The organism is Streptomyces sp. NPDC022910, assembly GCF_055561075.1.
In genome coordinates, this window is sequence record NZ_JBVHHL010000053.1 from 1 (window position 1) to 54,399 (window position 54,399).

The 54,399-nt window shown below is 70.0% G+C and carries 43 protein-coding genes and 7 pseudogenes; 31 read left to right on the plus strand and 19 right to left on the minus strand.

Features of this window, described 5'->3' with window-relative positions; translation table 11 throughout:
* Positions 1-94: 94 nt before the first annotated feature.
* The 4 genes and pseudogenes from ACZ3TS_RS33405 to ACZ3TS_RS33420 all read left to right on the plus strand — a co-directional run.
* Positions 95-382, plus strand: a pseudogene (locus ACZ3TS_RS33405) (aromatic ring-hydroxylating dioxygenase subunit alpha); the annotation flags it as partial.
* Complete coding sequence (locus tag ACZ3TS_RS33410; RefSeq protein ID WP_467625372.1) at positions 379-549, plus strand: hypothetical protein; 171 nt, start codon at positions 379-381, stop codon at positions 547-549. The pseudogene ACZ3TS_RS33405 and the gene ACZ3TS_RS33410, both read left to right, overlap by 4 nt.
* On the plus strand, positions 546-1,481 hold the full coding sequence (locus ACZ3TS_RS33415; protein ID WP_467625375.1) for a PDR/VanB family oxidoreductase: 936 nt from the start codon (positions 546-548) through the stop codon (positions 1,479-1,481). The genes ACZ3TS_RS33410 and ACZ3TS_RS33415 overlap by 4 nt, the downstream gene beginning before the upstream one ends.
* Before the next feature lie 127 nt (positions 1,482-1,608).
* Positions 1,609-2,469, plus strand: coding sequence for an ABC transporter ATP-binding protein (locus ACZ3TS_RS33420; RefSeq protein WP_467625377.1), 861 nt, complete (start codon positions 1,609-1,611; stop codon positions 2,467-2,469).
* On the opposite strand, the gene ACZ3TS_RS33425 is transcribed toward ACZ3TS_RS33420, so the two are convergent.
* Both ACZ3TS_RS33425 and ACZ3TS_RS33430 read right to left on the minus strand, forming a co-directional pair.
* Positions 2,438-4,615, minus strand: a complete 2,178-nt coding sequence (locus tag ACZ3TS_RS33425; protein ID WP_467625380.1) for a discoidin domain-containing protein — start codon at positions 4,613-4,615, stop codon at positions 2,438-2,440. The genes ACZ3TS_RS33420 and ACZ3TS_RS33425 overlap by 32 nt on opposite strands.
* Positions 4,616-4,840: 225 nt before the next feature.
* Positions 4,841-5,839 carry a LacI family DNA-binding transcriptional regulator gene (locus tag ACZ3TS_RS33430; protein ID WP_467625382.1) on the minus strand — a complete coding sequence of 333 codons (999 nt, stop codon included), beginning with the start codon at positions 5,837-5,839 and terminating at the stop codon, positions 4,841-4,843.
* Between the two features lie 203 nt (positions 5,840-6,042).
* Here ACZ3TS_RS33430 and ACZ3TS_RS33435 point away from each other — a divergent pair, with 203 nt between their 5' ends.
* A complete protein-coding gene (locus ACZ3TS_RS33435; protein ID WP_467625385.1) occupies positions 6,043-6,339 on the plus strand; it encodes a hypothetical protein in 297 nt (98 codons plus the stop codon).
* A 68-nt stretch (positions 6,340-6,407) separates the two neighbouring features.
* On the opposite strand, the gene ACZ3TS_RS33440 is transcribed toward ACZ3TS_RS33435, so the two are convergent.
* From ACZ3TS_RS33440 to ACZ3TS_RS33455, 4 genes are all read right to left on the minus strand, one after another.
* Positions 6,408-7,223 carry an ABC transporter permease gene (locus ACZ3TS_RS33440; protein WP_467625387.1) on the minus strand — a complete coding sequence of 272 codons (816 nt, stop codon included), beginning with the start codon at positions 7,221-7,223 and terminating at the stop codon, positions 6,408-6,410.
* 15 nt (positions 7,224-7,238) lie between these two features.
* The gene (locus tag ACZ3TS_RS33445; protein WP_467625390.1) at positions 7,239-8,129 is read right to left on the minus strand and encodes an ABC transporter permease; all 891 of its coding nucleotides are present in this window, start codon (positions 8,127-8,129) and stop codon (positions 7,239-7,241) included.
* Positions 8,130-8,138: 9 nt separating this feature from the next.
* Positions 8,139-9,296 (minus strand): ABC transporter substrate-binding protein, encoded by a 1,158-nt coding sequence (locus ACZ3TS_RS33450; RefSeq protein ID WP_467625462.1) that lies wholly within the window; start codon positions 9,294-9,296, stop codon positions 8,139-8,141.
* A gap of 197 nt (positions 9,297-9,493) precedes the next feature.
* Positions 9,494-10,531: an ABC transporter ATP-binding protein gene (locus ACZ3TS_RS33455; RefSeq protein ID WP_467625392.1), complete on the minus strand. Its 1,038-nt coding sequence runs from the start codon at positions 10,529-10,531 to the stop codon at positions 9,494-9,496.
* A gap of 113 nt (positions 10,532-10,644) precedes the next feature.
* Here ACZ3TS_RS33455 and ACZ3TS_RS33460 point away from each other — a divergent pair, with 113 nt between their 5' ends.
* Together ACZ3TS_RS33460 and ACZ3TS_RS33465 are read left to right on the plus strand one after the other, a co-directional pair.
* A complete protein-coding gene (locus tag ACZ3TS_RS33460) occupies positions 10,645-11,382 on the plus strand; it encodes a FadR/GntR family transcriptional regulator (RefSeq protein WP_467625395.1) in 738 nt (245 codons plus the stop codon).
* Positions 11,383-11,421: 39 nt separating this feature from the next.
* Positions 11,422-12,177 (plus strand): cache domain-containing protein, encoded by a 756-nt coding sequence (locus ACZ3TS_RS33465; RefSeq protein ID WP_467625398.1) that lies wholly within the window; start codon positions 11,422-11,424, stop codon positions 12,175-12,177.
* A gap of 113 nt (positions 12,178-12,290) precedes the next feature.
* Here the strand turns inward: ACZ3TS_RS33465 and ACZ3TS_RS33470 are convergent, their stop codons facing one another.
* Positions 12,291-12,950 carry an MmyB family transcriptional regulator gene (locus ACZ3TS_RS33470; RefSeq protein WP_467625401.1) on the minus strand — a complete coding sequence of 220 codons (660 nt, stop codon included), beginning with the start codon at positions 12,948-12,950 and terminating at the stop codon, positions 12,291-12,293.
* A 221-nt stretch (positions 12,951-13,171) separates the two neighbouring features.
* Between ACZ3TS_RS33470 and ACZ3TS_RS33475 the strand changes: the two genes are divergently transcribed.
* Genes ACZ3TS_RS33475 through ACZ3TS_RS33490 form a run of 4 tightly spaced genes read left to right on the plus strand, consistent with a single transcriptional unit; the run spans position 13,172 to position 17,040 of the window.
* Positions 13,172-13,828, plus strand: a complete 657-nt coding sequence (locus tag ACZ3TS_RS33475; RefSeq protein WP_467625403.1) for a helix-turn-helix domain-containing protein — start codon at positions 13,172-13,174, stop codon at positions 13,826-13,828.
* A 32-nt stretch (positions 13,829-13,860) separates the two neighbouring features.
* Entirely contained in the window at positions 13,861-14,391 is a 531-nt protein-coding gene (locus ACZ3TS_RS33480; RefSeq protein WP_467625464.1) for a toxin-antitoxin system, toxin component, read from the plus strand.
* Positions 14,392-14,411: 20 nt separating this feature from the next.
* Positions 14,412-15,620 carry an MAB_1171c family putative transporter gene (locus tag ACZ3TS_RS33485; protein ID WP_467625404.1) on the plus strand — a complete coding sequence of 403 codons (1,209 nt, stop codon included), beginning with the start codon at positions 14,412-14,414 and terminating at the stop codon, positions 15,618-15,620.
* Positions 15,604-17,040 (plus strand): NAD(P)/FAD-dependent oxidoreductase, encoded by a 1,437-nt coding sequence (locus ACZ3TS_RS33490; protein ID WP_467625406.1) that lies wholly within the window; start codon positions 15,604-15,606, stop codon positions 17,038-17,040. The genes ACZ3TS_RS33485 and ACZ3TS_RS33490 overlap by 17 nt, the downstream gene beginning before the upstream one ends.
* A 105-nt stretch (positions 17,041-17,145) precedes the next feature.
* On the opposite strand, the gene ACZ3TS_RS33495 is transcribed toward ACZ3TS_RS33490, so the two are convergent.
* On the minus strand, positions 17,146-18,165 hold the full coding sequence (locus ACZ3TS_RS33495) for an alpha/beta fold hydrolase (protein ID WP_467625409.1): 1,020 nt from the start codon (positions 18,163-18,165) through the stop codon (positions 17,146-17,148).
* 271 nt (positions 18,166-18,436) lie between these two features.
* On the opposite strand from ACZ3TS_RS33495, the gene ACZ3TS_RS33500 reads away from it, so the two are divergent.
* On the plus strand, positions 18,437-18,661 hold the full coding sequence (locus ACZ3TS_RS33500) for a hypothetical protein (RefSeq protein ID WP_467625412.1): 225 nt from the start codon (positions 18,437-18,439) through the stop codon (positions 18,659-18,661).
* Position 18,662: 1 nt separating this feature from the next.
* Here the strand turns inward: ACZ3TS_RS33500 and ACZ3TS_RS33505 are convergent, their stop codons facing one another.
* Both ACZ3TS_RS33505 and ACZ3TS_RS33510 read right to left on the minus strand, forming a co-directional pair.
* The gene (locus tag ACZ3TS_RS33505) at positions 18,663-19,346 is read right to left on the minus strand and encodes a 4'-phosphopantetheinyl transferase family protein (RefSeq protein ID WP_467625415.1); all 684 of its coding nucleotides are present in this window, start codon (positions 19,344-19,346) and stop codon (positions 18,663-18,665) included.
* Complete coding sequence (locus tag ACZ3TS_RS33510) at positions 19,291-20,241, minus strand: metallophosphoesterase family protein (protein WP_467625466.1); 951 nt, start codon at positions 20,239-20,241, stop codon at positions 19,291-19,293. The genes ACZ3TS_RS33505 and ACZ3TS_RS33510 overlap by 56 nt, the downstream gene beginning before the upstream one ends.
* Positions 20,242-20,551: 310 nt before the next feature.
* Between ACZ3TS_RS33510 and ACZ3TS_RS33515 the strand changes: the two genes are divergently transcribed.
* Positions 20,552-21,679 (plus strand): ATP-grasp domain-containing protein, encoded by a 1,128-nt coding sequence (locus ACZ3TS_RS33515; RefSeq protein ID WP_467625417.1) that lies wholly within the window; start codon positions 20,552-20,554, stop codon positions 21,677-21,679.
* Positions 21,680-21,871: 192 nt separating this feature from the next.
* Positions 21,872-23,557 carry a carbohydrate binding domain-containing protein gene (locus ACZ3TS_RS33520; protein ID WP_467625420.1) on the plus strand — a complete coding sequence of 562 codons (1,686 nt, stop codon included), beginning with the start codon at positions 21,872-21,874 and terminating at the stop codon, positions 23,555-23,557.
* Positions 23,558-23,606: 49 nt separating this feature from the next.
* On the opposite strand, the gene ACZ3TS_RS33525 is transcribed toward ACZ3TS_RS33520, so the two are convergent.
* The 4 genes from ACZ3TS_RS33525 to ACZ3TS_RS33540 are packed head-to-tail and all read right to left on the minus strand — an operon-like array spanning position 23,607 to position 30,045.
* Positions 23,607-24,857 carry an alpha-L-fucosidase gene (locus tag ACZ3TS_RS33525; protein ID WP_467625422.1) on the minus strand — a complete coding sequence of 417 codons (1,251 nt, stop codon included), beginning with the start codon at positions 24,855-24,857 and terminating at the stop codon, positions 23,607-23,609.
* A 3-nt stretch (positions 24,858-24,860) separates the two neighbouring features.
* A complete protein-coding gene (locus ACZ3TS_RS33530; RefSeq protein WP_467625425.1) occupies positions 24,861-27,914 on the minus strand; it encodes an alpha-mannosidase in 3,054 nt (1,017 codons plus the stop codon).
* A 29-nt stretch (positions 27,915-27,943) separates the two neighbouring features.
* A complete protein-coding gene (locus ACZ3TS_RS33535; protein ID WP_467625427.1) occupies positions 27,944-29,284 on the minus strand; it encodes a 6-phospho-beta-glucosidase in 1,341 nt (446 codons plus the stop codon).
* Positions 29,281-30,045 carry a DeoR/GlpR family DNA-binding transcription regulator gene (locus ACZ3TS_RS33540; protein ID WP_467625430.1) on the minus strand — a complete coding sequence of 255 codons (765 nt, stop codon included), beginning with the start codon at positions 30,043-30,045 and terminating at the stop codon, positions 29,281-29,283. The genes ACZ3TS_RS33535 and ACZ3TS_RS33540 overlap by 4 nt, the downstream gene beginning before the upstream one ends.
* A 129-nt stretch (positions 30,046-30,174) precedes the next feature.
* Between ACZ3TS_RS33540 and ACZ3TS_RS33545 the strand changes: the two genes are divergently transcribed.
* From ACZ3TS_RS33545 to ACZ3TS_RS33580, 8 genes and pseudogenes are all read left to right on the plus strand, one after another.
* On the plus strand, positions 30,175-31,194 hold the full coding sequence (locus ACZ3TS_RS33545; protein ID WP_467625432.1) for a carbohydrate kinase family protein: 1,020 nt from the start codon (positions 30,175-30,177) through the stop codon (positions 31,192-31,194).
* Positions 31,195-31,252: 58 nt separating this feature from the next.
* Positions 31,253-32,539 carry an ABC transporter substrate-binding protein gene (locus ACZ3TS_RS33550; RefSeq protein ID WP_467625469.1) on the plus strand — a complete coding sequence of 429 codons (1,287 nt, stop codon included), beginning with the start codon at positions 31,253-31,255 and terminating at the stop codon, positions 32,537-32,539.
* The gene (locus ACZ3TS_RS33555; RefSeq protein WP_467625435.1) at positions 32,539-33,492 is read left to right on the plus strand and encodes a carbohydrate ABC transporter permease; all 954 of its coding nucleotides are present in this window, start codon (positions 32,539-32,541) and stop codon (positions 33,490-33,492) included. Before ACZ3TS_RS33550 ends, ACZ3TS_RS33555 begins: the two co-directional genes overlap by 1 nt.
* A gap of 14 nt (positions 33,493-33,506) precedes the next feature.
* On the plus strand, positions 33,507-34,370 hold the full coding sequence (locus tag ACZ3TS_RS33560) for a carbohydrate ABC transporter permease (protein WP_467625436.1): 864 nt from the start codon (positions 33,507-33,509) through the stop codon (positions 34,368-34,370).
* Complete coding sequence (locus ACZ3TS_RS33565; protein WP_467625438.1) at positions 34,370-37,288, plus strand: glycoside hydrolase family 2 TIM barrel-domain containing protein; 2,919 nt, start codon at positions 34,370-34,372, stop codon at positions 37,286-37,288. The genes ACZ3TS_RS33560 and ACZ3TS_RS33565 overlap by 1 nt, the downstream gene beginning before the upstream one ends.
* A 73-nt stretch (positions 37,289-37,361) precedes the next feature.
* Positions 37,362-39,203, plus strand: a complete 1,842-nt coding sequence (locus ACZ3TS_RS33570) for a LamG-like jellyroll fold domain-containing protein (protein WP_467625440.1) — start codon at positions 37,362-37,364, stop codon at positions 39,201-39,203.
* Positions 39,204-39,225: 22 nt separating this feature from the next.
* Positions 39,226-39,513 (plus strand): annotated as a pseudogene (locus tag ACZ3TS_RS33575) (histidinol-phosphatase); the annotation flags it as partial.
* Positions 39,514-39,810, plus strand: a pseudogene (locus ACZ3TS_RS33580) (hypothetical protein); the annotation flags it as partial.
* 4 nt (positions 39,811-39,814) lie between these two features.
* On the opposite strand, the pseudogene ACZ3TS_RS33585 reads toward ACZ3TS_RS33580, so the two are convergent.
* The 4 genes and pseudogenes from ACZ3TS_RS33585 to ACZ3TS_RS33600 all read right to left on the minus strand — a co-directional run bounded on the left by ACZ3TS_RS33585 (position 39,815) and on the right by ACZ3TS_RS33600 (position 42,777).
* Positions 39,815-40,270, minus strand: a pseudogene (locus ACZ3TS_RS33585) (MaoC family dehydratase).
* Positions 40,267-41,648, minus strand: a pseudogene (locus ACZ3TS_RS33590) (acyl-CoA synthetase); the annotation flags it as partial. The pseudogenes ACZ3TS_RS33590 and ACZ3TS_RS33585, both read right to left, overlap by 4 nt.
* Positions 41,594-41,860 (minus strand): annotated as a pseudogene (locus ACZ3TS_RS33595) (4-hydroxyphenyl-beta-ketoacyl-CoA hydrolase); the annotation flags it as partial. The pseudogenes ACZ3TS_RS33590 and ACZ3TS_RS33595, both read right to left, overlap by 55 nt.
* Positions 41,860-42,777 carry an SDR family NAD(P)-dependent oxidoreductase gene (locus tag ACZ3TS_RS33600; protein ID WP_467625443.1) on the minus strand — a complete coding sequence of 306 codons (918 nt, stop codon included), beginning with the start codon at positions 42,775-42,777 and terminating at the stop codon, positions 41,860-41,862. The gene ACZ3TS_RS33600 and the pseudogene ACZ3TS_RS33595, both read right to left, overlap by 1 nt.
* Before the next feature lie 255 nt (positions 42,778-43,032).
* On the opposite strand from ACZ3TS_RS33600, the gene ACZ3TS_RS33605 reads away from it, so the two are divergent.
* The 4 genes from ACZ3TS_RS33605 (at position 43,033) to ACZ3TS_RS33620 (ending at position 47,216) form a co-directional block, all read left to right on the plus strand.
* Entirely contained in the window at positions 43,033-43,458 is a 426-nt protein-coding gene (locus ACZ3TS_RS33605) for a MarR family winged helix-turn-helix transcriptional regulator (protein ID WP_467625444.1), read from the plus strand.
* A 9-nt stretch (positions 43,459-43,467) separates the two neighbouring features.
* Positions 43,468-44,244 (plus strand): IclR family transcriptional regulator, encoded by a 777-nt coding sequence (locus ACZ3TS_RS33610; RefSeq protein ID WP_467625446.1) that lies wholly within the window; start codon positions 43,468-43,470, stop codon positions 44,242-44,244.
* 127 nt (positions 44,245-44,371) lie between these two features.
* A complete protein-coding gene (locus ACZ3TS_RS33615) occupies positions 44,372-45,613 on the plus strand; it encodes a L,D-transpeptidase (protein WP_467625448.1) in 1,242 nt (413 codons plus the stop codon).
* Positions 45,614-45,812: 199 nt separating this feature from the next.
* Positions 45,813-47,216 (plus strand): glycoside hydrolase family 16 protein, encoded by a 1,404-nt coding sequence (locus tag ACZ3TS_RS33620; protein WP_467625449.1) that lies wholly within the window; start codon positions 45,813-45,815, stop codon positions 47,214-47,216.
* Positions 47,217-47,268: 52 nt separating this feature from the next.
* On the opposite strand, the gene ACZ3TS_RS33625 is transcribed toward ACZ3TS_RS33620, so the two are convergent.
* Positions 47,269-48,153, minus strand: a complete 885-nt coding sequence (locus ACZ3TS_RS33625; protein ID WP_467625451.1) for a helix-turn-helix domain-containing protein — start codon at positions 48,151-48,153, stop codon at positions 47,269-47,271.
* A 145-nt stretch (positions 48,154-48,298) separates the two neighbouring features.
* On the opposite strand from ACZ3TS_RS33625, the gene tkt reads away from it, so the two are divergent.
* The 5 genes and pseudogenes from tkt to ACZ3TS_RS33650 form a co-directional block, all read left to right on the plus strand.
* Positions 48,299-50,374: a transketolase gene (gene tkt, locus ACZ3TS_RS33630; RefSeq protein WP_467625453.1), complete on the plus strand. Its 2,076-nt coding sequence runs from the start codon at positions 48,299-48,301 to the stop codon at positions 50,372-50,374.
* Positions 50,375-50,393: 19 nt separating this feature from the next.
* On the plus strand, positions 50,394-51,539 hold the full coding sequence (gene tal, locus ACZ3TS_RS33635) for a transaldolase (RefSeq protein ID WP_467625455.1): 1,146 nt from the start codon (positions 50,394-50,396) through the stop codon (positions 51,537-51,539).
* Positions 51,536-53,173 carry a glucose-6-phosphate dehydrogenase gene (gene zwf, locus ACZ3TS_RS33640; RefSeq protein ID WP_467625458.1) on the plus strand — a complete coding sequence of 546 codons (1,638 nt, stop codon included), beginning with the start codon at positions 51,536-51,538 and terminating at the stop codon, positions 53,171-53,173. The genes tal and zwf overlap by 4 nt, the downstream gene beginning before the upstream one ends.
* On the plus strand, positions 53,170-54,105 hold the full coding sequence (gene opcA / locus ACZ3TS_RS33645) for a glucose-6-phosphate dehydrogenase assembly protein OpcA (RefSeq protein WP_467625460.1): 936 nt from the start codon (positions 53,170-53,172) through the stop codon (positions 54,103-54,105). The genes zwf and opcA overlap by 4 nt, the downstream gene beginning before the upstream one ends.
* Positions 54,098-54,399, plus strand: a pseudogene (locus tag ACZ3TS_RS33650) (glucose-6-phosphate isomerase); the annotation flags it as partial. The gene opcA and the pseudogene ACZ3TS_RS33650, both read left to right, overlap by 8 nt.

The following is a 54,399-nucleotide window of genomic DNA, read 5'->3' on the forward strand; positions in this document are numbered from 1 at the left end:
GGTACCTCACCCCACTCGAAACCCGAGCCAGGCTGCAGCAAGACTTCACCCCCGCAGCGTAAGCATCCGCTGTCCAAGATCAGGGGGGAACTTCACCTATGCGATCACCCCGTCCACGGACGGCAAGGTGTACGACTTCTGGGCGGTCTCCCGGGACTTCGCCAAGGACGACGACGAGGTCACCACGTTCCTGCGGGACTTCAACCACACGGTCGTCATGCAGGACGTCGACGCGCTCAACCTGCTACAGAGGACGCTCGGCACCGAGCGGGCCGGCTACCAGGAGCTGAGCATCAACATCGACACCGGCGGCCTCGCCGCCCGCCGTATCCTCGCCCGCCTGGTCGAGGAGGGCGACAAGCCGATGGAGAAGGTCCAGTGACCGGCCCGACCGGCGAGATCTACCGCATCGACTGGCTTCCGGGCACGGACGTCCTGCACGGCACCTGCCACTGCGGTGCCGAGCACTCCGCGCAGGACCCGGTTCAGATGTGGGAGTGGATGCTCGCCCACCCCGATGGGCACCAGCTGCAAGGAACCACTTCATGACCGCGTACGAAGCCGAACTCGTCGTCGACCGCCGGGAGTCGGTGGCCGACGGCGTGCTTGCCCTCATGCTGCGGCACCCGCTGGGCGACCAGCTCCCGGCCTGGGAGCCGGGCGCCCACATCGACGTCGTGCTCGGGGCCGGCCTGGAGCGGCAGTACTCGCTGTGCGGCGACCCCGCCGACCGGCAGGCGTGGCGGATCGCCGTTCTCCGCGAGCCCGACGGGCGCGGTGGATCGGCCCGTGTGCACGAACAGGTGCGCCAGGGCGACAAGGTCCGGGTGCGAGGGCCGCGCAACCATTTCGCTCTGCACTCCTCGCCCCGCTACCGCTTCGTCGCCGGCGGCATCGGCATCACCCCCATCCTGCCGATGCTCGCCGCGGCCGAGGCGGCGGGCGCCGACTGGACGCTGCTGTACGGCGGTCGGACCCGCAACTCCATGGCGTTCACCGAGGAGTTGACGCGGTACGGGGACCGGGTCACCGTCGCCCCGCAGGACGAGAGCGGGCTGCTGGACCTCGCCCCGGTGCTCGACGACGTCCCCGACGGCACGCTCGTCTACTGCTGCGGTCCCGGCCCGCTCCTGGACGCGGTGGAGGAGCGCTGCCCGTCCGGTGCGCTGCACGTGGAGCGCTTCCAGCCCAGGGAGCAGGAGAACGGCGAGAACACCGAGTTCGAGGTCGAGCTGGCGCTCAGCGGCCGTACCCTCACCGTCGCGCCGGACGTCTCCGTCCTGGACACCGTGCGCGCTGCCGGTGTCGAGGTGCTCTACTCCTGCACCGAGGGCACCTGCGGCACCTGCGAGACGGATGTGCTCGAGGGCACACCGGACCACCGGGACTCGGTGCTCACCGATGAGGAGCGGGCGGCCGGAGAGACGATGATGATCTGCGTGTCCCGATGCCGGGGCAAGCGGCTCGTGCTCGACCTGTGACGATAACTATCAACATCGTCAGCCAAACCACTGACCCCGTCGGACGGCCGGCTCTACCGTCCCGCTGAGCGCATCCGAGCACCACCGCGCTGCCTGTCGCAACACCGTCGTCTGCACAGGGAGAGCCATGCGTCGTCTGCTCGCCGGCCTCACGGCCGAAGCCTTCCTCGTCACCGTGACGGCCTGTGGCTCGTCCGGCGGGTCCGGCACAACCAACAAGAGCTCGTCGTCCGGCGGGACCACCACGGTCGAGGTCGGGGTCATCCCCGTCGTCGATGTCGTGCCCGTCTACCTGGGTCAGCGGAAGGGCATCTACGCCAAGCACGGACTCAAGCTGTCCCTGACGACCGCTCAGGGCGACGCGGCGATCGTGCCGGGCGTGGTCAGCGGCCAGTTCCAGTTCGGGTTCTCGAACGTGATTTCGCTGATGATCGCCCAGACCAACAACGTGATGCGGGTCGGCGAGAACGTCGGACTCCCGCTGACGCAGAAGGGTCTGAGCAGGGCGCGACGCCGCGAACTGGTCGCGGACGCGCTGGCGTCGGTCGGTCTCGCGGACGCGGCCGGCGCGTATCCGTGGCAGTTGTCCGGCGGTATGCAGCAGCGGGTGGCGATCGCCCGCGCGCTGGCGTACGAGCCCCCTGTGCTGCTGATGGACGAGCCGTTCGCGGCGGTCGACGCGCCGACACGCGCCGATCTGGAGGACCTCGTGCGAGGGCTGTGGAGGGAGCGGGGGATCACGGTCCTGTTCGTGACGCACGACATCTACGAGGCCGTCTACTTGGGCGAACGGGTCGTGGTCCTGTCCGCCTCCCCCACCGTCGTCCAGGAGCAGCTGACGGTCGACCTCCCGAAGGAGCGCGACCAGTTGCACACCCGGGTGGCCCCGCGCTTCGCCGAGTTGCGGACCCATGTGTACGAGCAGATCCAGGCGGCGAAGCGCGGGGCCACGGCGGTCATGAAGTCGGGTACGCCTCCACCTCGCTGAACTGGCCTGCAGGCCAGCCGGTGTTGGCGCTGACGGTCAGCCTCAGATAGCGCAGGCTGGTGCTGCCGGGCAGGGCGACGGTGACCGTGTTGCCGGTCGCCGGGTCGAAGCGGTAGCCCTGCGAGCCGACCACCGTCGAGTAGTTCCCGCCGTCGGTGCTGCCCAGCACCGTGATGGTCTGGGTGCGCGCGCCCCAGGCGGAGGACGGCGGCAGCTTCAGCACCAGGCGGCGGACGGCCTGCGTCGATCCCAGGTCCACCGTCCAGGACTGCGGGAAGGCGTTGTTGGTGGACTCCCAGTAGCTGTTCGCGTCCCCGTCGACCGCCTTGCCGGGGGTGTAGACGTCCTGCGAGCCGGTCGCGGTGGCGGGCTGCCCCTTGGCGAGGTTGCGATTCGGGTCCGGAGGCGGGTTGCCCTGCCCTGGCTGTGGCCAGGTCGAGCAGTCCGACCAGGTGCTGTTCCAGCCGGAGTTGCCGCCGCCGTCGGTGAGCGTGAAGGCGCCGGAGCCGGAAGGGTAGGGGCAGTTGTAGATGCCCGCTGAACCCACGCCGGTGGCGGTCACGTTGCGGAAGGTGGCGGCGCCCTGGGCCTCGGCCTGCACGACCACCGTGCCGGTGTTGCGCACGGTCGCGCTGTCCACGGTGACGTTCCTGACCGGATAGCCCTGCCCGCCGCCGGAGACGAACTCGAAAGCGCTGTAAGGACTGTCGGTGATCGTCGTGTTGGTGATGTTGACGGTGGCGTTGATGGCGCTGTCGTAGGAGTCGACGCGCAGCGCGCTCATGGGGTGGTTCCAGTTCGGGTTCATGGCACCCGTACGGACGAGCGTGTTGCCGTCGACCGTGATCGTGCCGGCCAGTGGGGAGAAGGGGTCGAGGAACTTCTGGTTGGAGATGGCGATACCGCTGCCGAGCGCGTTGGTGTCGGAGATCAGGTTGTTCCTGACCGCGAGGTCGGTGCCGCCGTAGATCGCGATGCCGTTGGCGAGGTTGGGCTGCGAGATGGTGTTGTTCTCGAAGCTGCTGTTGGTGTCCGGCGAGTACAGCGACCACATGGCGAGCGAGTCGTCGCCCTGGTTGCGGAGGAAGTTGTTGCGGACGCGGACGCCCTTGGCGTTGCCGTTGAGGTTGAGTCCGTCGGCGGTGGTGTCGAGGATGCGGTTGTTCTCGACGATCAGGTTGTCGTTGTTGCCGGTCAGCCAGAGGCCGACCTTGAGGTGCTGGATCCACATGCCGGAGACGCTCGAGTTCGGCCCGAGTGAGCCGTTGACGAAGTTGTCGGGGCTGGAGTCGACCCGCTCGGTGACCTCGCCGATGACCGCGAAGTCCTTGATGTGGACGTTGCCCGAGGAGCCGGACTGGTCGATGAAGCGGGAGGTGTGCAGGACGGAGTACCAGCTGCCGGCTCCCTGGAGGGTCACGTTCTGCACTCCGCTGAGCGACGACGTGAGCCGGTAGTCGCCCGGCGGGATCCAGACCACTCCCCCTTGGGCGGCGGCGATGGCGTCCCGGAACGCCTGGGTGGAGTCGCCCTGGCCGCTGGGGTCGGCGCCCTTGGAGGTGACGGAGACCGATCCGGCCGGCTGGGAGGCGGTCGCCGCGACCTGCTCGAAGTCGGCGACATCGACCGTGACCTGCGTACCCGTCGACTCGAAGGCGATCTTGTCGCCCGCCTGGACGTTCTGCCCGAGCAACAGCCGGGCGTTGTCGTAGAAGTGGTGGGTCTTCGAGCCGGGGATCCAACCGGTGTCGACGTACGAGTACTTGGAGGTGACCGCCAGGGTCTTCGACAGCCTGGTGCCGTTGACGTACACGTTCAGCGTGCCGGACTGGCCGTCGGGGACGCTGTAGGCGACGTTCACCGCGTTGGCCGCGCGCGGCACGGTGAACTCGACGCGCTGGCCCCCGTTCAGTCGTACGGCCTGCCGTCCGGAGGCCTCGGAGGCGAGGGCGCCCTGGGTGTAGTCCGGGCCGATCCTGGTACCGGTGGAGGTGGCGGACTCGGCCTCGACCGAGGTGAAGGGCAGGGTGGCGCCCGCGGCGTGGGCGGCGGGTGCGCCGAGGGTGACGAGCATGCCGGCGGCGAGGGCGACGACCGCCCCGATTGCTGGCATACGCCTGACAGATCTGGTGGTGTGACCGTGCATGTGCTGATCCCTTCGTGGTGGGGGTACGGGGATAGCGCGGTGCGGGGAGGCGGACTCAGGCGCGCAGCCAGGCCGCCGTGTCCTGCGGCAGGTGACCCCGGTCGTCCAGGGGGCCGCGGTGGACCCCTTTGGGCAGGAGCGGTGGGCGCCGCACACTCAAGCACCGACTACGGTGACACGCAAGATGTCGCGCAGGATCCGAAATTATTTGACAGCAGAGTGGACTCAGAGACGAGGCGCTTGCGCGGTCGACTCCCGGACCACCAGTTCGGGCTCGAACAGCAGCTCGTCGGCGGGTACGGAGCTGCCGACGAGCTGGGCGTTGAGCAACTCGACGGCGGCTTTCCCCATCGACTCGATGGGCTGCCGGACGGTAGTGAGGGGCGGTTCCGTGCAGTTCATCAGCGCCGAGTCGTCGTAGCCCACGACCGATATCTGCGACGGGACGTGAAGTCCCCTGCGGCGGGCGGCCCGAACCACCCCCAGCGCGAGCGGGTCGCTGGCGCAGATGAACCCGGTGACCCCTCGGTCGATGAGCTTGGACGCCGCCGCGTGACCGCCCTCGATCGAGAAGATGGCCCGGGCGACGAACTCGTCCGGCAGCTCCCCGGCGATCGCCCGCGCCGCCGCGAGTTTGCGAGCCGAAGGCATGTGGTCGCCGGGTCCGAGCACCAGCCCGATCCGTTCGTGGCCGAGGGAGGCGAGGTGCCGCCAGGCCTGCTCGACCGCCACGGCGTCGTCGCAGGAGACGCCCGGGAAGCCGAGGTGCTCGATGGCCGCGTTGACGAGCACCACCGGGATGTTGCGGTCCGCCAGCTGCCGGTAGTGGTCGTGCGGCGCGTCGGCCTGCGCGTACAGGCCGCCGGCGAAGACGACGCCGGAGACCTGCTGTTGCAACAGCAGCGCCACATAGTCCGCCTCGGAGACGCCGCCCTTGGTCTGGGTGCACAGCACCGGGGTCAGTCCGAGCTGCGCGAGCGCACCGCCGATCACCTCGGCGAAGGCCGGGAAGATCGGGTTCTGCAGCTCCGGGAGGACGAGCCCCACAAGGCGCGCCCGCTCGCCGCGCAGCTGTGTGGGCCGCTCGTAACCGAGGACGTCGAGGGCGGAGAGCACCGCCTGCCGGGTGGCTTCGGAGACTCCGGGCTTGCCGTTGAGCACCCGGCTGACCGTGGCCTCGCTGACCCCGACCTTCTTCGCCACTTCAGCAAGTCGTCGCGTCATGCGCGCAAGAGTAGCGCAAGAAATGCAAGATGCTTGCGTAATGGCCCGGCGGTCGATGCTCGGCGGCCCCTGGGCCCCGGAGTTCCCTGGTTGCCGGACTGTCGAGGCAGCTGCAGTGGCGGCCATCGCAGGCGGAACCCGCTCTCGGCTCCTACGGTGGTGGCAGAGACCTTCATCGGGCGGTCGCATCGAAGGAGGCCAGGATGGAGGAGCAGTACGTCTGGATCACCACGCGCCGCATCAAGCCGGGCGCTTTGGAGGAATTCGAGAGGGCCTGGCGTCCGGACACGCACCCCGACGGGATGAGCCGCGCCTTCGCCTACTGGTCCGAGGACGGGCAGGAGATCATGGGTGTGTCCTTCTGGGACTCGCAGAAGTCCTGTGACGCCTGGCGGTCCTCCGACGACGAGGCACGCCGACGCGATGCCATGGCACCCTATGTGCTGCAGGAGGAGGACACCTTCTACCGGGGCCGTGAGCTTGCCGTGCCTCGGGGCTAGAGCGGCAGAGTGGTCCCGCTTGCCGAGCGGCGGGCGCCTCCGGCAGCGGGCGCACCGCCGACGGACCGTCAGATCCTGCTCTCCGTCGCCGTGTCCGCCGACAGCCGCTGGGCGATGTAGATCGGGATCACCGACAGCAGGACGAGCACCGCCGCAACCACGTTGACGACCGGGGCCTGCTGAGGCCGCGTCATGTTGTTGAAGATCCAGATGGGCAGGGTCTCGATGCCGGGCCCGGCCGTGAACGTCGTCACCACGATCTCGTCGAAGGACAGCGCGAAGGCGAGCAGCGCGCCCGCGAACAGCGCCGAGCGCACCAGCGGGAACGTGACGTCGACGAAGGCCCGGAACGTGTCGGCACCCAGGTCCATCGCCGCCTCCTCGTAGGTGCCCGAGGTGCGGCGCAGTCGGGCCACCACGTTGTTGAACACGACGACGATGCAGAACGTGGCGTGTCCGACGATCACGGTGAACAGGCCGAGGCCGACCCCGAGCGGCTGAAGGACCGTGCCGAACGCCGAGTTGAGCGCGATGCCGGTGACGATGCCGGGCAGTGCGATCGGCAGGACGACCACGAAGGAGATGGCGTCACGTCCGAAGAAGCGGTGCCGGGCCACCGCGAACGCGATCAGCGTGCCGAGCACCAGCGCGATCGCCGTGGCGCCTAGGCCCGCCTTCACCGAGACCCACAGAGCACTGCGGGCCCCCGCGTTCTCCCAGGCCACCGACCACCAGTGGAAGGTCCAGCCGGGCGGTGGCCAGCTCGCGCTGCGGTCGGGGTTGAAGGAGTTGACCAGGACGAGCGCGAGCGGGACGTAGATCACCGCGAAGCCGAGCCCGGCGGCGATGCGCAGCGCGATGCGCGCGGAGCGGGACAGTTGCATGTCGAGGGACCTCTTCTAGAGGCTGCTGAGCGCGCCCGTTCGGCGCATCGCCAGCAGGTACAGCACGATGACCACCACCGGAACCGTGCCCAGCGCCGCAGCCATGGGCAGGTTGAGTTCGATGTTGGAGTAGACCAGGTTGCCGATCAGCTGGGTCTTGCCGCCGACGATCTGCACGGTGATGTAGTCGCCGAGGCTGAGCGAGAAGGTGAACACGGAGCCGGCGGCGACGGACGGCAGCACCATGGGCAGCACGACCGAGCGGAAGGTACGGCCGGGCCGCGCCCCGAGGTCCGCGGAGGCGTCCAGGAGGCCCGTGGGCAGCTGCTCCAGCGCCGTGTGGATCGGCAGGATCATGTACGGCAGCCACAGGTACGTGAGCGTGATGACCGTCGCCGGGAGGCCGAAGCCCGGGCCGCTCAGGCCGAACGGCTTCAGCATCCAGTCGGCGAGCCCGCCCTCGGACAGGATCAGCCGCCACGCGTACACCTTGACCAGGTAGCTCGCCCACAGCGGGGTGAGGATCGCGACCACCAGCAGCGGGCGCCACCGGGGCCGGGCGATCCGCGCGGTGTAGAAGGCGAGCGGGAAGGCGATCACCGCGCACAGGGCGGTGACCGCGAGGGCCACGCCGATGCTCCGCAGGATCACCTGGCGGAAGACAGGTGTGGTGAGCAGCGCGTGGAAGTTGTCCGTCGACCAGACCTTCACCACCTCGGAGGTGAAGGAGTCCGTCGTCCAGAACGCGGAGGCGAACAGGATGCCGAGCGAGCCGAGATACAGCACGGCGAGCCACAGCAGGGGGGCGGTCAGCAGCAGGGACAGCCGCAGCCGCCGGCGGCGGTGCAGCAGCCCGGCGAGCCGCCGGACGGGGGTCCGTCCGGCGGCAGGCAGGGTGGCGGTCATCGTCGTGCCTCAGCCCTTGATCTCGGTCCAGGCCTGGACCCACTTGGCGTACGGCACGCACTTGACGTCCGTACGGCCGTCGAGGCACTGCTCGATGGGCGTGTTCCAGAAGGCGATGTTCTTCCAGTAGGCCGTGTCGGCCGCGTGGTAGGTGGTGCAGAAGTTCTTGTCGCTGGTCTGGTCGCACGCCTCGGCGTTGGCCGGGGCCTCACCGAAGTACTCGGCGACCTGGGCGTTGGCCTTCGGCGAGATGATCCAGTCCATCCACTTGTAGGCGCAGTTGGGGTGCTTGGCCTTGGACGAGAGCATCCAGGTGTCGGACCAGCCGGTCGAACCCTCCTTGGGCACGAAGGCCTTCACCTTGGCGCCCTCGCTCTGCGCGAGGTTGGCGATGACCTGCCAGGTGGTGCCGACGACGGAGTCGCCGCTCTTGAAGGCGGAGATCTCCTTGAGGTAGTCGCTCCAGTACTCGCCGACGTCCGCGTTCTGCTTCTTCAGCAGGGCGACCGCCGCGTCGAACTGCTTCTGGTCGAGCGCGTACGGGTCCTTGATCTTCAGCTCGGGCTTGGTGGCCTTCAGGTAGAGCGCCGCGTCGGCGATGTAGATCGGCGAGTCGTACGCGGTGACGTGGCCCTTGTACTTCGAGGCGTCGTCGAAGACCGCGGACCAGGAGGTCGGCGCGGGCTTGACCTTCTCCGTGTTGTACATGAGCAGGTTGGCGCCGCGGCCGTGCGGGATGCCGTACGCCTTGCCCTTGACGGAGTTCCACGCCTGCAGCTTCAGATCGCTGAAGACGTCCTTGTAGTTCGGCACGAGATCGGTGTTGACGGGGGCCGCGTCACCGGAGGCTATGAGGCGCAGGGAGGCGTCGCCGGAGGCGGAGACGGCGTCGTACTCGCCGGTCTTCATCAGCTTGACCATCTCGTCGGAGCTCGCCGCGACCTTGGAGTGGACCTGACAGCCTGTTTGCTTCTCGAAGTCGCTGACCCAGTCGACCTTGGGGTCGTTGGAGCCGTCCTCGACATAACCGGCCCAGGCGATGAGGTTGACCTGTCCCTCGGTCTTGCCGAGCTTCGACTGCGCCTTCATGTCCGGCGGGTTGAGGCCCGCGGACGAGGACGAGCCGCCCGAGCCGGACGAGCCACAGGCGGTGGCCGCGAGCAGCACCGCGACGGCGGCGGCGAGAGCCGCAGAGGCGCGCCGGAGCCGAGAGTGGGGGAGCGCGGAGGCCCGAAGGGCTGAGCACGATCGTGCTCTCGTCACCGGCCGAGGCGCCCGGGAGGCGGACGAAACAGAAGGAGCCTTGAGCGTTGGGGTGAGACGCACGACATTCTCCATATGTGAGGGTGGGCCTGGCGTGGGGGTCAGCGGGCGTCGGGGACCTGGACGGCATGGCGGCGGTGCCACTCGAGGCGCACCCGGCTGCCACGGAAGGCGGCGACGTCCTCGGAGGAGGTCTCCAGGTTCTGCTGGAGCGCGGTGAGGCGGCCGCCCGCGTCGAGATCCACGAGGAAACGGGTGGCGTCTCCCAGATAGACCACTTCGGCGACGGTGCCGGTGGCGGTGGAGTGCTCCGGCTCGTCCGCGATGGCGGACTCCTTGAGGACCCGGATCTTCTCGGGCCTGATGCTGTACGTGCCCGCGGTGCCGACGACCTGCTCGGCCGCCCCGCCCTGAAGCAGGTTCGAGGTGCCCACGAAGGATGCGACGAACGCGGTCGCGGGGCGCTCGTAGATCTCGGCGGGGGTGCCGACCTGTTCGATGCGGCCCTGGTTGAAGACGGCGATGCGGTCGCTCATGGTCAGGGCCTCCTCCTGGTCGTGGGTGACGAACACGAACGTGATGCCGACCTCCCGCTGGAGCGCCTTGAGTTCGACCTGCATCTGCTCGCGCAGCTTGAGGTCGAGGGCGCCGAGCGGCTCGTCGAGCAGCAGCACGCGGGGGCGGCCGACGAGGGCGCGGGCGAGTGCGACCCGTTGCCGCTGACCGCCGGAGAGCTGGCTCGGCCGCCGCTTGCCGAAGCCGTCGAGGCGTACGTCGGCGAGGGCCTTGCGGGCCCGGTCGAGCCGTTCGACCTTGGGCACCCTGCGGACCTTGAGGCCGTAAGTGACGTTCTGTTCGACCGTCATGTGCGGGAAGAGCGCGTAGTCCTGGAAGACGGTGTGCACGTCGCGTTCGAAGGGCGCGAGTCCGGTGACCTCCTGGCCGGCCAGCTCGACGGTTCCGCAGGTGGGGCTCTCGAAGCCCGCGATCATGCGCAGGACGGTCGTCTTGCCGGAGCCGGACGGGCCGAGCATCGAGAAGAACTCCCCGTCGGCTATCTGCAGGTCGACCCCGGCCACGGCGGTGGTGCCACCGAACTCCTTCCGCAGCCCCTGCAGCCGGATGGCGCTTCCCTCCATGGACGGGAACCTTTCTGGTGCACTCTTACGTTGGATGAAAAGATATGAAGTCATAGTTCAAAGCTCAAGACCCCTTTTAGGTAAAGGTTGAGTCAACGCACAAGGTGGTGGCCGTGAAGCACAACAAAGGCGGCGGAGCCCGGAGAGCCGTGTTCACACCGGTGGACACCCGGGCACGCGTCGAGACGGTCGTCCGCCGGCTCGGAGACGCCATCGAGCTCGGACTGCTCGCCGACGGGGAGCAGCTTCCGGGCGAGAGCGAGCTGGCGGGTCAGCTCGGCGTGTCCACTGTGACCCTGCGGGAGGCGCTCATGGCGCTGCGCCAGCAGGGTCTCGTCACCACCCGGCGAGGGCGCGGCGGCGGCAGCTTCGTCTCGCTGCCCGCCGACCCGGCCGAGGAGCGGATCAAGGCGCGGCTGGCCGGCTGGAGCACGGAGGAGCTGCGCGACCTGGGCGACCACTGGGCGGCCGTCTCCGGTGCCGCCGCCCGGCTCGCCGCCCAGCGCACCGAACCGGACGACCTCCAGCAACTGCGCCGCACCCTGGACCAGTTCGCGGCGGCCGGGGACGCGGCGGCGCGCAGCCGGGTGTACGGCCGGTTCCATGTGGAGCTGGCGGCCGCCGCGCAGTCCGCCCGGCTCACCCGGGAGCAGGTGGCGCTGCAGACGGAGATCGGGGCGCTGCTGTGTCTGGTCCTCGGAGACGACGCCTATCGCGAAGAGGTGGCGGACCGTCATCGCTCCGTAATCTCCGCCGTGCAGGATGGGGCCCACGATTCGGCCAGGGAGCTGGCCGAGCGGTGCGTCCAGGAATCGACGGCACGCCTCATCGCGCTGCGCCTCGCCCTGTAACGCGCCGGCTTCCGGTTCCATGTGCGCGGGAGGGCGCCGATGAGCAGGAGCCCCGGTCTGGTCGCCCTGCCCGAGGCCGTCGTCACGGCGCGGGTCCGCTCCGCCCTTGAGGCGGTCTTCGACGCCGTCACGGAGACCCGCGCCGACACGACCGCGCTGCTCGCACGGGTGGCCGATCAGGGCCGGCAGCCCGCGACCGTGGACCTGGCCCGGCTGCGCCCGGGACTTCATGCGCGGCTCGCACGGCAGGAGTTGGTGTCCGGTGTGGGGTTCGTGGCCGCCCCCGGGTTGCTGAGCGACGTACCGGCGTGGCTGGAGTGGTGGCAGACCGGCTCGGACGGCGACGTACGACCGCTGCTGCTCGACCTCGATCCGGCGCACTCGGCGTACTCCGACTACACGCACTGGGACTGGTTCGCGCTGCCCCGCGACACCGGACGACGCGCGGTGGCGGGCCCCTACGTGGACTACCTCTGCTCCGACGAGTACAGCCTCACGCTGTCGGCGCCCGTGCAGATGGCGGGACGGTTCGCGGGCGTGGCCGCCGCCGACGTGTATCTGCGGCACTTCGAAGCCGCCGTGCTGCCGCTGCTGCGCGGTCTGCCCGAGCCGGCCCACCTGGTCAACGCGCGCGGGCGGGTGGCGGCGTCGGCCGACCCGGCGCATCTGGCCGGTTCGCTCACCAAGGGGCCGGACTTCGCGGCCGTGCTGGAGCGGGGCGGGCCGGTCGACCGGCGGGGCCTGCGGCTGATTCCGTGCGACGGTGTTCCGCTCGTACTCGTCGTCGGCGGCTGAGGTCCCAGGGCACATCCCGGCAGGCGTCGTCAGCTGAGATCCCGGGCGACAAGGGTGAGCCCCGGCGCCGTCGGCGACCTGAACGCCGACGGGACCGGGGCTCCGGAGAGGTCTCAGTCCCGGGACGCGGGCACCACGCTGAGGTGGCCCGCCGTACGCCGGGCACGGCGCGGGGCGGGCGACGGGCGGCGCGCCTCACGCAGCACCAGGGTGAGCCGCGAGTACCCCATGTCCTGAAGCGTCTTGGGGGTCTCCCCCACCACCCGGCAGTCGGTACCCCAGCGCGGGTCGGGGTGCAGCAGCGGACGCACGGCCCCGTCGTGCTCCACGGCGGCCGTCCCGACCGCGCGGATCCAGTGCGGCAGGCCCTGCCGGTAGGCGGCATCCATGATCGGGTCCTGGGCGATGTCCCGGCGGATGGACTGCAGTCCGTGGTCGTGGGCGTGCCGCTCCACCGCCGCGGCGAAGTGCGCCAGCATCGGCAGGCACCAGCTCGACTCGTGCTCGCCGAGGATCGTTCCCGCGTCCGGGTGGAACAGCACGAACCGCAGGAAGTTGTCGCCCGGCATGGCCGTCGGATGCGGTGCGACCGAGCGGAAGAGCGTCTCGAAGGCGGTGTTGGCGAGGACGACGTCCCAGCGGTGGTCGAAGACGACGGACGGGAAGGGGACGGCTTCCAGCAGCGTGGCGTAGTCCTGCAGATACGCCCGTACTTGCGGACTCTCGGGGACGGGCCGCGGCTGCGACCGCTGCCCTCCTGCCTGAAACGCCATCGGGAGGTCACCCCTCTTGCCCTTGCGGCCTTCACGCGGCGCCCCGATCCTGCTGCCCCGGATCGAGCCGTGTCAACTATCGTGGCATTTGGCGTCGGTTGACGGCCGAATCTCGCCACAGTTGTGGCGAGACCTGGATGTGAGTTCGAGAAAACGGCTAACCTCCGGATGGTTCCGGACAACCATGAGAACGATGTGAGAGAGACGTAGGAGACCTGTCGGTGACGGATGGCTTCGAGGTTCCGGGCGCCACGGCGACGGGTCTGCTGCCGGCCGTCGTGGCCCGTGTCACCGCCCTCGCCGACCGGCTGGGCACGCCGCACGAGGTGATCTTCGACGTCTCGCGCCTGTCGGTCGAGTCCGGCGTCCCGGAGCCGGTGGTGAAGGCCCTGCTGAGCGGCATGCCCGCGGGAGAGCCTGATCTCCAGGCGCGCTTCCTGCAGCGATTCGACCTGCTGCGCCGCACCCGGCTCAAGCCCAACGGACGCAAGTACACCCAGCAGGAGATCGCCGACGGCGCGGGCATGTCGCGCCAGCAGGCGGGTGCCCTCATCAATGGCGACCGCCGCCCCACCATGGAGCACTGCGACGCCATTCAGCGCTTCTTCAAGGTGCACGCCGGATTCCTCACGGCCGAGGACCCCGAGGCACTCGCGAACGCCCTCCAGCGCTCGGAGCAGGAGCTCCTCCAACGGCTCGCCGACCGCGAGCGCGAGGCGGCCGACGCCGCCGAGGACCCGCTGGAGCGGCTGCTGCAGGACCACGGCGTCCGCGGTATCGCCTGGCGGGCGGCCCAGCTGCCCACCGACCAGCACCGCGACAAGGTCGCGGAGTGGCTGGACATGCTCCTCGAGAGCGTCAAGCGGCCCGAGTCCTGATCCGGGGGAGAACCGTGGGCATCGGAAAGGAAATGCGCCGCCTGTGCGGCGAGTTGGTCGCGGAGCTCTCGCTCCCGGCGCCGGCGCCGCCGGCCGACCTCTACGCCGCGCTGTGCGACGGCATGAGCAGACGCCGTGGTCGTCCCGTCCAGTTCCGCACGTCCGCCTTCCCGCCCGGCACGGCGAGCGGTCTCTGGCTCGACATGGCCGACCAGGACCTCGTCGTCATCGAGGAACGCACCGTCCCCGACCATCAGCTGGTGATCCTGGGCCACGAGCTGTGGCACATGAACGCCGGGCACCACGGCCACCATGTGGAGGGCGCCGTGGTCGCCGCGCGTTTACTGAGCGACACCGCCGATCTGCAGGCGACCGTCCAGAAGGTCGCGGCCCGTACGCACTTCGACCTCGCCGACGAGAAGGAGGCCGAGAGTTTCGGGCTGCTGCTGGCCAGCAAGTGCCGTACGTGGCTGGCCGGTTCGTCACTGCGCGGCCCCGTCCAGCGGGACGACCTCGCGGGGCGGATCGAGGCCTCGCTGGGCTATCGCGGGCCGCAGGGCTGAGGGGCGAAGACACCGACACCATGGACGGTTCCAGCTACTACATACCGGCCGCCGCGATGGGGGTGGCGCTCGCCGTCAAGGCACCCGCGTTCAGCCGTTCCTGGCGCGATCCGCTGCTGCGGTCGGTGTGCGCGCTGCTCGCGCTGGCCGGGGTGGTGTTCTTCTTCGCCGCACCGCCGACAATCGCGAAGGTCAACGGCCTCACGGGCCTCACGAACGTCTCGGCGCCCCTGGTGTACTGCTTGCTCAGCGCATTCAGCGCGTCCTGTCTGGTGCTCGTCGTCAACTGGCGCGGCGGCCCGCCCGAGGAGACCCGCCGCACCACCCGGCGGATCGTTGTCGGATACGGCGTGGTGATCGTCGCCCTGATCACCCTGTTCGTGCTCGGCGACGCGCCGGTGGAGCGGCTGGTCGACTTCGACACGTACTACGCGCGCACGCCGTTCATACGCGAGATGATCGTGCTGTATCTGCTGGCGCTCACCGTCGCGGGCGTCGCGATGAACTTCATGTGCGGGCGCTGGGCCCTCCAGGTGCGCGGCTGGCTGCGCACCGGGCTGCTGATCATCGTGACCGGCTATCTGTTCAACCTGGCCTATCTGACGACCAAGTTCACCGCCGTCATCGCCCGCTGGAACGGCCACGATCTGGACTATCTGAGCAGCGATGCGGCACCGTTGCTGGCCTCCGCCGGAGCGCAGATCAGCGCGGTCGGTTTCTGCCTCCCGCTGGCCTGCCAGCGCGTCGGGGACAGCTGGAGCACCTGGTCGACGTTCCGCCGGCTCGGGCCGCTGTGGCGCGAGCTGCGACCGGTGTCCGCCCATGCGGACCGCGGGGTGCGGATTGCCTGGTGGTCGCCGGCCGAACTGAAGGTGACACAGCGCGAGTCCGACATCCACGACGGCATGCTCGGCCTGTACCCCTACTTCGACTCCGAGGTGCGCTCCCGCGCCTACGACGCCGCCGTGGCCGCGGGCTCCGAACCCGCCCAGGCGCAGGCCGAGGCCGACGCGGCGATGGTGTCGGTGGCGGTGCGGGCGAGGGCCGCCGATCCGGAGGGCAGGGTGATCCGGTCGGCGGGGGCGGACGGCGCCCCGGCCGCGTCGCCCGAGGGTCCCCGCGACCTCGTGCGGATGTCGATCGCCCTGCGTCAGTCACCCGTCGTCGCGGCCGCCCGTGGGCCGGCCGCAACCAGGCCAGGAAGCGACTTCCATGAGCGAACCCGCTAGCGCCTCCCCGGGTGCGGCACCCCATAGAGCCGTCGTCATCGGCGCAGGCATGGCCGGCATGCTCGCCGCCGCGGCGCTGCGCACGTACGCCGACGTCACCGTCGTCGACCGGGACGCGCTGCCCGCGGGCCCCGAGCCGCGCAAGGGACTTCCGCAGGCCCGGCACGTGCACGTGATCTGGTCCGGGGGCGCCCGTGCCATGGAGCAGCTGCTGCCGGGGGTGACCGAGGCATGGCTGGTGGCGGGCGCCCGGCGGATCCCGCTGCCGACGGGGCTCGTGTCGATGCAGCCGCGGGGCTGGTTCCGGCGCTGGCCCGAGATGCAGTTCATGATCGCGTGCAGCCGTGATCTGCTCGACTGGGTGGTGCGCGAGCGGGTCACAGGGAGCGAGCGCGTCACCGTCCTGCAGCGCACCGAACTGCTGGCCCTGGAGGGCGACGCGTCACAGGTGACGGGCGTGCGCGTACGGACGCCCGAGGGCGAGGAGCGGGTGCTGGCTGCCGACCTGGTCGTCGACGCGGCCGGGCGCGGTTCCCGGGCCTCCGCCTGGCTGGAGGCGCTGGGCGTGCCCGAGGCGCCGCTGGAGGAGGTGGACTCCGGGCTCGCCTACTCCAGCCGGATCTTCCGGGCGCCGCCGGGCACCGAGGACTTCCCGCTGGTCAACGTGCAGTCGGACGCCACGGTGCCGGTGCCGGGGCGGACCGCGACCATCGAACCCATCGAGGGCGGGCGGTGGCTGGTGACGCTCTCGGGCACTCGGGGCGGCGAACCGCCCACCTCCGCCGATGAGTTCGAGACGTTCGCGCGCGAGAGCGTCCGGCATCCGGTGGTGGGCGAGCTGATCGCGCACGCGGAGCCGCTGTCGGCACCCGTCGTCACCCGCAGCACGATCAACCGGCGGCGGTTCTACGAGAGGGTCAAGGGCTGGCCCGAGGGGTTCGTGGCGATCGGCGACTCGGTGGCCACGTACAACCCGGTCTACGGGCACGGGCTGTCCGTGGCCGCGCAGGGCGCGGTGGCCCTGGGCGAGCTGGTGGCCGAGCACGGGCTGACCGCACCAAGGCTCGCGCGACGGGTACAGCGGGCGGTGGCCCGTCCGGTGGCGACCGCCTGGGAATTCGCGACCAGCACGGACATCCACTACCCGGGCGCGATCGGCAAGACCCCCGGCCTCGCCGATCGCCTCCTCGGCGCGTACGTCAACCGGCTGATGCTGACGGCGACCGGGCGCCCGCTGGTGGCCCGGGCGTTTTTCGACGTGGTCACCCTGTCGAAGCCGGTGAGCGAACTACTGAAACCGGCCGTCGCCCTGGCGGTCCTCCGGGGCCCGCGCCGCGCCCTCCTGACGGAGCCTCCGCTGACGCGGGCGGAGTGGGAGGCGGTCCTGGGGGCACCGGAGGGTTCGGGGACACGGGGCTGACCGGTTGCGCCTGGAGAGGCACGGCACGGCGTCGACGATCGGGGCGCGCGGGACCAGCGGACGGATTTCAGGCGGGTGACCGGCGGCCCGGATGGTCGCGTCGCGTCATGTCGCGCTGCGCTCGCTGGCCTCTCGCAGGTCCCTTTCCAGCGCCCGGTTCCGCGCGGTGCCGGGGCGTCCCGTGCGCAGCAGTTCGCGCCAGTGGTCGCGGCTCCAGTCCGCTGCCGGCATGGTGCTCGTGAACTCCTCGACCAGGGCGAGGAAGCGCGCGGGGTCGCTGTGGAACGGGAAGTGGCCCGCGCCTTCGAAGATCTCCAGGCGGCTGCCGGGCATCGCCTCGTGCGCGCCGTACGCGTGCCGCACCGGCACCACGCTGTCCCGGTCGCCCCAGATCAGCATCGTGGGCATGCCCTCGGTCAGATAACAGCGGTCCAGCATGGTGACCGCCTGCCCACGCCAGTCGACCACCGCCCGCAGCGTGCGGATGAACGCGCTGCGGGACGTGGCGTCCGGCAGGGCGTCCACGAGGGTGAGCAACTCCGCCGCGTCCTGGCCCAGGTCGGTGTCCAGCAGCCTCATCAGACGGGCGAACAGACCCACTTGCAGGCGCATGCCGGGCAGCTGGAGGGTGGACAGCATCAGGTGAGCGCCGGGGAGGGAGACGGCCCGCAGCACCGGATTGACCTCCCGCCCCACTCCCCCGGCGCTGACCAGGATCAGCCGCTCGGTGCGCTCGGGAAACTGGTAGGCGAACTGCATCGCGACCCCGCCACCCAGCGAATGCCCCACCAGCGTCGCCGACTCGATGCCGAGGGCGGTCAGCAGATCGCGCACCCCGTTGGCATACGCGGCCACCGAGTAGTCGGCGCGCGGCTTGTCCGAGGCGCCGTGTCCCAGCAGGTCGGGGGCGAGCACGGTGTGGGTGCGGGCGAGGTCGGGGATCACCTCGGCCCAGGTCGCCGAGGAGTCCCCTATGCCGTGGATGAGGACCAGCACCGGTCCCTCGCCGGCCAGACGGTAGGCCCGCCGGTAACCGTGCACGACGCGATGGTGCAACCGGAGTTCGCCCTCGCCCACGGAACGCAGTCGCGGGGCGCGCCGTGTGCGCCGGCCCGGGTCGTCCACAGCTCGCCTCCCTTCCCCGGCCGCGGGGCGGACGGCCGAAAGCCCTTGCTCTCCAGCGTAGGGCGCTTGTGCGCCAAGGGATTTCGAAGAGGTTTCGCCTCGGCTAAGCGGGCGAACCGGCGGCTGCGGAAACGGGATTGTCAGTGGCGGACGGCAAGCTGGAGGTGCGCCACCCGGTGCGCGCGGCGGCCGTCCGCGTACCGCGGGCGTGTGCCGTGCACGTATCGCCGCGCGACCCCTGTCGCACGGCCGACCCGGGGAGAGCCGACCGATGCAGACCGCCGTACTCACCGACCGCGAACGCGCCGCCGTGCAGGCCTATCTGCGCCTCCTCCACACCGTACGAGCCGCCTTCGACGGCCCGCCGGATCCGCACCGACCACCCGTGGTCCCGACCACCGCCCTGGCCGAGGCGGACCGGGCCCTGGCGGAGGCGGGGCTCACGGGCACCGAGGAGGAGTTCTTCCGTCTGCTCGGGGACTGGTGTCCCCGGTGACTCAGGTGTGAGGTACGACGACAGCTGTCGCGGCCAGCCCGCGCCGCGTGCTCCAGCGGCCGTCGAAGGTCTCGACGCGGCGACCGTCGACCAGCGGTCCCGGGACCAGCAGCCGCGCCCGGAAGCCGCCCGAGACATCCGAGGCATCGCCCGGGTCGATCTCGATGTCGGCCTCCAGGAAGTCGAGCCACTTCCCGGTGAGGGGGAACCACGCCTTGTACACGGACTCCTTGGCGCTGAACAGCAGGCGGTCCCAGTGGACGGACGGGTGGCTGCGGGCGAGCTCCCGCAGCCGTGCCCGCTCGCCGGACAGGGCTATGACGTCCAGGACGCCGTCCGGCAGCCGGTCGTGGAGTTCCGCGTCGATGCCCAGCGAGACCAGGTCCCGGGTCCGGGCCAGCGCGGCGGCGCAGTAGCCGTCGCAGTGCGTCATGCTGCCGATCAGCCCGTCCGGCCAGCGCGGTGCACCACGCTCCCCGGACGGGACGGGCTGCGCGGGCACGCCGAGCTTCTCCATGGCGCCCCGCGCGCAGGCCCGTACGGCCGCGAACTCCCGGCGCCGCTTGTCGACGGCCCGCGCGACGACCGCCTCCTCCTCGGGGTAGAGAAAAGCACCGTCGGCGATCGCGTCACCGTCGTGTGCCTCCACCACCGCGACCGACCCCGGGAGCAGCCCCTCGAACACCTGCTTGGACCTCCATCGGCAGAATGCGGCGCAGCCTCCCGGGAGGCTCCGGGCGGGGGCCCCATTCGCGGGGGTAGCCGACCGACACCTCTTCGAAGCGTACGCCCTCGTGGTGGGTGGTCCGTGGGATGTGCAGATGACCGTAGACCATGCACGCGACCCGGAAGCGCCGGTGCCAGTCGGCGGTCAGCCGGGTTCCGCACCACATGGCGAACTCGGGGTAGCGCAGGACGTCCGTGGGGTGCCGGTCCAGTGGATAGTGGTTCATCAGCACCGTGGCGAGGTCGTCGGGAATCTCCTCGAGCCTGCGCTCGGTCTCGGCGACCCGGGCCCGGCACCACGCCTCGCGGCTCGGGTAGGGGTCGGGGTGCAGCAGGTGCTCGTCGGTGCACACGATCCTGGTGCCGTGCGCGTACGCGAGCCCCTCATCCTTGGTCGTGCAGCCCTCCGGCAGGAACGAGTAGTCGTAGAGCAGGAAGAGTGGCGCCACCACCGCGGGACCGCTCGGGCCCTCCCAGACCGGGTAGGGATCCTCGGGTGTCGTCACACCCAGCTCCCGGCACACGGCGACCAGGTGCTCGTACCGCTCGACGCCGCGCAGGGTGACGGTGTCCTTCTGGTGTGTCCACAGCTCGTGGTTGCCGGGTGCCCAGATCACCTTGCGGAAGCGGTCGGCGAGCAGCTCGAGGGCCCAGCGGATGTCGGCGACGGTCTCGGCCACGTCACCCGCGACCAGCAGCCAATCCTCGCCCGACGTGGGGTGCATCCGTTCGACGAGGGCGCGGTTCTCGGGATACCCGATGTGCAGGTCGCTGATGGCGAGCAGCTGTCCACGGCTGTCCGTCGACTTCACCGTCGCCCCTTTCGCGAACCGAATGGGAAAACAAGAGCACATCGGGCCGTCGACGGACAAGGGCGACCCGCGGCAGGTGCCCGAGCGCCTCGGAAAACACCCGGCACCGGGTGCTCAGAAGTCGCGGACAACCGTTCTTGCCGCTTGGACAAGGCTTGAAGAAGACCGGGAGAAGAGCCGGGGAGAATCCGTAACACGCGCGTAGCAGTGACGGCACCCGTAAGGGCCTATGATCGCCCCAACACATCCACCTCCGACGCCTCTCCGCGAACGGCGGTTTGGTGTACCTCCCTCTCCCCTGGCCGGGCACGGCCTGCTCCGCCCTGCCCGCAAACCGTGAAAGGCGGCCTGAATGGTCTCTCGCGTACGCGTCTGGCTCAACCGCACGTACGCGGAGAACGTGTTCTTCATGGATCAGCTGCGGAGAAATCCCAGCGATCGGGCCGTCGAGATCCATGCCACGCACGGCGACGCCGACTCGCCCGTCCTGGCCGCGGCGGACACCGCCGACCTCGAGCCGGAGGGTCTGTCCCCGGCCGCCTACGTCGAGTACGCCCTCGACCAGTGCACCCGCCGCGGCATCGACGTGTTCGTACCCCGTCTGCACCAGGAGGCGGTCGTCGCGCACCGCACCGAGTTCGAGGCGGCCGGTACGGCGCTGCTGGCGCCGACCGTCGAGGCGGTGGCGGTCTTCCAGGACAAGGACACGGCGTACCAGGCAGCGCAGTCGATCGGGGTCCCGGTTCCGCCGTGGTGGCGGGTCACGAACGAGGACGAACTCGTCGCTGCCGTCGAGGAGTTGGAGGCCGGGGGCCACCGGGCGTGCTTCAAGCCGGCGGCGGGGGCGGGCGGCGTGGGCTTCCGCATCATCACGCGTGCTCCCTTCTCGCTCGTGCACCTCAGCGGGTTCCCGAGCGCCTATGTGCCGCTGGACCTCGTCGTCCGGGCGGTGCGGGAGGCCGACGAGCCCGTCGACTGGCTGGTGATGCCGCGCCTGGAGCAGCCGGAGGTGTCGGTCGACTGCCTGACCGGTCCCGACAACCGCATCCGCATGGCGGTGGGCCGCACCAAGAACGGCCGCCGCCGGGGCTTCACGCTGCACGAGCAGTGGCTGGAGCCGGCCAGGCGCCTGGCGGAGGGCTTCGGGCTGCACTACCTCTCCAACGTCCAGTTCCGGATGTACGGCGACGAGCCGGTGCTCCTGGACGTCAACACACGCCCGGCGGGCGGACTGCACCAGCTGTCGCTGTGCGGCGTCAACGCCCCCTGGGCGGCAGTGCAGCTGGCGCTCGGTGAGGACCCCGGCGAGGTCGTGCCGCCGTTCCTGGGCACGGACTACACGGTGGTGTCGGGGCCGCGGCCCCTTCGCTCCGTTTCGCTGCCGCAGCAGAGGGTCGACGAGTTGGACCAGACACCGGTGCTGTCCGCGGTCCCCGTCGACTCGGTCGAGGTGGACGCGGCAGAGGCCCTGCCCCTTTAGGACGGTCACCCACTGCGGCCAGGTCGTGGCTTGTCGCGCGGTTCTCCGTGCCCCTGTCGGGGCGCCCTACTTCAGGTCTGGACCAATCCGCGCCCAACCCTTGACACCACGATTGGTCCATACCAACTTGGTTGCGCACCCTTCTGCACTTCCCTGCACTCCCGAACCCCCCTTCTTCTTATGGGAGATCGCGTGCGCACACTCCTCAGACGTTCCAGACGTGCCTTCCTCGCACTCGTCGGCTCCGCCGCCCTGGCCCTCGCCGGGGCGGTCGCCCTCCCCGGGACCGCCCAGGCGGCCAACATCCTGTCCAACCCCGGCTTCGAATCGGGCAGCCTCTCGCCCTGGTCCTGCACCGGCAATCTCGGCTCCGTCGTCTCCAGCCCCGTTCACGGCGGCTCCAAGGCCCTTGCGGGCGCGGTGAGTTCGAGCGACAACGCGCAGTGCAGCCAGACCGTCTCGGTCCAGCCGAACACGACGTACTCCCTCAGCGGCTGGGTCCGCGGCAGCTACGTCTACCTCGGCGTGAACGGCGGCGCGTCGACCTGGACCACGTCCCCGTCGGCGTACAGCCAGCTGTCCCTCTCCTTCACGACCGGTGCCTCGCAGACCAGCGCCACGATCTACGTCCACGGCTGGTACGCGCAGGGCACGTACTACGCCGACGACATCAGCCTGGACGGCCCCGGCGGGGGCGGCGGCTCGGACACCCAGGCGCCGACCACTCCCGCGAACCTGACCTCCACCGGGAAGACGTCGTCGAGCGTGTCGCTGTCGTGGTCGGCCTCGACGGACAACGTCGGGGTGACGGCGTACGACATCTACAGCGGCTCCAACCAGGTGCTCAGCGTCTCCGGGACCGCGGCCACGGTCAGTGGTCTCTCGCCCAGCACCTCGTACACCTTCACCGTCAAGGCGCGCGACGCGGCCGGGAACGCCTCGGCGGCCTCGAACGCGGTGACCGTCACGACGAACGCGGGCAGCGGCGGCGGCACCGGCTTCAAGCAGGCGGCTCCGTACCTGTACGAGGGCTGGGGCGACCCGCCGAGCCCGAGCACGGTGATGAGCGCGACCGGCATCAAGTGGTTCACGATGGCGTTCGTGCTCGACTCGGGCGGCTGCACCCCCGCCTGGGACGGCAACCGCGCGCTGACCGGCGGCGTCGACCAGACCGCCATCAACCAGATCCGCTCCGCGGGCGGTGACATCGTCCCGTCGTTCGGCGGCTGGCAGGGCAGCAAGCTCGGCGCCAACTGCTCCTCGGCGAGCGCACTCGCCGGAGCCCTGCAGAAGGTGATCGACGCCTACGGCCTCAAGGCGATCGACATGGACATCGAGAACACGGACGAGTTCGAGAACGAGGCCGTCCAGGCCAAGATCCTGACCGCGCTCAAGACCGTCAAGGCGAACAACCCGGGTCTGAAGACCATCGTCACCTTCGGCACCTCGACGACCGGTCCGACCTACTACGGCAACCGTCTGATCGAGCAGGCGCAGTCACTGAACGCCAACATCGACGTCTTCACCATCATGCCGTTCGACTTCGGCGGCGGCTCCGACATGTACGGCAACACCGTCAATGCCGCCGAGGGGCTGAAGGCCAAGCTCAAGTCGACCTTCGGCTGGGACGACGCCACGGCGTACTCCCACATCGGCATCTCCGGCATGAACGGTCTGTCCGACCAGCAGGAGAACACCACCCCCGCGATCTGGACCCAGATCCGCGACTGGGCGAACTCGCACCACATCGCCCGGCTCGCCTTCTGGTCGGTCAACCGCGACCGGCCGTGCGCGGGCGGCGGCGTCGTGAGCAACTGCTCCGGCATCAGCCAGAACAACTGGCAGTTCACGTCCATCACGGCCGGGTTCACCGGCTGAGCGTGAGAATGGGGGTGCCCGGATCGGGCACCCCCATGTCCTCCTCGCCTCAGAAGCGGCCCGACCCGCAGTACAGCTCCAGCTCGCCGTCGAGTTCGACGGCGAGCACCGTGGCGTGCGGGTCGAGGTCGGCCGCGGACGGCGGCTCGATCCACAGCACCCCGGGTGTCTCGTGCAGGCCGCCGGTGACCCGGTGGGCCAGTTCGGTGCCGCTGCCGAGCACGGTGACCCGGCGAACCGAGCCGAGCAGCCCGCGTACGTTGATCTCGGCGCGCGGGGCGTCGAAGAGGATCAGGTACAGCGTGCGGCGGTCCGGTGACAGGGTGCTCGGGCCGTAGTGGTGCCCGGCGGGCAGCCCCCGCACGGTCCCGTACACGGCCTCTGCGTGCTTGCGGATCCAGTCGCCGAGCCCCTCGAGTCGCTCGGCCTGTTCGTCGGGGATCGTGCCGTCCTCCCGCGGACCGACGCTGAGCAGCAGATTGCCACCGCCGCCGATCGTCTCCGCGAAGTACCGGATCAGCTGGTCCACCGACTTGTGGTTGTGGTCGTGATGCTGGTGGCCCCAGGAGTCGTTGATCGTCAGGCACAGCTCCCAGGGGCCTTCCGGCGGTACGACGGGAGCACCCTGTTCCGGCGTCGCGTAGTCGCCCTCGCTGAGCATGCGGGCGTTGAAGACGACGTGCGGCACCTCGGCGCGGATCAGTGCCGCGAGTTCAGGGATGCGCCACTGCTCCTCGCTGCGGTCCCACTCGCCGTCGAACCACATGAGATCGGGCTTGTAGCGGCTGGTGAGCTCGCGGATCTGGCCGTCCCGGTAGGCGATGAACCGCTCCCAGGCGTCCAGGTCCTCGAACTCGGCCGCGACCTCGGAGTACCGGTTGTCCTCCAGCTCGGGCGGACGGCCCGGCTTGCGCGTGGAGGCGTAGTCGGGGTGGCTCCAGTCGGAGTGCGAGTAGTAGAGGCCGACCTTGAGGCCCTGCTCGCGCAGGGCGTCGGCGTAGCCGGCGATCAGGTCGCGGCCCACGTTCAGGTTGCCGTGGGCGGTGTCCCACAGGGCCACGCCATCGTGGTGCCGACTGGTGAGCACGGCGTACTTGGCGCCCGCGCGGGCGAACAGCGCCGCCCACTCACGGGGGTTGTAGCGCGAAGCCGTGAAGCGGTCGAACTGGGACATGTACTGGTCGTAGGGGACGATGTCGTCGTAGAACGACCAGGACTCCTGGACGCCGTCGACGGCGTATATGCCCCAGTGGACGAAGATCCCCAACTTGGCGTCGGTGAACCACCTTTGCATGGGCACGGATCAGCTCACCTCGGCACGCTTCAGACGCAGCGTCAGAATCTGGAAGGGCCGCAGCGCGACGGGGACCACGCGGTCGGCGGTGGTCTGCGCGTCCTCCAGCGGCCGCTCCAGCAGGTCGGTGACCTGGGCTCCCGCGAGCGGGAAGCCGGTGCGCAGCACACCCTGTGCCCGGCCACCCCGGGACTCGTACAACCGCACCACGACGTCACCCGACTCGTCGTCGGCGAGTTTCACCGCCTCGACGGTCACGCCGTCGCCGTCCACCGAGACGACCGGTGACGGCGCGCCCGCCGAATCCGCCACGCGCAGCGGCAGGTTGAGGCCGTATCCCTCGGCGACGGCGTCCTCGATGCTCGCGCCCGGAAGGAGCGAGTACGTGAAGTGGTGCCTGCCCTGGTCGGCCTCCGGGTCAGGGACGCGCGGGGCGCGCACCAGGCTGAGGCGGACCGTGGTCGTCGTACCCCCGTCCTCCCGGACCGTGCGGGAGACGTCGTGGCCGTACGTCGAGTCGTTGATGACCGCGACGCCGTAGCCGGGCTCACCGATGTGCACCCAGCGGTGACCGGAGACCTCGAAGCGGGCCGCCTCCCAGCTGGTGTTGGTGTGGGTCGGCCGCTGGACGTGGCCGAACTGGATCTCCGCGGAGGAGTGAGGTGCGCGGATGTCCACCGGGAAGCCCGCCTTGAGGATCTTCTCGGCCTCATGCCAGTCGATCACGGTCTCGAAGTCGATACGGGGGCTGCCGGCGCGGAGGGTGATCGTCTGCGTGATCTTCGACCCCTTGCCGAAGTTCCGGTCGACGCGGATCGCGCCGAGGAGCGGGTCCTCCTCGACCACCGTCACCGAGTCCGCTTCCAGCAGGTCCGTGTACCGGTTCTTGTAGTGCTTGTCGATGTCCCAGGCGTCCCAGTAGTTGGGCAGGTCCGTGTGGAGGCGGAGCAGGTTGCCCTGGTCGGCGAGGACCTCGCGGTTCGCTCGCAGGTCGCGGACGGAGGACAGGGTCCCGTCCTCGGCCACCTCGACGCGGACCAGGCCGTTGTCGAGGACGCGGCCGGCGACCGTCACGGCCTTCGGGGGCTCGGCGTCGGTGAGGGGCGCGCTGCCGCTCGCGGCGACCTCCACGTACGCGGGTGCGCCGTCGGCCGTACGGACCACCTCGGCGCGGTCGTAGGGGCTCGTGTTGAACACGCGGGTTCCGCCACCGCCCAGCGCGGACACCGCCTCCGCCGTCAGCTCCTCCAACTCCCGTGCCACCCGCGCGTATTCGGCCTCGGCCTCACGGTGGACCCAGGCGATCGACGACCCCGGCAGGATGTCGTGGAACTGGTGCAGCAGGACCGTCTTCCACAGTCGGTCCAGCTTCTCGTACGGGTAGGCGTAGCCCGGCGCGTGCAGCGCGGCCGTCGTCGCCCACAGCTCGGCCTCGCGCAGCCGGTGCTCGGAGCGCCGGTTGCCCTGCTTGGTGCGGGCCTGGGAGGTGTACGTGGCGCGGTGCAGCTCCAGATAGAGCTCGCCGACCCAGACCGGGGCGTCCGGGTACTCCTCGCGGGCCTTCGCGAAGAACGCGTCGGGGTGTTCCACCTCGACCTTCGCGGATCCCTCCAGGTCCTTCAGGCGTCGGGCGCGTTCCATGATCTCGCGGGTGGGACCGCCGCCGCCGTCGCCCCAGCCGAACGGGGCCAGGGAGCGTGTGGCGCCGCCCTTCTCCTGGTAGTTGCGCACCGCGCGGGACATCTCCTCGCCGCTGAAGCGGGCGTTGTAGGTGTCGACCGGTGGGAAGTGCGTGAAGATGCGGGTGCCGTCGATGCCCTCCCACCAGAAGGTGTGGTGCGGGAACTTGTTGGTCTGGTTCCAGGAGATCTTCTGGGTGAGGAACCATTCGTTGCCGGCGAGCTTGGCGAGCTGCGGGTAGGCCGCGTTGTAGCCGAAGGAGTCCGGCAGCCACACGCCCTTGGTCTCGATCCCGAAATGCTCGATGAAGAACCGCTTGCCGTGGATGAGCTGGCGGGCGATCGCCTCGCCGCCGGGCAGGTTGCCGTCGGCCTCGACCCACATGCCGCCGACCGGCGCCCACTGGCCCCGCTTCACCGACTCCTGGATGCGGGCCCACACGTGCGGGTAGTTGTCGCGCACCCACTCGTACTGCTGGGCCTGCGAGCAGGCGAAGACGAACTCCTCGTACTCGTCGGCCAGCGAGGTGACGTTCGAGAACGTACGGGACGTCTTGCGCTTGGTCTCACGGATCGGCCACAGCCAGGCGGAGTCGATGTGCGCGTGGCCCACTCCGGAGATCACGTGGGCACTCGCGTGCGCGGGCTTCGACAACACCGGCTTCAGCACCTCACGAACGGCGGCCGCCGAGCCGGAGATGTCGTCGAGGTCCAGGGCGTCCATCGCGCGATCGAGCGCGTGCATGATCTCGTACCGGCGCGGGTCGTGCTCGCCGAGCTCCAGCATCAGCTCGCGCAGCACCTGGATGTCGAGGTCGAGATGCCAGACGTCCTCGTCGAGGACCGCGATGTCGGCACGCTGGAAGGTGTAGAGCGGCTTGTCACCCGCGGTCAGGACGTCGCCGAGCGGGGTCGGGCCCGCGAAGTCGTTGGCCAGGATGTCCGGGTTGGAGGCGGCCTCGACGAGGTAGTCGATCTCCTCGCCGCCCGCGGCCGGATCGGCGATCGGAACGTACTGGTTGAGCGGGTTGACCGCCTTCAGCGGCGTCCCGTCGGTGAGGTGGACGAGGGCCTCGGCCTGGTTGCCGGGCCAGTCGCCCACGAAGCCCAGGTCGATGACCGCCTCGACGCGCCTGCCCGCCCACTGAGCGGGGACCTTCGCGCGCATCCGGAACCAGGTGGTGCCCCAGGGCGGGCCCCAGGGGGTGTCCATGGCGAAGGGCTGGTAGGGGGCGGCGGCCGCCTCCTCGAAGGGGACCGGCTCACCCGGTGCCTGCCAGGCCTCGACCTCGAAGGGCACGGAGGCGGCGTAGATCGCGGGCTTGATGCGCTGGTTGTGGACGCGTTCGACGCGCTCCTCGATCCGGCGGCGTTCGTCGTGCATGGCAAGTCTCCAGAATGGGGCGAAAGCGCTTACTTAAGGTATGCCAGGCCCGGGTGGACCGAGGTGTAGCCGTCGACGAGTCTGCGGGCGACGTTCACCGAGTCGACGAGCGGGTGCAGGGCGAAAGCCTTCACCGCCGTGGGGCGGGAGCCGGACTCGGCGGCGGACAGCACCTCGCGCTCGACCGCCTTGACCGCGCACACGAGGCCGGTCGCGTGGTCGGGGAGCGGGTCGACCGCGACCGGGTGCGCCCCGTTGGCGTCGACCAGGCACGGGACCTCGATGACGGCCTCGGCGTCGAGGACGGAGAGCGTACTGCGGTTGCGGACGTTCAGGATGAGGGTCGTGCGCTCGTCCCGGGCAATGGCCCGCATCAGGGCGAGGGCCACCTTCTCGTAGCCGCCGGAGAGGTCGTCGGCGTCGCGTTCGCCGGCGCCCGCCGTCTCCCGGTTCTCGGCCATGTACGTGGCCTCGCGCTCGGCCCGCGTGTTGTCCCAGACGGCCAGGGCGGAGACGTCCGGCCGCTTCATCTCCTCGTAGAACCGGGCCTGCTGGTCACGCAGGAAGGCGCCGCGGGTCTTCTCGGCCTCACGGTAGGCGCGGACCGCCTCGCGGTTGAAATAGTAGTAGTGCAGGTACTCGTTCGGGATCGCGCCCAGGGACTGCAGCCACTCGGGACCGAAGAGCTTGCCCTCCTCGAAGGAGCCGAGCAGCCCGGGGTCGGCGAGCAGCCGCGGCAGCTCGTCGCGGCCCGCGACGCGCAGGCCGCGCACCCAGCCCAGGTGGTTGAGGCCGACGTAGTCGATGAAGGCCTCGCGTGGGTTCGCGACGCCGAGCGCATGGGCGATACGGCGGCCGAGGCCGACCGGGGAGTCGCAGATGCCGATGACGCGGTCGCCGAGGTGGCGGGACATGGCCTCGGTGACGAGGCCCGCCGGGTTGGTGAAGTTGATGACCCAGGCGTCGGGGGCCAGCCGGGCCACGCGCCGCGCGACGTCGACGGCGACGGGCACGGTCCGCAGGCCGTACGCGATGCCACCCGCACCGACCGTCTCCTGTCCGAGGACGCCCTCCGCGAGCGCCACCCGCTCGTCGTTCGCGCGTCCTTCCAGACCGCCGACGCGGATCGCGGAGAAGACGAAGTCGGCCCCGCGCAGCGCCTCGTCGAGGTCGGTGGTGGCGGTCACCTCGGGAGCGTCGGGGACATACGCGGCCTGTTCGGCCAGTACGCGGCTCACCGCGGACAGCCGCTGCGCGTCCAGATCATGCAGCACGACATGGGTGACCCGGCCCTCGGCGCGGTCCCCGAGGAGCGCCCCGTACACGAGCGGCACCCGGAACCCGCCGCCGCCCAGAATCGTCAGCTTCACGTTTGCACCTTCCCTGCCACGATCACCTCGACGCCCTCCTCCTCGAGCGAGGAGCGGGTCGCCTCGTCCACGGGCGCGTTCGTCAGCACCACGTCCAGTACCTCCGGGCCGCAGACCTTCGCCATTCCCGTACCCGGGAACTTCGCCGCGTCGGCGAGCAGGACGACCTTGTCGCTCGCCTTGATCATGGCTCGTTTGACCGGCACCTCCACGACCGTCGTGTCCATCACCTGCCCACCGGGCCGCACCCCGCTGGTGCCGAGGAAGAGCCAGTCGGCGTGCAGTTGGCGCAGGTTGTCCTCGGTGAGGAAGCCGACCAGGGAGCGGTAATCGCGGCGGACCATGCCGCCGAGCAGCACCAGCTCGATGCCCTCGTCGTCGGCGAGTTCCTCGTAGACCACCAGGTTGCTGGTGATCACGGTGAGCCGGCGACCGTGCAGCTGCCGGGCCAACCGGTAGGCGGTGGTTCCGATGTCGAGCAGCACGGACTGGCCGTCCTGGATCATCGACGCCGCCTTGGCCGCTATGACGTCCTTCTCGGCCACGCGCACCTCGGCGACCTCGGCGAAGGGCTGGTCGCCCTCCTCGACGACCGCGCCTCCGTGCACACGGGTGAGCAGCCCTTCCTCCTCCAGTCTGACCAGGTCGCGCCGGATGGTGGCCGGGCTCACGCCCAGTTGCTCCGAGAGATCGGTCACGGCCGCGGGGCCACCGGAGCGCAGGGCCCGCAGGATGAGTTGGTGTCGTCGTTCTGCCAGCACGCCACGAACACTACTCGTCATCTTCAATCATTTCTATGCTCGCTTCTGCTCGACTATTGACCAATCTCGCAGAGGGGCGCACGATTCCGAGCACCGAATTTGACGAGTTCTGAACGAGAGGACGTTCGTGTGGACGACGACCGGCCCGATGTGCTGCTGACCGGGCTGCTCTTCTACGACCTCGTCCTCACCGGACTGGGCGGCCCTCCGACACCCGGCGAGGAGATCTGGACCGAGGGAATGGGCAGCAGCCCCGGCGGGATCGCGAACCTCGCCGTCGCCACCGCCCGCTTCGGTCTGAAGACCTCGCTCGCGACGGTCTTCGGCAACGACTTCTACGGCGCGTACTGCCGGGATGTCCTCGCCGGCCAGGAGGGCATCGACCTCTCCCTGTCCCGCACCGCGGACGGCTGGCCCACCCCCGTCACCGTCTCCCTCGCCCACGGACACGACCGGGCCCTGGTCACCCACGGCCAGGAACCGCCGTACTCCCAGGACGTGCTGATGGGCGACCCGCCCGCGGCGCGCACCGCGCTCGTGCACATCGAGGCCGAGCCGCGCGCGTGGCTCGCCAAGGCCGCCGCGAACGGCACGCAGATCTACGCCGACGTCGGCTGGGACCCCAGCCAGAAGTGGTCCCGGGACCTGCTCGACCAGCTCTCCCTGTGCCACGCCTTCCTCCCCAACGAGACCGAGGCGATGGCCTACACCCGCACCGACACCGCGGCAGCGGCCCTCGGCACGCTCGCCGAACTGGTCCCGGTGGCCGTGGTGACCCGCGGTGGTGACGGCGCGGTCGCCGTCGACCAGAACACCGGCGAGTACGCGAACGTCCCCGCCCTCGACATCGACGTCCTCGACGCCACGGGCGCCGGGGACGTATTCGGCGCGAGCTTCGTCGCGGCCTCGCTCGGCGGCTGGCCCCTGGAGGATCGGCTGCGGTTCGCCGTACTGGCCGCGGGCCTGTCCGTCCAGCACCACGGGGGGGCGCTCGCGGCCCCCGGCTGGTACGGCGTCGACCTCTGGTGGCGCTCCCTGACCGACCCCGACCTGAAGCGGGCGTACGGCTTCCTGGCGGACCGGCTCCCCGAGGATCCGGGAGTGCCCGTCGCGTACGCCCCCGTGACGCCGCCCGCACGGCAGCACTGACCTCCCCCACGCACCTCTCATGCGAAGTCCCGAAAAGATCCGAAAGGCGGTGGGAGCTGTGCGGCTCTCACGAAGAGGCCTGCTACGCGCGGGCCTGGCCGGCACGGCCGCCACGGCGCTCGGCGGCCTGACGTCCGGCTGTGCCGTACCGACCGGCTCGACCGGCCGGAACATGGTCCTGTGGTACTGGGACGGCGGCCTCGGCGACACGGTCGTCGAGAAGGCCAAGGCCCGCTACGACTCCACGGTCAACCTCCAGGCCATCAAGATCGGCGGCTACTACCGCTCCAAGCTGATCACCACGATGACCGGCCGTGCCCACATCCCCGACATCGCGGGCCTCAAGGGCGAGGACATGGCGTCCTACCTGCCCAACGCCGACCAGTTCGTGGACCTGCGCACGCTGGGGGCGGACAAGTTCAAGAGCCAGTACCTGGCGTGGAAGTGGGACCAGGGCATCGCCGACGACGGTTCGGTGATCGCCTTCCCGATCGACTGCGGGCCGGTCGCGCACTTCTACCAGTACGAGGTGTTCCGCAAGGCGGGGCTGCCGTACGAACCGGACGACGTGACCAAGGAGCTGAACACCTGGGAGAGGTACTTCGACGCGGGCGAGCAGCTGAAGAAGCGCATCCCGGGAACCTTCCTGCTCACCGACATCAACAGCGTCTTCGACAACGTGGTGAACCAGGGTACCCAGCGGTACGTCGACAAGGACCGCCACTTCATCGGCGACCAGGAGCATGTGCGGGACGCCTGGGCGCTGTCCGTGGAGGCCAAGCGGCGGGGACTCCTCTCGTCTCTCGTCACCGGCACCCCGGACCAGATCTCGGCCACGGAGGACGGCAAACTGCCTACCCAGATGGGCGCCTCCTGGGCGACGTACGACCTCAAGAACGGCATGCCGAAGACCAAGGGCAAGTGGCGGATCGCCCAGATGCCCGTGCGGCCGGCCAACAACGGCGGCTCGTTCCTGTCGATCACCAAGGCGTGCCGGGAGCCCGAGCGGGCCTTCGAGATCATCACCTGGATGATGAGCGCCGCCAACCAGGCGCAGGGCTACGTCGACGCGGGCCTCTTCCCCTCCGCCCCCGCCGCCTACGACCTCGAGCAACTGCGCGAACCGGACCCCTTCTTCGGCGGCCAGATCACGACGGACGTCTTCGGGCCCGCCGCGCAGAAGATCCCTGTCGCCTACAACAGCCCGTACGACATCGCGCTCGGGCAGCCCATCAAGGACGAGATCAAGAACGTCGGCGTCCTCGGCAAGGACCCGAAGAAGGCCTGGAGTGACGCCATGAGCAAGTGCCGGCGCATCGCGAAGCACCTGGGGGTGAGCTACTGATGGCCGTCATCGAGCAGACCCCGCCCGCCGTGACGCAGACCTCCACGGTCCAGCCGAAGAAGGGCCTGCGCAGGTACTGGCACCTGTACGCCGCGATCTCCCCCTTCTACCTCCTCTTCCTCGGCTTCGGCCTGATCCCCGTCGGCTTCTCGCTCTACGTCTCCCTCCACCGCTGGGACGGCCTCGGCTCGATGGAGTGGGCGGGCCTGTCGCAGTACCAGTACCTGCTGAGCGACAGCGACTTCTGGAGCTCGGTCGGGAACACGGTCACCATCTGGGCGCTGGCCACCTTCCCCATGATCTTCCTGGCGATGGTGACGGCCGTGATGCTCAACTCCGCGGTCCGCTTCAAGAACGTCTACCGCGTCGCCTACTTCCTGCCGAACGTCACTTCGGTCGTCGCGATCGCGATCATCTTCGGGTCGGTCTTCTCCACCAACTTCGGCCTGATGAACGGTCTGTTGCAGGCGGTGGGCCTGGACCAGGTGGCGTGGCTGAACACGCCGTGGGGTATCAAGGTCGCCGTCGCGACGCTGATGACCTGGCAGTGGACCGGCTACAACGCGATCATCTTCCTCGCCGGGCTGCAGACCATCCCGGGCGAGCTGTACGAGGCGGCACGGATGGACGGCGCCGGGCCGGTGCAGACCTTCGTCCGGATCACGCTGCCGATGATGCGGCCGGTGCTGCTGTTCGTCCTGGTCATCTCGACCGTGACCGGTCTGCAGAGCTTCTCCGAACCCCAGGTGCTGCTGCAGACCAACACCAACGACTCGCCGTTCTCGGGCGGTCCGGGCCACGCGGGCCGGACGATGGTCCTCTACTTCTTCCAGCAGACCTTCGACAACAACGACTTCGGCTACGGCGCCGCCGTGGCGTGGGGCATCTTCCTCATCGTCATCCTCTTCTCGATCATCAACTGGCGCCTGGTGCAGCGCCGGGGCGAAGACTAGGGAGGCCGCTCACCATGGCATCCATCCAAGGAACCCGTCGGCCCAAGCCCATCCAGGGCACCCGTGCCCGGGGCATCGCGCTGCACGCCGTACTCGTCATCGGCCTGCTGCTGTCGGCCTTCCCGTTCTACTGGGCCGTCATCATGTCGACGCACACGACGTCGGAGATCTTCTCGTACCCGCCGAAGCTGCTCCCGAGTTCGCACTTCCTGCAGAACGCCCGGAGTCTCTTCGACAGCATCGACTTCTTCGGCTCGATGTTCAACTCGCTGCTGGTGGCCTGCTCGGTCACCTTCCTGGTCCTGTTCTTCGACTCGCTCGCGGCCTTCGTCTTCGCCAAGTTCGAGTTCCCGGGCCGCCGGTTGCTGTTCGCGCTGCTGATGGTCATCTTCATGGTGCCGGCGCAGCTGTCGGCGATCCCGCAGTTCGTGATCATGGCGAAGCTCGGCTGGGTCGGTTCGATGACCGCGCTGATCGTGCCGGCGGCGGCGAACGCGTTCGGCATCTTCTGGATGCGCCAGTACATGCAGGGCGCGATCCACGACGAACTTCTCGACGCCTCACGCATCGACGGGGCGAACTTCCTGCGCCAGTACTGGCACGTGGCCCTCCCGGTGGTCCGCCCGGGTCTGGCCTTCCTCGGCATCTTCACCTTCATGGGCACGTGGAACGACTACGCCTGGCCCCTGATCGTCCTCACCAACCCGGACAACGTGACCCTCCAGGTCGCGCTGTCCCAGCTCAACGGCACCCACGGAACCACCGACTACGGAATGGTCATGACCGGCGCGCTCCTCGCCCTCGTCCCCCTGCTGATCGTCTTCGCGATCGGCGCCAAGCAGATCATCGGCGACCTCGGCAAGGGGGCCATCCGCTGATGGACCCGCTCGTGGCGCTCCGCCCCTGGGAGGCACCCGAGGTGACCTCCTGGGGGCGCCTGCCGATGAACGCCGTCGACCGGCGCGACGGAGCACTCCCCCTGGACGGCGACTGGCGCTTCCAGCTGCTGCCCGCTCCGGACGTGCCGGTCGGCGGTTCCTGGTCCTCGTCGTACGTCCCCGGCGTCTGGACCCTGCAGGACACGGACGACCTGCCGCAGTACACGAACGTCACGATGCCGTTCCCCGAGTTCCCGCCCCACTCGCCCGCGGCCAACCCGACGGGCGTGTATGAGCGTGACGTGGACGTCCCCGCCGACTGGGCCGGACGCCGGATCGTGCTCCAGGTCGGGGCCGCCGAGAGCGTGCTGCTGGTGCACGTGGACGGGCGGCCCGTCGGCGTCTCCAAGGACTCGCACCTGGCGGCCGAGTTCGACCTGACGGGGGTGGTCCGCCCCGGCGGGCGGGCCGTCGTACGGCTGACCGTGGTGAAGTGGTCGGACGCCTCGCACATCGAGGACCAGGACCAGTGGTGGCACGGCGGCATCACCCGCTCGGTACTGCTGTACGCGACGGATCCGCTGTACCTCGCCGACGTCACGGTGCGGGCGCGGCGGGACGGGGATCTGCGGGTCGACTGCCAGGTGCGGGACGCGGGGGGTGCGCTGCCCGCGGGGTGGTACGTCAGCGGCGAGCTGGACGGACGGCTGCTCACGCAGGACGAGGAGTTCGACCGGACCAACGCCGAGGAGGACCGTGTCTCGGCCTTCCTCGGCGAGGCACGGCTGCTGACCACCGTGTCCGAGGTCCGCACCTGGACCGCCGAGACGCCCGAACTGTACGGCCTGACCGTGCGGCTGCACCGTGCCGACGGCACGACCGCCGACACCTCGCACCACCGCATCGGCTTCCGCGACGTCGAGATCGTCGGCCGTGACCTGCTGATCAACGGCGAGCGGGTGTACATCCGGGGCGTCAACCGGCATGACTTCCATCCCCTGACCGGCCGGACGGTGTCGTACGACGACATGCGTGCCGATCTGGTCCTGCTCAAACGCTTCGGCTTCAACGCCATCCGCACCGCCCACTACCCGAACGATCCCGCCCTGTATGACCTCGCCGACGAGCTCGGCCTCTACGTCGTCGACGAGGCCGACATCGAGTCCCACGACCACGCCCACGAGATCGCCGACGACCCCCGCTATCTGAACGCCTTCGTGGACCGGGTCTCACGGATGGTGCTGCGCGACAAGAATCACCCGTCGGTCATCATCTGGTCACTGGGCAACGAGTCCGACTACGGCGCGCACCACGACGCGGCGGCCGGCTGGCTGCGCCGGCACGATCCGACGCGGCCGGTCCAGTACGAGGGGGCAGCCAAACTGGGCTGGGCGGATCCGGACCTGGCCTCCGACATCGCGTGCCCCATGTACGCGCCGATCGAGGACTGCGTCGCGCACGCCCTGTCCGGCGAGCAGACCAAGCCGCTCATCCAGTGCGAGTACTCGCACGCCATGGGCAACAGCAACGGCACGCTCGCCGACCACTGGGCCGCCATCGAGGCCACCCCGGGTCTTCAGGGCGGCTTCATCTGGGAGTTCTGGGACCACGGCATTCTCCAGCGCGTGAGCGACGGAAGACCGGCCGGGCGCGCGGGCGCCGGCCTGTATGACAAGGGTGTCGCCGCGCCCGGTCACCGCTGGGCGTACGGCGGCGACTTCGGCGAGGCGGTCCACGACGGCGCGTTCATCGCGGACGGCGTGGTCTTCCCCGACCGCACGCCCAAACCGGCGATGTACGAGCACCGGGAGATCGCGGCGCCGGTGCGGGTGGAGTGTTTCAAGCACGAGGGCATCGTCCTCGGCAACCACCAGCACTTCCGGGGCCTGGACTGGCTGTCGGGCCGGTGGGAGCTGGCACTCGCCGACGGCCGCACCCTGACGGCACCGGCGGACCTGCCCGATCTGCGGCCGGGTGAGACGGCGGCGGTTCCGCTGCCGTTCGAGCTGCCGCGGGACGGCGGCGAAGCCTGGCTGACGCTGCGCGTGACCACGGCGGAGGACGTGCCCTGGGCACCGCGCGGTACGGAGGTGTGCGCGCCCCAGGTGCGGTTGCGGATGGCTCCGGAGTCGGTGGACGCGGGCGTGGCGGACCGTCCGGTGGAGGTCGACGCGGAGGGACTGCTCGTCCATCCGCTGCTGACCGCTGCCCCCACGCTGTCGCTGTGGCGGGCTCCCACCGACAACGACGAGCTGGGCGGCGTCGCGCCGCGCTGGCGGGCGTGGGGGCTCGACGCACTCGTCCGCAAGGTCGTCTCCGTGCAGCGTGACGAAGCGCGTGTGACGGTGCTCGCCGAGTACGCCGGCACGGTCGGCGTCGTCCGCCACCGCCAGGTGCTCACACCGGTCGAGGGCGGCATCCGCGTCGACGAACAGGCCGAGCTGCCGGAGGAGTTCGACGACGTGGCGCGGGTCGGCTCCGTCTTCGAGACGGTGGCGGGCCTCGACCTGCTGGAGTGGTTCGGGCAGGGGCCCTGGGAGTCGTACCCCGACCGGAGTGCGGGTGCGCCCGTGGGCCACCACTCCGTCCGCGTCGACGAGCTGTTCACCCCTTACCTGCGCCCGCAGGAGAGTGGTGGCCGCCACGGCGTACGGCGCTTCACGCTGTCCGCGCCGGACGCCACCGGCCTCACCGTGGCACTGGACGAGCCGCGCCAGGTCTCCGTGACCCGGTACCGCGCCGAAGACCTGACCGCGGCCGCACACCACGACGAGCTGGAGCCGCGCTCCGGCTGCGTCGTGCACATCGACGCGGCACACCGGGGACTGGGCACGGCCTCCTGCGGCCCCGACACCTCCCCCTCGTATCTCGTCGCACCTGGCGTCCACCGTTGGAGCTGGACGCTGCGCATTCTCTGAACCCCCGCGCCTGTCCTTCTCTTCTCCGAACCCCCCGCGCTTCCCCTCCTCTGTCACCTCTCACGGAGCACACGTGTGTACTTCGCATGACCACACCCAGGGCGAGGCCGCGCAGGCCGGCGCCGGAAGACGCAGTTTCCTTCGGGCCACCGCACTGCTCGGCGCCGCCGCGACCGCCGGCGTCGCACTGCCGGCCACCGCCGAGGCGGCGGCGTCGCGCCGCTGGCGGCCCGACCCCGACAGCCGGCGCTTCACCCTCGTCGTGATGCCCGACACCCAATACCTGTTCGACGGGCCCAGCATCGACCCGGCACCTGTCGATGCCTCGCTCCGGTACCTCCTGGAGCACGGCAGGGACGACAACATCGTGTTCCTGTCCCACCTCGGCGACCTCACGCAGAACGGCGCCGAGGACGAGTTCGCGGCGATCAGTGACGCGTTCCGGCTGCTCGACCGGCGGGGCGTCGGCTACAGCGTCCTCGCGGGCAACCACGACGTCCGGTCGTCCACCGACGACCAGCGCGGCTCGACGCCGTACCTGGACGCCTTCGGGCCTCAGCGTTTCAAGGACAAGCCCACCTTCGGGGGCGCGTCCCCCGACGGATACAACACCTTCCACCTGTTCCGGGCCGCCGGGCGGGAGTGGATGGTGCTGGCCCTCGACTGGCGCCTGTCCGCGAAGGGGTACGCATGGGCCAAGGACGTGCTGGCCCGGCACCCGAAGACCCCGGTGATCCTCACCACGCACGAGCTGGTCGTCGAGGACGACTCCCTCTCCTCGTACGGACAGCAACTGTGGGACCAGCTGATCAAGGACCACGACCAGATCTTCCTCACCCTCAACGGGCACTTCTGGCCGGCCGGCCGGGCAACCCGCGAGAACGCGGCGGGGAACGAGGTGCATCTGCACCTGACGAACTACCAGAACCGCTACTTCGGCGGCGCGGCGATGATCCGTCTCTACCACTTCGATCTGGACCGGAACGTCATCGACGTGGAGACGATCTCCCCGTGGATCCTGGGCCGCGCCGCGAAAGGGCTCAACGAGCTGGAGCGGCAGGAGATCGAACTCAGTGGTGACGCCGACCGGTTCTCGGTCGGCATCGTCTTCGACCAGCGGTTCGCGGGCTTCGCACCGGTGCCGGCACGCCCGCCGCGGCCCGCGTCGAAGATGCTCATCCCCGGCACGGTCGCGTACTGGCGGTTCGACGGGCACGACGACAAAGCGGCCGTCACCGGAACCGTCCGCGATCTGTCCGGGCGCGGCAACGACCTCACCCTCGTCTCGGTGAACGGCGGCGCTCTGAACTGGTCGTCGGACCACCACCCCGACCAGCCGGGTCACGGCAGCCTCGAGTTCCAGGGCTACAAGTCACCGCTGAAGGGCGCGTATCTGCGCACCGTCGACGGCGCGCCCCTCAACTCCGCCACGTTCACGTCCGGTTACACCATCGAGGCCTTCTACTGGCTGCCGGCGGACTGGGACGCCTCGCACAACGCGTGGTCCGGGCTGCTCAGCCGCACCGGCACGGGCGGGGCCGCCGGCAAGACCGCGGACGACCCGGACGAGCCGCTTGTCACGCTGTCGATCTCCGACGGGCCCGGGCCGCAGTGGGCGGTGCGTCCGCTCAACCAGCAGGGCATCGCCACCAACTGGGGCGACGAGACCGCACGCGAGACCTGGTGGCACCTCGCCGTCGTCAACGACGGCAGGCACACCACCTTGTACGTCCAGGGCTGTCCCGTGGCCCGAAATCCGCACGCCGACGCCATCGGACTCACCTCGCTCGGACTGCCGTGGCTGCTCGGCGGCTACGAGTACGCAGGGAAGATCGACCAGATCCTGCACGGACGGCTCGGCGACGTCCGGATCGTCGAACGGGCGCTGCCCATCACCTCCTTCATGAACCACTGAGCCGAGGGGCTTCCGAGCGACGATGACCGAGCAGCAACTGCCCGCCTGGGCCGACCCCTCCGTCTCCCAGGACCGCCTCGACGCCCAGGGTCTCTCACGCCGTGGGCTCCTGCGCCGCGCCGGCCTGTTCGGCGCCGCGTCCGCCGTCGGCTCGTCGGCCACGCCCGCGGCGGCGGACGACAGACGGTTCGGCGGCGACGACCCCCGGCTCGCCTGTCTCGTCGGCGACAACCACGTCCACTCCGTGTACAGCCACGACGCCAAGTACACGTTCTCCCAGATCGCCACCGCGGCCGCGAAGTACGGCCTGGGCTGTGACTTCGTGACCGACACCCGGCTGCTGTGCGCCTCGGACGACGGCTCGCGCACGCTGTTCCCCGGGGACCGGCCGCTGCTCCGGGTGGACCTTCCGCGCAAGCCGGACGGTCAGCCGGTCACGGGACGGGTGACCAGCCTGTTCGCGTTGCCGCAGCGCAGCGTGTGCACCGGCACGTTCGAGGCGGGGGGCGTGGACTACGACGCGGCGCGCGGCACGCTCCGTGCCGAGGTCGTCCAACCCGGTGCATGCGTGGTCGCGACCACCGTCCACTCGTACCGTCAGCAGTAGAGGGTCAGGCGTAGAACCGCGACAGGCTCTGCAGGACGGCGGCGGGCTTCCCGCCGCCGTCGATCTCTATGGTGCCGTCGACGGTGATCTGCACCCCCCGGGCACGTCCTCGACCGAGGCGAGCTTCGCGACCAGCCGGATACGCGAGCCGGCCTTCACCGGTGCGGGGAAACGCACCTTGTTGAGACCGTAGTTGACCTTTGTCGACACGCCCTCGACCTCCAGCAGCCCGGTGAAGAGCGGGATGAAGAGGGAGAGGGGTCAGATAGCCGTGCGCGACGGGCGCGCCGAACGGCCCCTGTGCGGCCTTCTCCGGGTCCACGTGGATCCACTGGTGGTCGCCCGTCGCGTCGGCGAAGGTGTTGATCCGCTCCTGGGTGACCTCGATCCACTCGCTGGTGCCGAGGTCGCTGCCGGCCAGCTTCTTGAGTTCGTCGAGGCCGTTGACGGTGATGCTCATGTGGCTTTCCTTAGCTGGGAGTCGTTCGTGCCGTACCGGGAGCGGACACGGGCCTTGAGGAGCTTTCCGGAGGCGGTGCGCGGGAGGCGTCCGCGACCACCATCGACTTGGGGATCTTGTACTTGGCGAGCCGCCCGGCGAGCGAGGCGATGACCTCGTCCGGGTCGAGCGTGGCGCCCTCACGGGGGACGACGACCGCGCGCGGGACCTCGCCCCATCTGTCGTCGGCCACGCCGATGACGGCGCACTCGACTATGTCGGGGTGGGTCAGGAGCTGGTCCTCGATCTCGGCGGGGTAGATGTTCTCGCCACCCGAGATGATCATGTCCTTGATGCGGTCGACGATGTGGACGTACCCGTCCTCGTCGACCCGGGCCGCGTCCCCGCTGCGGAACCAGCCGTCCGCGACCACCGCCGCGGTCTCCTCGGGCAGCCCCCAGTAGCCGGGCATGACGTGCGGCCCGCTGACGACCACCTCGCCGGTCTCGCCGACGTCGGCCGGGGTGAGGTCGGGCCGTACGACGCGTACGTCGCTGAAGAAGTGCGGTACCCCGGCCGAACCCGCCTTGCTCACCGCGTGCTCGGCGTCCAGAAAGAGCGTGCCGGGCGCCGCCTCGGTCATGCCGTAGCCCTGGAGGAAGGTGAGCCCCCGCTCCTGGTACGCGGCGATGAGCGGGGTCGGCACGGGCGAGCCGCCGCAGGTGAGGATCCGCAGGCTGGACAGATCGGCCGCCGCCCAGCGCGGGTGCCGGGCGACCTGGTCGAACATGGTGGGCACACCGAACATGAAGGTGATCCGGTGGCGTGCGATCAGGTCGAAGGTGGCCTCCGGGTCGAAGGACTCGACCAGGACGCATGTGCCGCCCTTGAGCAGGACCGGCAGCGTGAGCATGTTCAGCCCGGCCGTGTGGAACAACGGCGCGGAGACCAGGGCGCGTTCGTCGGCGATCAGGTCGTGGTCGACGAGGACGTTGAACGCGTTCCAGATCAGATTGCCGTGGGTGAGCATGGCGCCCTTGGGGCGGCCCGTCGTCCCCGATGTGTACATGATGATGCAGGTGTCGTCGAGGGCGACGGACTGGTCGATCGGCTCGTGGCTCGCGGACGCGAGCAATTCCTCGTATTCGGCACCCACTTCGACGTACGTACGCACATCGGTGCTGCCCGGGAGCCCGGCGACGAGCCCGCCGAGCGAGGGCGCGTAGACGAGGGCCCTGGCGCCCGAGTCGGCGAGCTGGTAGGCGATCTCGGGTCCGGCGAGGCGGATGTTGAGCGGCACGAAGACCGCACCGAGAGTGCCCGCCGCGAAGGCTGTCTCCATGGGTTCGCGGCGGCGGCCTCGGCGACCTCCTCGTTGGGAACGGGCTCGGTTCCGGTGGCGGACTCGGCGTCGACCGTGAAGATCACGGCGGCCATCCTCCGCTCGCGGTAGTACGCGGCCGTCTCCTCGAGGGTGGGCTTCCGCTTGCCCTCGACCTTGAAATAGGCGCTGGAGGCGTCGTGCAGGTCGTCGTCCAGGGAGGAGTGGCCCTTGGAGGACACCTCGGCGTGCGTGTGGACGTCGATCGCGACGAGTTGGTTCTGGTCCATCACGCCTCCGGGAACTTCGGCGCGGGGATGCCGACGGTCTGCGGCTCGGCGCCGACGGAGGTGGCACAGACGTCGGCGAGAGCGTCCGGGGACCAGCCGCCGTCGGCGTACGCTGTCCTGATCTCCTGCGGATGCGACCAGAGTGCCACCTTGTCACCGCCGATGCCGATGGCCTGACCGGTGACGCCCCGGGCGGCGTCGGAGGCGAGGAAGGGGATGAGCGCGGCACAGTCCTCGGGGGTGCCGAAGCCCTCACCCTTGCGAAGGAAGTCGGGCAGCGGCTCCCCGTTCTTCATGGCCTCGACGTAGGGGGCGAAGGCCGGGATGGTCTCCGTCATGGCGGTGGCCGCGACCGGAACGATCGCGTTGACGGTGATGCCCGCCCGTGCCAGCTCCATCGACCACGTGCGGGCCATGGTGGCGATCCCCGCCTTCGCGGCCGCGTAGTTCGTCTGGCCGAAGTTGCCGCGCTGCCCCGCCGGAGAGCCGACCAGGACCAGGGTGCCGCCCTCGCCCTGCTCGCGCATCCGCACGGCGGCGGCGCGGGCGCAGGTGAAGGTGCCCTTCAGGTGCGTGGTGACTACCGCGTCGAAGTCGTCGTCGGTCATCTTCCACAGCACCTTGTCGCGCAGGATGCCGGCGTTGGTGACCAGGACGTGTAGCCGGCCGAACTCCTCGACCGCGCGGGCGACCAGCCGGTCGGCGGCCTCGGCGGTGCCGACCGCGACGACCTCGGCCACGGCCTTCCCACCCGCCTCGGTGATGGACTTCACGGCCTGCTCGGCCACGGCCTCGTCGACGTCGTTCACGACCACGGAGGCGCCGTGGGCGGCCAGGGCATGGGCGTAGGCCAGGCCGAGGCCACGGCCGCTGCCGGTGACGACGGCCACCTTGCCGGTGAGATCGATGCTGGGCACGAGCGGGTCCCTTCCGGAGGGGTCGGCCGCCGGCCTTCGCTGCGGCTCCGGCGGCGGGGCTACCAGATCGAAGCAAGGACAATCATTGCTGTCGTCAATAGTTGTTGCCGACCGGCCTGTGCGGCATGCTGTGGGGAAGTACATACGTCCCGCCTCCGCCCGGAGGCCCGGCCCAGGGAGCCCGCCATCGCCGGCCAGCCGCATGCCGCAGAAAGTGCCGTAGGCTCTGCCCCCATCGACGTCCGGGAGCCGTGGATGCGCGGGCTGCACTCGGACACCGGCTATCTGCTGTACCGGCTCGGACTGCGCTCGGGTCAGCTGTTCAACGCCTTTCTCCAGGAGTCGGGCCTGCGCCTGCGTCACTACGCACTGCTGCGGTTCCTGGCCACCTCCGAAGGCACACTCCAGCGCGAGCTGAGTACCTCCCTCGGCTACGACCCGAGCGCGATCGTCGGTCTGGTCGACGACCTGGAGAAGCTCGGTTTCGCCGAGCGCCGCCCCTCCCCCGACGACCGGCGCAGCCGCATCGTCGTGCTGGCCGGGGCCGGCCGCGCCTTCCTGCGCGACACCGACGAGGCCGGACTGCGCGTCACCAACGAACTCCTCCAGCCGCTCGACCCCGCCGAGCGCGACGCCCTGCACACACTGCTGCAGAAGGTCGCAGAGACCGGGCTCGGGTGACACATGCCGATGACCACCGACGCCGTGCCCGGGCAGGCGGCGCGATCGGCACCCGACCGGCTGCTCGCCGTGCTCGCCGCCTTCGACCACGCGCACCCGGCGCTGTGCCTGACCGACATCAGCCGCCGGGCGGGGCTCACGCTCACCACGGCGCACCGGCTCGTGGGCGCACTGACGGAGTGGGGCGCGCTGGAGCGGGACACCGACGGCGTCTACCACGTGGGCCTGCGGCTGTGGGAGATCGCGGCGCTCGCCCCGCGCGGGCTCGCGCTGCGGCAGGTCGCGCTGCCGTACCTGGAGGACCTGTACGAGGCGACACACGAGAACGTCCAGCTGGCGGTGCGCGACGGCGCGGACGTCGTGTACATCGAGTGGATCTCCGGACGCTCGGCGGTCGGCGTGCACATCAGGGTCGGCGCCCGCTGGCCGCTGCACGCCACGGGGGTGGGGCTCGCGCTGCTCGCCCACGGCGACCAGGTGTTCCAGGACGCGTACTGCGACGGTCCGCTGGCCGCGTTCACCCCGTACACCATCACCGACCCGCTGCGCCTGCGGCGGGAACTGGCCGAGGTACGGCGCTCGGGCGTGGCGGTGAGCAGTCGTCAGGTCACGGACGACGCCCTGTCGGTGGCGGCCCCGGTGCGCAGCGGGAACGGCACCGTGGTCGCGGCGGTGTCGATCGTCGTACCCCACCTCGGCGCACAGGTACCCACTTTGGTCCCGGCGGTGCGGCTCGCGGCGCGGGGGATCTCACGGGCGCTGGGGTGGCGGCCGGAGGTCCGCTGAGCCCGCTCCGAACCCGGAAGGACGTCTTCACCGGAATCTCAGGAAGCGCCCCTCGGATTCAAAGGTTCACCCCATACAACGGACGCAGGATGCCCACGCACAGACGGACAACTCAGGAAGGCGTGTCGTGGGCGTCTCGCACATATCGAACCGGACGGGGCAGCGGCGGGAGATGTGGTCCCGGCGCGGGATCCTCGTGCTTCTCGGCGCCGCACCCGCCGCCGTCCTGACCGGCTGCAGCGGCTCGGCGGACGCCTCCGAGGGCACGTCGCAGGGGGCGACCGCGTCCGTGAAGGCCGCCGCGAAGAAGCCGTCCATATCGGTCACCCCCGCGGACGGCACCAAGAAGGCCGCCTTCACCGGCCCGGTCGAGGTGACCGTGACCGACGGCACGCTCGCGTCCGTCGAGGTCACCGGCAACGACGGCTCCACCCTGCCGGGGTCCCTCAACGAGGCCCGGACCAAGTGGACGTCGGCCAAGAACCCGTACTCAGGCACGAAGTACACCGTGGTGGCGCGGCCGAAGGGCGCCTCCGAGGCGACGGTGACCACCTTCACGACCAGATCGCCCGGCGCCACCTTCGTCGGCTACTACACTCCCGAGGCGAACTCGACCTCCGGTGTCGGCATGCCGGTGTCGCTCAACTTCACGCATGCGGTGAAGGATCGCGCCGCCGTCCAGAAGGCGATCACGGTGACGGCGGAGCCCGCGGTCGAGGTCGTCGGGCACTGGTTCAGCGACACCCGCCTCGACTTCCGGCCCGAGACCTACTGGGCGCCCGGCACGAAGATCACCCTGAGTCTGCGGCTCAAGGACGTCGAAGGCGCGGACGGGGTCTACGGCACCCAGTCGAAGGACGTCACCTTCCACATCGGCCGCGCGCAGATCAGCACGGTCGACCTGGCGACCAGGACGATGACGGTGAAGCGGAACAGCCGGACGTACGCGACGTACCCGGTCACGGGAGGAGACTCGTCCCACACCACCTGGTCCGGGATCATGGTCATCAGCGAGCGGTACAAGCAGACGCGGATGCAGTCCTCGACGGTGGGCCTCGGCGACGAGTACGACATCCCGGACGTGCCGCACGCCCAGCGGCTGACCACGTCCGGCACGTTCGTGCACGGCAACTACTGGGCGTCACCCTCGGTGTTCGGCCACAGCAACGCCAGCCACGGCTGCATCGGCCTGCACGACACGAAGGGCGCGAACGACAGCTCGGTGGCGGGCTACACGTTCTACGAGAGCTCGATGCTCGGTGACGTGGTGATCGTCAAGAACTCGGGCGAGCGGACCGTCGACCCGGCCAACGGTCTCAACGGCTGGAACCTGTCCTGGGCGGACTGGAAGGCGGGGAGCGCTCTCTGACCGCACACCGTACACCCCCCGCTTCACCACCCGAACTCCCCTGCGGTGAAGGGACTTTCTCGGCTTTACCTCTTGACGGCCGGAGTGGCGGAGAGCACATTGGCCGCGCGGCGTGAGAGCGCTCTCAAAGGAATCGGTGCAACTCCCCCGCTCTCCTGCTCACCCGCACACCCCCACTCCGTACCCGAAGAGGCAGCCCATGAAGGACACTTCCGGCATACCTGCGAGACGCCGGCCGCTGCGCCGCGTGCTCGTCGCCGTACTCGGCACGACGGTTCTGGCCGTGGCGGGCGCCACGGCCGCCACCCTGCCCGCGAACGCCTCCGCCCCCACACCTCCGTCCGGCTGGACCCAGGCCTTCCTCGACGACTTCAACGGCGCGGCCGGCTCCGGCGTCAACACCTCCAACTGGCAGTACGACACGGGAACCTCCTACCCGGGCGGCCCCGCCAACTGGGGCACCGGCGAGGTCGAGACGATGACCTCCGGCACCAGCAACGTCTCCCTCGACGGCAACGGCAACCTCCTGATCACCCCCCGCCGCGACGCGTCCGGCAACTGGACCTCGGGACGCATCGAGACCACCCGTACCGACTTCCAGCCCCCGTCCGGCGGCAGGCTGCGCGTCGAGGCCCGCCTCCAGATGCCGAACGTCACCGGCACCGCCGCCGAGGGCTACTGGCCCGCGTTCTGGATGCTGGGCGCGCCCTACCGCGGCAACTACCAGAACTGGCCGGGCGTCGGCGAGCTGGACATCATGGAGAACGTCCAGGGCCTCAACAAGGTGTGGGCCACGATGCACTGCGGCACCAGCCCGGGCGGCCCGTGCAACGAGACGACCGGCATCGGCAACTCCACCGCCTGTCCGGGCACGACCTGTCAGTCCGGGTTCCACACCTACACCATGGAGTGGGACCGCTCGGTGAGTCCCGAAGCGATCCGCTTCTCCGTCGACGGCGTCACCTACCACACGGTCACGGCGAACCAGGTCGACGCGACGACCTGGGCCAACGCCACCAACCACGGTTTCTTCGTCATCCTGAACGTCGCCATGGGCGGCGGCTTCCCCGACGCGTTCGGCGGCGGCCTGGACAGCGGGACCGAGCCCGGCCACCCGATGGTGGTGGACTATGTGCAGGTGCTCCAGTCCTCGGGCGGCGGGAGCGGTACCACACCTCCCCCGTCCGGCAACCGGGACGCGTACAGCGCGATCCAGGCCGAGTCGTACGACAGCCAGTCCGGCGTGGTCTCCGAGGTCACCACGGACACCGGTGGCGGCCAGGACATCGGTTCACTGGCGAACGGCGACTGGGCCCTCTACAAGGGCGTCAACTTCGGCTCCACTGCGGCCACCCAGTTCTACGGCCGGGTCGCGAGCGGTGCGGCGAGCGGCGTCAGCGGACTGGTCGAGGTACGCCTCGACAGCCGCTCGAACGCGCCGATCGGCAGTTTCGCGGTGGCCAACACGGGCGGCTGGCAGAGCTGGAGGACGATCCCGGCGAACATCGGCTCCGTCACCGGCACGCATGACGTGTATCTCACCTTCACCAGCGGCCGGCCGAACGACTTCGTGAACGTGAACTGGTTCCACTTCGGTCACTGACCCGGAGAACGGAGAGAGCCGAGGGGGTGGGCCGAGTGCCCGCCCCCTTCTTTCATCTCAGTTCGGCCCGGAACGCGGCCGGAGTCGTGTCCGTGTGCTGATGGAAGAACTTGGAGAAGTTCGCCGCGTCGGGGAAGCCCACGGTGACGCCGACGCGGCCGATGGGCAGGTCCGTGTGCGCGAGGAGGCGCTTGGCCTCCAGGATCACGCGCTTGTCTATGAAGCCCTTGGGCGTCTCGCCGGTGGCGGCACGGACGGCGCGAACCAGGGTGCGGCGGGAGTAACCGAGGGCGTCGGCGTACGCGCTGACGCTGTGGTTGGTCGCGAAACCCTTCTCGACCGCGTCGCGGAAGCGGGTGAAGGTGGTGTCGGCCTGTTCGCGGGCCGCCTCTGCGGAGCTGGCCGCGAGATGCGCGAGACGCAGCAGGAACGCGGTCAGGGAGTGGCGCAGGATGGCCGTGTGCAGGCTCAGGGGCGTGGTCGTGTCCTCGTACTCGCGCTGGAGCTGGGCGAGACCGGCGCGAAGCCCCTCGAGCTGGACCGGGTCGGGGTGCAGCAGGGGCGGCAGGTCGTAGCGGTACAGGCCCGTGGCCTCCACGGTGGCGCGCGGCAGGAAGCCGGGCTGCATGGTCAGCACGCTCCCGCGGTACTCGCTCGTGCGGGAGAAGCGGTGGACCTGCCCGGGGCGGATCCACAGGAGGTCGCCGGCTGTCGTCTCGTACTCGGCGAAGTCCACCATGTGCGTCACGGGGCCGCCATTGAAGAGCATCACCACATGGAAGTCGATGCGGTGGACGCGCTCCAGCGGCGCGTCCTCGTGCCAGGTGCGGCCGGGTTCCATGGGACCCACCTGCATGCCGACGCCGCAGACGCTCAGGTCGACCGGGAAGGGGTACGTCCTGATCCCGTCGCCGTCTTGCGTGTTTCTGTCCGCCATGTCCTTCTCGCGCCGCCTCGGTCCCGCTGTCGATGTCCCACTTTCACCGAAGGCTGACACAGGGGCACCTTCCCCGGCAAAAGTCAGACTTTTAATTTTGAACGCGTCCTGCCAGCGAAGCACATCCAGTGAGGACTTCTTGAAGATGAGTGCGCAGAGCCCCGACGGATTCGAATGGACCGAACTCGACCGGCAAGCCGTCGACACGGCCCGCGTTCTGGCCGCCGACGCCGTGCAGAAGGTCGGCAACGGACACCCTGGCACCGCGATGAGCCTGGCCCCGGCCGCGTACACGATCTTTCAAAAGGTGATGCGACACGATCCGGCCGACCCGGAGTGGACCGGCCGTGACCGCTTCGTTCTCTCCCCCGGTCACACCTCTCTGACCCTCTACACGCAGCTCTTCCTCGCCGGTTACGAGCTGGAGCTGGACGACCTGAAGGCATTCCGCACCCACGGCTCCAAGACCCCCGGTCACCCCGAGTACGGACACACCGCCGGCGTCGAGACCACCACTGGACCGCTCGGCCAAGGCGTCGCCAACGCGGTCGGCATGGCGATGGCCGCCCGCTTCGAGCGAGGCCTGTTCGACCCGGACGCCCCCGAGGGCACCTCGCCCTTCGACCACACGATCTGGGCGATCGTCTCCGACGGCGACCTGGAGGAGGGCATCTCCGCCGAGGCCTCCTCGCTCGCCGGCCACCAGAAGCTCGGCAACCTCGTCTTCCTCTACGACGACAACCACATCTCCATCGAGGGCGACACCGCGACGGCCTTCTCCGAGGACGTGCTGAAGCGGTACGAGGCCTATGGCTGGCACGTGCAGCGCATCGAACCCGCGGAGAGCGGCGACATCGACGTCCACGCGCTGTACGCGGCGCTCACGGCGGCGCAGGCCGAGACCGAGCGCCCCTCGATCATCGCGATGCGCACCATCATCGCCTGGCCGGCTCCGAACGCGCAGAACACCGAGGCGTCCCACGGCTCTGCCCTCGGCGCGGAGGAGGTCGCCGCCACCAAGCGCGTCCTCGGCTTCGACCCGGAGAAGACCTTCGAGGTCTCCGCGGAGGTCCTCGCCCACACCCGCGAGGCCCTGGACCGCGGCGCCGAGGCGCACGCCGCCTGGGACAAGCGGATCGCCGAGTGGCGCACCGCACAGCCGGAGCGCGCGAAGCTGTTCGACCGCGTCGTGGCCGGTCAGCTGCCCGAGGGCTGGGAGCAGGCGCTGCCGGTCTTCGAGGAGGGCGCGTCCGTCGCCACCCGTGCCGCCTCCGGCAAGGTGCTGCAGGTCCTGGGCGCGGTCGTCCCCGAGCTGTGGGGCGGCTCGGCCGACCTGGCCGGCTCGAACAACACGACCATCGACAAGAACAGCTCCTTCCTGCCCCGGGGCAACCCGCTGCCGGAGGCGAACCCGTACGGCCGCACGGTCCACTTCGGCATCCGCGAGCACTCCATGGCCGCGGAGATGAACGGCATCGCGCTGCACGGCAACACCCGCATCTACGGCGGCACCTTCCTGGTCTTCTCCGACTACATGCGCAACGCCGTCCGCCTGTCGGCGCTGATGCAGCTTCCCGTCACCTACGTGTGGACCCATGACTCCATCGGTCTGGGCGAGGACGGACCCACCCACCAGCCGGTCGAACACCTGGCCTCGCTGCGTGCGATCCCGGGCCTGAACATCGTCCGCCCGGCCGACGCCAACGAGACCGCGATCGCCTGGGCCGAGATCCTCAAGCGGCACTCCACGCACCCGGCCCCGCACGGTCTCGCGCTCACCCGCCAGGGCGTGCCGACGTACGCCCCCAACCCCGAGGCGGCCAAGGGCGGTTACGTCCTCCAGGAGTCCTCCGGCGCCACGCCGGACGTCATCCTCATCGCCACCGGCTCCGAGGTGCAGCTCGCCGTCGCCGCGCGGGAGCGGCTGGAGGCCGAGGGCGTGGGTACCCGCGTGGTGTCGATGCCGTCCGTGGAGTGGTTCGAGGAGCAGCCCGCCGACTACCGCGAGCGTGTCCTTCCGCCGTCCGTGAAGGCCCGCGTGGCGGTCGAGGCGGGCATCGCGCTGACCTGGTACCGGTACGTCGGTGAGAGTGGACGCATCGTCTCCCTGGAGCACTTCGGCGCCTCCGCCGACGCCAAGACCCTGTTCGCCGAGTACGGCTTCACCGCCGAGAACGTGGCCGCCGCGGCCCGGGAATCCCTTGCCGCCGTCCGCGGTTGATCCGATCGCCAGAAAGAAGATGATCACAGTGACCGAAGCAACCGCAGCAGCGGAGCCGCTCAAGCGCCTGTCGGAGGCGGGCGTGTCGATCTGGCTGGACGACCTGTCCCGCAAGCGGATCGAGTCCGGCAACCTGGCTGAACTCGTCGCCACCAAGCACGTGGTGGGCGTCACCACCAACCCGTCCATCTTCCAGGCCGCCATCGGCTCCGGGGAGGCTTACGAGGAGCAGCTGGCCGACCTGGCCGCGCGCGGGGTGACGGTCGACGAGGCCGTCCGCATGATGACCACCGCCGACGTCCGCGCCGCCGCCGACATCCTGCGGCCCCTGTACGAGGCGACGGACGGCCGGGACGGCCGGGTCTCCATCGAGGTCGACCCGCGGCTCGCCCACCGCAGCAGGGCCACGGTCGCCGAGGCCAAGCAGCTCGCCTGGCTCGTCGACCGCCCGAACGTGATGATCAAGATCCCGGCGACCGAGGCCGGTCTCCCGGCCATCACCGAGGTGATCGGACGGGGTATCAGCGTCAATGTCACGCTGATCTTCTCCCTCGAGCGCTACCACCAGGTGATGGACGCCTATCTCGCCGGTCTGGAGAAGGCCCGGGCCGCCGGACTGGACCTGTCCGCCATCCACTCCGTGGCCTCCTTCTTCGTCTCCCGCGTCGACAGCGAGGTCGACAAGCGCCTGACGAAGCTCGGCACGGACGAGGCGCTCGCCCTCAAGGGCCGGGCCGCACTGGCGAACGCACGGCTTGCGTACGAGGCGTACGAGGACGTCTTCGCCGGTGAGCGCTGGCTCGCCCTGGCCTCCGCCGGGGCCGACAAGCAGCGTCCCCTGTGGGCCTCGACCGGTGTGAAGGACCCGGAGTACAAGGACACGCTGTACGTCGACGAGCTGGTCGCGCCGGGCACGGTCAACACCATGCCGCAGGCCACGCTCGACGCCACCGCCGACCACGGCGACATCCAGGGCGACACGGTCACCGGCGGCTACGCGCAGGCCCGTGCCGACCTCGCGGCGGTGGAGCGGCTCGGTATCTCCTATGACGAGGTCGTGAAGCAGCTCGAGGACGAGGGTGTCGCGAAGTTCGAGGTGGCCTGGGGCGACCTGCTGGAGGCGGTCGCGGCCTCTTTGAAGAACAAGGGAGTTGACGGGGAATGAGCGAGGAGATGTCCAAGCGGACGCCTGCCGGGAACGCGGAACCGCAGACCGGGGCACCCGAGGGCGCCACCGGCACACGCACGGCCGAGGCCGCGGAGTGGAACCCTGTCGCCGACTGGGTCAATCCGCTGCGCGACCCCCGCGACCGCCGGCTGCCCCGTGTCGCGGGCCCCTCCGGCCTGGTCATCTTCGGCGTGACGGGCGACCTGTCCCGCAAGAAGCTGATGCCGGCTGTCTACGACCTGGCCAACCGCGGGCTGCTGCCGCCGGGCTTCTCGCTCGTCGGGTTCGCTCGCCGCGACTGGGCCGACCAGGACTTCGCAGAGGTGGTGCACGAAGCTGTCAAGGAGCACAGCCGTACGCCGTTCCGCGAGGAGGTCTGGCAGCAGCTCGCCGAGGGTATGCGGTTCGTCCCGGGCAACTTCGACGACGACGAGGCGTTCGAGCAACTTCGGTCCGCCATTGATGAGTTGAACGCGTCCCGGGGCACCGGCGGCAACTACGCCTTCTACCTCTCCGTGCCGCCGAAGTTCTTCCCGCAGGTCGTGCAGCAGCTCAAGAAGCACGGGCTCGCCAACGCGCCGGCGGGCTCCTGGCGGCGCGCGGTCATCGAGAAGCCGTTCGGCCACGATCTGGCGAGCGCCCGTGAGCTGAACGCGATCGTGCACGACGTGTTCGCTCCGGACCAGGTCTTCCGCATCGACCACTACCTTGGCAAGGAGACCGTCCAGAACATCCTGGCGCTGCGCTTCGCCAACCAGATGTACGAGCCGATCTGGAACCGGTCGTACGTCGACCACGTACAGATCACCATGGCGGAGGACATCGGCATCGGCGGCCGCGCCGGCTACTACGACGGCATCGGCGCCGCTCGTGACGTCATCCAGAACCACCTCCTGCAGTTGCTGGCCCTGACGGCCATGGAGGAGCCCATCGCCTTCGACGCCGAGTCGCTGGCCACGGAGAAGCTGAAGGTCCTCAGGTCGGCGAAGCTGCCGGAGGACCTCGGCAGCCACACCGTGCGCGGTCAGTACACGACCGCCTGGCAGGGCGGCGAGAAGGTGGTCGGCTACCTCGAGGAGGAGGGCATCGACCCCGGGTCCACCACGGACACCTACGCGGCGATCAAGCTGGAACTCGACAACCGCCGCTGGGCGGGCGTCCCCTTCTACCTGCGCACCGGCAAGCGTCTCGCCCGCCGGGTCACCGAGATCGCGGTCGTCCTCCAGCGGGCGCCCCACTCCCCGTTCGACTCCACGGCCACCGAGGAGCTCGGGCAGAACGCGATCGTCATCCGGGTGCAACCCGACGAGGGCATGACCGTGCGCTTCGGTTCGAAGGTGCCGGGTACCTCGATGGAGATCCGGGACGTCACGATGGACTTCGCCTACGGCGAGTCGTTCACCGAGTCCAGCCCGGAGGCGTACGAACGGCTGATCCTGGACGTACTGCTCGGCGACGCCAACCTCTTCCCCGGCACCGAGGAAGTGGAGGCGTCCTGGAAGATCCTCGACCCGATCGAGGAGTACTGGGCGACGCACGGCAAGCCCGCGCAGTACCCCTCGGGCACCTGGGGTCCCGAGGAAGCCGACGAGATGCTCGCACGAGACGGACGGAGCTGGCGCAGGCCATGAAGATCGATCTGACCGACACCACGTCAAGCAAGATCAACAAGGCGCTGGTCCAGGGCCGTCGCGCCCTCGGTACCCCCGCCGTGGGCATGGTCCTGACGATGGTCATCGTGACCGACGAGGAGAACGCGTACGACTCGATCAAGGCGGCCGAGGAGGCCTCGCACGAGCACCCCTCGCGCACCCTGGTCGTCATCAAGCGGCAGTCCCGCACCCCGCGGGACCGCACCGCCTCGCACCTGGACGCCGAGGTCCGGGTGGGCGCCGACGCCGGCACCGGAGAGACGGTCGTGCTGCGGCTGTACGGAGAGGTGTCCAACCACGCCGACTCCGTGGTCCTGCCGCTGCTGCTGCCGGACGCGCCCGTGGTCGTGTGGTGGCCGGTGGACGCGCCGGTCAACCCGTCCAAGGACCCGCTGGGCGCCCTCGCACAGCGCCGGATCACCGACATGTACGCCGTCGAGGCGCCGCTCGCCACACTGGAGACCCGGGTCGCCTCGTACGCGCCGGGCGACACCGACCTGGCCTGGACCCGGCTGACGCCGTGGCGGTCGATGCTGGCCGCGGCGCTCGACCAGGCCCGTGCGAGGGTGACCTCGGCGGCCGTCGAGAGTGAGGCCGACAACCCGAGCGCCGAGCTGCTGGCCCGCTGGCTGGAGTCCCGCCTCAAGGTGACCGTGGAGCGGGTCGTCACCGGCGGACCGGTCGTCACGGCCGTCCGGCTGGGCACGGAGAAGGGCGAGATCGTCATCGACCGCCCCGAGGGCCCGCTGGCCACGCTCACTCTGCCGGGTCAGCCCCCGCGCACCATGGCGCTGAAGGTCCGCCCGACCTCCGAACTGATCGCCGAAGAGCTGCGCCGCCTCGACGCGGACGAGATGTACGCCATCGCCCTGCGCGGCGAGGGCTCCAAGGAGAGCGCCACCCATGTCTGACCGCCCCAGGCTCACCCGTCGCCCCGAATGGACGGCCCTGGAGGACCATCGCGCCGGGCCCCTGCTCCACCCGGAGCTGCGCGAGCTGTTCGACCGGGACCCCCGGCGGGCCGAGCGCTACACCGTGCGTGCCGGCGACCTGTTCGTCGACTACTCCAAGCACCTGATCACCGACGAGACCCTCGCTCTGCTCCAGGAACTGGCCGCAGCCACGGACGTGTTCGGGCTGAGGGACGCCATGTTCCGCGGTGAGAGGATCAACGTCACCGAGAACCGCGCGGTTCTGCACACCGC

Bases quoted from the DNA above. Each gene is read 5' to 3' on its own strand.
- ACZ3TS_RS33415 (WP_467625375.1), top strand. From the start codon at position 546: ATGACCGCGTACGAAGCCGAACTCGTCGTCGACCGCCGGGAGTCGGTG.
- ACZ3TS_RS33420 (WP_467625377.1), top strand. From the start codon at position 1,609: ATGCGTCGTCTGCTCGCCGGCCTCACGGCCGAAGCCTTCCTCGTCACC.
- ACZ3TS_RS33425 (WP_467625380.1), bottom strand. From the start codon at position 4,615: ATGCACGGTCACACCACCAGATCTGTCAGGCGTATGCCAGCAATCGGG.
- ACZ3TS_RS33430 (WP_467625382.1), bottom strand. From the start codon at position 5,839: ATGACGCGACGACTTGCTGAAGTGGCGAAGAAGGTCGGGGTCAGCGAG.
- ACZ3TS_RS33435 (WP_467625385.1), top strand. From the start codon at position 6,043: ATGGAGGAGCAGTACGTCTGGATCACCACGCGCCGCATCAAGCCGGGC.
- ACZ3TS_RS33440 (WP_467625387.1), bottom strand. From the start codon at position 7,223: ATGCAACTGTCCCGCTCCGCGCGCATCGCGCTGCGCATCGCCGCCGGG.
- ACZ3TS_RS33445 (WP_467625390.1), bottom strand. From the start codon at position 8,129: ATGACCGCCACCCTGCCTGCCGCCGGACGGACCCCCGTCCGGCGGCTC.
- ACZ3TS_RS33455 (WP_467625392.1), bottom strand. From the start codon at position 10,531: ATGGAGGGAAGCGCCATCCGGCTGCAGGGGCTGCGGAAGGAGTTCGGT.
- ACZ3TS_RS33465 (WP_467625398.1), top strand. From the start codon at position 11,422: ATGAGCAGGAGCCCCGGTCTGGTCGCCCTGCCCGAGGCCGTCGTCACG.
- ACZ3TS_RS33470 (WP_467625401.1), bottom strand. From the start codon at position 12,950: ATGGCGTTTCAGGCAGGAGGGCAGCGGTCGCAGCCGCGGCCCGTCCCC.
- ACZ3TS_RS33480 (WP_467625464.1), top strand. From the start codon at position 13,861: ATGCGCCGCCTGTGCGGCGAGTTGGTCGCGGAGCTCTCGCTCCCGGCG.
- ACZ3TS_RS33485 (WP_467625404.1), top strand. From the start codon at position 14,412: ATGGACGGTTCCAGCTACTACATACCGGCCGCCGCGATGGGGGTGGCG.
- ACZ3TS_RS33490 (WP_467625406.1), top strand. From the start codon at position 15,604: ATGAGCGAACCCGCTAGCGCCTCCCCGGGTGCGGCACCCCATAGAGCC.
- ACZ3TS_RS33500 (WP_467625412.1), top strand. From the start codon at position 18,437: ATGCAGACCGCCGTACTCACCGACCGCGAACGCGCCGCCGTGCAGGCC.
- ACZ3TS_RS33510 (WP_467625466.1), bottom strand. From the start codon at position 20,241: ATGTGCTCTTGTTTTCCCATTCGGTTCGCGAAAGGGGCGACGGTGAAG.
- ACZ3TS_RS33515 (WP_467625417.1), top strand. From the start codon at position 20,552: ATGGTCTCTCGCGTACGCGTCTGGCTCAACCGCACGTACGCGGAGAAC.
- ACZ3TS_RS33530 (WP_467625425.1), bottom strand. From the start codon at position 27,914: ATGCACGACGAACGCCGCCGGATCGAGGAGCGCGTCGAACGCGTCCAC.
- ACZ3TS_RS33555 (WP_467625435.1), top strand. From the start codon at position 32,539: ATGGCCGTCATCGAGCAGACCCCGCCCGCCGTGACGCAGACCTCCACG.
- ACZ3TS_RS33560 (WP_467625436.1), top strand. From the start codon at position 33,507: ATGGCATCCATCCAAGGAACCCGTCGGCCCAAGCCCATCCAGGGCACC.
- ACZ3TS_RS33565 (WP_467625438.1), top strand. From the start codon at position 34,370: ATGGACCCGCTCGTGGCGCTCCGCCCCTGGGAGGCACCCGAGGTGACC.
- ACZ3TS_RS33605 (WP_467625444.1), top strand. From the start codon at position 43,033: ATGCGCGGGCTGCACTCGGACACCGGCTATCTGCTGTACCGGCTCGGA.
- ACZ3TS_RS33610 (WP_467625446.1), top strand. From the start codon at position 43,468: ATGACCACCGACGCCGTGCCCGGGCAGGCGGCGCGATCGGCACCCGAC.
- ACZ3TS_RS33620 (WP_467625449.1), top strand. From the start codon at position 45,813: ATGAAGGACACTTCCGGCATACCTGCGAGACGCCGGCCGCTGCGCCGC.
- ACZ3TS_RS33625 (WP_467625451.1), bottom strand. From the start codon at position 48,153: ATGGCGGACAGAAACACGCAAGACGGCGACGGGATCAGGACGTACCCC.
- tkt (WP_467625453.1), top strand. From the start codon at position 48,299: ATGAGTGCGCAGAGCCCCGACGGATTCGAATGGACCGAACTCGACCGG.
- tal (WP_467625455.1), top strand. From the start codon at position 50,394: ATGATCACAGTGACCGAAGCAACCGCAGCAGCGGAGCCGCTCAAGCGC.
- zwf (WP_467625458.1), top strand. From the start codon at position 51,536: ATGAGCGAGGAGATGTCCAAGCGGACGCCTGCCGGGAACGCGGAACCG.
- opcA (WP_467625460.1), top strand. From the start codon at position 53,170: ATGAAGATCGATCTGACCGACACCACGTCAAGCAAGATCAACAAGGCG.